This window comes from Streptomyces millisiae (assembly GCF_031845425.1).
GTDB classification, from domain to species: domain Bacteria; phylum Actinomycetota; class Actinomycetes; order Streptomycetales; family Streptomycetaceae; genus Streptomyces; species Streptomyces millisiae.
This window is the reverse complement of the sequence record NZ_JAVREM010000046.1, coordinates 1-51,563: the sequence shown is the minus strand read 5'-3', so window position 1 is coordinate 51,563 and position 51,563 is coordinate 1. Positions and strand designations below refer to the sequence as shown.

The 51,563-nt window shown below is 73.6% G+C and carries 53 protein-coding genes; 31 read left to right on the top strand and 22 right to left on the bottom strand.

Going from position 1 to position 51,563, the window contains the following annotated elements; all coding sequences use genetic code 11:
* Nucleotides 1-367: 367 nt before the first annotated feature.
* Together RNC47_RS25850 and RNC47_RS25845 are read left to right on the top strand one after the other, a co-directional pair.
* A complete protein-coding gene (locus RNC47_RS25850) occupies nt 368-1,024 on the top strand; it encodes a GNAT family N-acetyltransferase (protein WP_311602022.1) in 657 nt (218 codons plus the stop codon).
* 137 nt (nt 1,025-1,161) lie between these two features.
* Nucleotides 1,162-1,572 carry a hypothetical protein gene (locus RNC47_RS25845; protein WP_311602020.1) on the top strand — a complete coding sequence of 137 codons (411 nt, stop codon included), beginning with the start codon at nt 1,162-1,164 and terminating at the stop codon, nt 1,570-1,572.
* Nucleotides 1,573-1,605: 33 nt separating this feature from the next.
* Here RNC47_RS25845 and RNC47_RS25840 read toward each other — a convergent pair whose 3' ends face one another.
* Nucleotides 1,606-1,956 carry a cupin domain-containing protein gene (locus tag RNC47_RS25840; RefSeq protein WP_311602019.1) on the bottom strand — a complete coding sequence of 117 codons (351 nt, stop codon included), beginning with the start codon at nt 1,954-1,956 and terminating at the stop codon, nt 1,606-1,608.
* A 100-nt stretch (nt 1,957-2,056) separates the two neighbouring features.
* Here RNC47_RS25840 and RNC47_RS25835 point away from each other — a divergent pair, with 100 nt between their 5' ends.
* Nucleotides 2,057-3,511: an aminotransferase-like domain-containing protein gene (locus tag RNC47_RS25835; RefSeq protein WP_311602017.1), complete on the top strand. Its 1,455-nt coding sequence runs from the start codon at nt 2,057-2,059 to the stop codon at nt 3,509-3,511.
* An 18-nt stretch (nt 3,512-3,529) separates the two neighbouring features.
* Here the strand turns inward: RNC47_RS25835 and RNC47_RS25830 are convergent, their stop codons facing one another.
* Entirely contained in the window at nt 3,530-4,174 is a 645-nt protein-coding gene (locus RNC47_RS25830; protein ID WP_311602016.1) for an FMN-dependent NADH-azoreductase, read from the bottom strand.
* A 110-nt stretch (nt 4,175-4,284) separates the two neighbouring features.
* Between RNC47_RS25830 and RNC47_RS25825 the strand changes: the two genes are divergently transcribed.
* Nucleotides 4,285-4,899 (top strand): helix-turn-helix domain-containing protein, encoded by a 615-nt coding sequence (locus RNC47_RS25825; RefSeq protein WP_311602015.1) that lies wholly within the window; start codon nt 4,285-4,287, stop codon nt 4,897-4,899.
* A 260-nt stretch (nt 4,900-5,159) separates the two neighbouring features.
* On the opposite strand, the gene RNC47_RS25820 is transcribed toward RNC47_RS25825, so the two are convergent.
* Genes RNC47_RS25820 through RNC47_RS25810 form a run of 3 tightly spaced genes read right to left on the bottom strand, consistent with a single transcriptional unit; the run spans nt 5,160 to nt 9,880 of the window.
* Nucleotides 5,160-5,417, bottom strand: coding sequence for a DNA-binding protein (locus RNC47_RS25820; protein WP_311602013.1), 258 nt, complete (start codon nt 5,415-5,417; stop codon nt 5,160-5,162).
* A gap of 46 nt (nt 5,418-5,463) precedes the next feature.
* Nucleotides 5,464-7,890, bottom strand: coding sequence for an RHS repeat-associated core domain-containing protein (locus tag RNC47_RS25815; RefSeq protein WP_311602012.1), 2,427 nt, complete (start codon nt 7,888-7,890; stop codon nt 5,464-5,466).
* Nucleotides 7,871-9,880: a DUF6531 domain-containing protein gene (locus RNC47_RS25810; RefSeq protein ID WP_311602011.1), complete on the bottom strand. Its 2,010-nt coding sequence runs from the start codon at nt 9,878-9,880 to the stop codon at nt 7,871-7,873. Before RNC47_RS25810 ends, RNC47_RS25815 begins: the two co-directional genes overlap by 20 nt.
* A gap of 219 nt (nt 9,881-10,099) precedes the next feature.
* Here RNC47_RS25810 and RNC47_RS25805 point away from each other — a divergent pair, with 219 nt between their 5' ends.
* Nucleotides 10,100-10,606 carry a DUF6624 domain-containing protein gene (locus tag RNC47_RS25805; protein WP_311602010.1) on the top strand — a complete coding sequence of 169 codons (507 nt, stop codon included), beginning with the start codon at nt 10,100-10,102 and terminating at the stop codon, nt 10,604-10,606.
* Nucleotides 10,607-10,732: 126 nt separating this feature from the next.
* Here the strand turns inward: RNC47_RS25805 and RNC47_RS25800 are convergent, their stop codons facing one another.
* Both RNC47_RS25800 and RNC47_RS25795 read right to left on the bottom strand, forming a co-directional pair.
* Nucleotides 10,733-11,188, bottom strand: coding sequence for an SRPBCC family protein (locus RNC47_RS25800; protein WP_311602006.1), 456 nt, complete (start codon nt 11,186-11,188; stop codon nt 10,733-10,735).
* Between the two features lie 60 nt (nt 11,189-11,248).
* A complete protein-coding gene (locus RNC47_RS25795; RefSeq protein ID WP_311602005.1) occupies nt 11,249-12,130 on the bottom strand; it encodes an AraC family transcriptional regulator in 882 nt (293 codons plus the stop codon).
* A gap of 40 nt (nt 12,131-12,170) precedes the next feature.
* Between RNC47_RS25795 and RNC47_RS25790 the strand changes: the two genes are divergently transcribed.
* From RNC47_RS25790 to RNC47_RS25780, 3 genes are all read left to right on the top strand, one after another.
* Nucleotides 12,171-12,836 carry a maltokinase N-terminal cap-like domain-containing protein gene (locus tag RNC47_RS25790; protein WP_311602003.1) on the top strand — a complete coding sequence of 222 codons (666 nt, stop codon included), beginning with the start codon at nt 12,171-12,173 and terminating at the stop codon, nt 12,834-12,836.
* A 124-nt stretch (nt 12,837-12,960) separates the two neighbouring features.
* Entirely contained in the window at nt 12,961-13,389 is a 429-nt protein-coding gene (locus tag RNC47_RS25785; protein WP_311602001.1) for a pyridoxamine 5'-phosphate oxidase family protein, read from the top strand.
* A 128-nt stretch (nt 13,390-13,517) separates the two neighbouring features.
* Entirely contained in the window at nt 13,518-14,021 is a 504-nt protein-coding gene (locus RNC47_RS25780) for a hypothetical protein (protein ID WP_311601998.1), read from the top strand.
* Here RNC47_RS25780 and RNC47_RS25775 read toward each other — a convergent pair.
* From RNC47_RS25775 to RNC47_RS25765, 3 genes are all read right to left on the bottom strand, one after another.
* Nucleotides 14,018-14,263, bottom strand: coding sequence for a DUF7848 domain-containing protein (locus tag RNC47_RS25775; RefSeq protein WP_311601997.1), 246 nt, complete (start codon nt 14,261-14,263; stop codon nt 14,018-14,020). The two genes, RNC47_RS25780 and RNC47_RS25775, sit on opposite strands and share 4 nt — an antisense overlap.
* A 235-nt stretch (nt 14,264-14,498) precedes the next feature.
* Nucleotides 14,499-14,690 (bottom strand): DUF397 domain-containing protein, encoded by a 192-nt coding sequence (locus RNC47_RS25770; RefSeq protein WP_311601996.1) that lies wholly within the window; start codon nt 14,688-14,690, stop codon nt 14,499-14,501.
* 10 nt (nt 14,691-14,700) lie between these two features.
* Nucleotides 14,701-15,552, bottom strand: a complete 852-nt coding sequence (locus RNC47_RS25765) for a helix-turn-helix domain-containing protein (RefSeq protein ID WP_311601994.1) — start codon at nt 15,550-15,552, stop codon at nt 14,701-14,703.
* Between the two features lie 186 nt (nt 15,553-15,738).
* Here RNC47_RS25765 and RNC47_RS25760 point away from each other — a divergent pair, with 186 nt between their 5' ends.
* The 4 genes from RNC47_RS25760 to RNC47_RS25745 are packed head-to-tail and all read left to right on the top strand — an operon-like array spanning nt 15,739 to nt 18,205.
* On the top strand, nt 15,739-16,152 hold the full coding sequence (locus RNC47_RS25760; protein WP_311601992.1) for an ATP-binding protein: 414 nt from the start codon (nt 15,739-15,741) through the stop codon (nt 16,150-16,152).
* A 35-nt stretch (nt 16,153-16,187) separates the two neighbouring features.
* A complete protein-coding gene (locus tag RNC47_RS25755) occupies nt 16,188-17,051 on the top strand; it encodes an LppU/SCO3897 family protein (protein WP_311601990.1) in 864 nt (287 codons plus the stop codon).
* Between the two features lie 16 nt (nt 17,052-17,067).
* Nucleotides 17,068-17,754, top strand: a complete 687-nt coding sequence (locus tag RNC47_RS25750; RefSeq protein WP_311601989.1) for a hypothetical protein — start codon at nt 17,068-17,070, stop codon at nt 17,752-17,754.
* Between the two features lie 10 nt (nt 17,755-17,764).
* A complete protein-coding gene (locus RNC47_RS25745; protein WP_311601987.1) occupies nt 17,765-18,205 on the top strand; it encodes a nuclear transport factor 2 family protein in 441 nt (146 codons plus the stop codon).
* Between the two features lie 5 nt (nt 18,206-18,210).
* Here RNC47_RS25745 and RNC47_RS25740 read toward each other — a convergent pair whose 3' ends face one another.
* Complete coding sequence (locus RNC47_RS25740; RefSeq protein WP_311601986.1) at nt 18,211-18,618, bottom strand: RidA family protein; 408 nt, start codon at nt 18,616-18,618, stop codon at nt 18,211-18,213.
* Nucleotides 18,619-18,718: 100 nt separating this feature from the next.
* On the opposite strand from RNC47_RS25740, the gene RNC47_RS25735 reads away from it, so the two are divergent.
* Complete coding sequence (locus RNC47_RS25735) at nt 18,719-19,099, top strand: winged helix-turn-helix transcriptional regulator (protein WP_311601984.1); 381 nt, start codon at nt 18,719-18,721, stop codon at nt 19,097-19,099.
* A 38-nt stretch (nt 19,100-19,137) separates the two neighbouring features.
* Here the strand turns inward: RNC47_RS25735 and RNC47_RS25730 are convergent, their stop codons facing one another.
* Complete coding sequence (locus RNC47_RS25730; RefSeq protein WP_311601982.1) at nt 19,138-19,362, bottom strand: DUF6011 domain-containing protein; 225 nt, start codon at nt 19,360-19,362, stop codon at nt 19,138-19,140.
* 13 nt (nt 19,363-19,375) lie between these two features.
* Nucleotides 19,376-19,906: a winged helix-turn-helix domain-containing protein gene (locus RNC47_RS25725; RefSeq protein ID WP_311601981.1), complete on the bottom strand. Its 531-nt coding sequence runs from the start codon at nt 19,904-19,906 to the stop codon at nt 19,376-19,378.
* Between the two features lie 78 nt (nt 19,907-19,984).
* On the opposite strand from RNC47_RS25725, the gene def reads away from it, so the two are divergent.
* On the top strand, nt 19,985-20,677 hold the full coding sequence (gene def / locus RNC47_RS25720; RefSeq protein ID WP_311601979.1) for a peptide deformylase: 693 nt from the start codon (nt 19,985-19,987) through the stop codon (nt 20,675-20,677).
* On the opposite strand, the gene RNC47_RS25715 is transcribed toward def, so the two are convergent.
* Nucleotides 20,658-21,929 (bottom strand): LCP family protein, encoded by a 1,272-nt coding sequence (locus tag RNC47_RS25715; RefSeq protein ID WP_311601978.1) that lies wholly within the window; start codon nt 21,927-21,929, stop codon nt 20,658-20,660. The two genes, def and RNC47_RS25715, sit on opposite strands and share 20 nt — an antisense overlap.
* A gap of 116 nt (nt 21,930-22,045) precedes the next feature.
* Here RNC47_RS25715 and RNC47_RS25710 point away from each other — a divergent pair, with 116 nt between their 5' ends.
* Complete coding sequence (locus RNC47_RS25710) at nt 22,046-22,561, top strand: acyl-CoA thioesterase (protein WP_311601977.1); 516 nt, start codon at nt 22,046-22,048, stop codon at nt 22,559-22,561.
* A 31-nt stretch (nt 22,562-22,592) separates the two neighbouring features.
* Here the strand turns inward: RNC47_RS25710 and RNC47_RS25705 are convergent, their stop codons facing one another.
* Together RNC47_RS25705 and RNC47_RS25700 are read right to left on the bottom strand one after the other, a co-directional pair.
* Nucleotides 22,593-23,450, bottom strand: coding sequence for a DNA-3-methyladenine glycosylase family protein (locus RNC47_RS25705; RefSeq protein ID WP_311602028.1), 858 nt, complete (start codon nt 23,448-23,450; stop codon nt 22,593-22,595).
* 97 nt (nt 23,451-23,547) lie between these two features.
* Nucleotides 23,548-24,849, bottom strand: coding sequence for a peptidoglycan recognition protein family protein (locus tag RNC47_RS25700; RefSeq protein WP_311601976.1), 1,302 nt, complete (start codon nt 24,847-24,849; stop codon nt 23,548-23,550).
* Between the two features lie 139 nt (nt 24,850-24,988).
* Between RNC47_RS25700 and RNC47_RS25695 the strand changes: the two genes are divergently transcribed.
* The 4 genes from RNC47_RS25695 (at nt 24,989) to RNC47_RS25680 (ending at nt 30,416) form a co-directional block, all read left to right on the top strand.
* Nucleotides 24,989-25,741, top strand: coding sequence for a TIGR03089 family protein (locus RNC47_RS25695; RefSeq protein ID WP_311601975.1), 753 nt, complete (start codon nt 24,989-24,991; stop codon nt 25,739-25,741).
* A 39-nt stretch (nt 25,742-25,780) separates the two neighbouring features.
* Entirely contained in the window at nt 25,781-26,737 is a 957-nt protein-coding gene (locus RNC47_RS25690; protein ID WP_311601973.1) for an LCP family protein, read from the top strand.
* Between the two features lie 156 nt (nt 26,738-26,893).
* Entirely contained in the window at nt 26,894-28,630 is a 1,737-nt protein-coding gene (locus RNC47_RS25685) for an LCP family protein (protein ID WP_311601971.1), read from the top strand.
* 52 nt (nt 28,631-28,682) lie between these two features.
* Nucleotides 28,683-30,416, top strand: a complete 1,734-nt coding sequence (locus tag RNC47_RS25680) for an LCP family protein (RefSeq protein WP_311601969.1) — start codon at nt 28,683-28,685, stop codon at nt 30,414-30,416.
* A gap of 12 nt (nt 30,417-30,428) precedes the next feature.
* Here the strand turns inward: RNC47_RS25680 and RNC47_RS25675 are convergent, their stop codons facing one another.
* Nucleotides 30,429-31,439, bottom strand: a complete 1,011-nt coding sequence (locus RNC47_RS25675) for a glycosyltransferase family 2 protein (RefSeq protein WP_311602024.1) — start codon at nt 31,437-31,439, stop codon at nt 30,429-30,431.
* A gap of 102 nt (nt 31,440-31,541) precedes the next feature.
* Here RNC47_RS25675 and RNC47_RS25670 point away from each other — a divergent pair, with 102 nt between their 5' ends.
* The gene (locus RNC47_RS25670) at nt 31,542-32,633 is read left to right on the top strand and encodes an LCP family protein (protein WP_311601968.1); all 1,092 of its coding nucleotides are present in this window, start codon (nt 31,542-31,544) and stop codon (nt 32,631-32,633) included.
* A gap of 133 nt (nt 32,634-32,766) precedes the next feature.
* Here RNC47_RS25670 and RNC47_RS25665 read toward each other — a convergent pair whose 3' ends face one another.
* The 3 genes from RNC47_RS25665 to RNC47_RS25655 are packed head-to-tail and all read right to left on the bottom strand — an operon-like array spanning nt 32,767 to nt 35,577.
* Nucleotides 32,767-34,092, bottom strand: a complete 1,326-nt coding sequence (locus RNC47_RS25665; RefSeq protein WP_311601967.1) for a coenzyme F420-0:L-glutamate ligase — start codon at nt 34,090-34,092, stop codon at nt 32,767-32,769.
* On the bottom strand, nt 34,089-35,054 hold the full coding sequence (gene cofD / locus RNC47_RS25660; protein WP_311601966.1) for a 2-phospho-L-lactate transferase: 966 nt from the start codon (nt 35,052-35,054) through the stop codon (nt 34,089-34,091). The genes RNC47_RS25665 and cofD overlap by 4 nt, the downstream gene beginning before the upstream one ends.
* 13 nt (nt 35,055-35,067) lie before the next feature.
* A complete protein-coding gene (locus RNC47_RS25655) occupies nt 35,068-35,577 on the bottom strand; it encodes a cysteine dioxygenase (RefSeq protein ID WP_311601964.1) in 510 nt (169 codons plus the stop codon).
* 509 nt (nt 35,578-36,086) lie between these two features.
* On the opposite strand from RNC47_RS25655, the gene RNC47_RS25650 reads away from it, so the two are divergent.
* From RNC47_RS25650 to RNC47_RS25640, 3 genes are all read left to right on the top strand, one after another.
* The gene (locus RNC47_RS25650; RefSeq protein WP_132820341.1) at nt 36,087-36,350 is read left to right on the top strand and encodes a WhiB family transcriptional regulator; all 264 of its coding nucleotides are present in this window, start codon (nt 36,087-36,089) and stop codon (nt 36,348-36,350) included.
* A 115-nt stretch (nt 36,351-36,465) separates the two neighbouring features.
* On the top strand, nt 36,466-40,071 hold the full coding sequence (locus RNC47_RS25645) for a glycosyltransferase family 2 protein (protein ID WP_311601960.1): 3,606 nt from the start codon (nt 36,466-36,468) through the stop codon (nt 40,069-40,071).
* A complete protein-coding gene (locus RNC47_RS25640) occupies nt 40,068-41,612 on the top strand; it encodes a DUF5719 family protein (RefSeq protein WP_311601959.1) in 1,545 nt (514 codons plus the stop codon). Before RNC47_RS25645 ends, RNC47_RS25640 begins: the two co-directional genes overlap by 4 nt.
* A gap of 12 nt (nt 41,613-41,624) precedes the next feature.
* On the opposite strand, the gene RNC47_RS25635 is transcribed toward RNC47_RS25640, so the two are convergent.
* Complete coding sequence (locus RNC47_RS25635) at nt 41,625-42,005, bottom strand: metallopeptidase family protein (protein WP_394814875.1); 381 nt, start codon at nt 42,003-42,005, stop codon at nt 41,625-41,627.
* Nucleotides 42,006-42,262: 257 nt separating this feature from the next.
* On the opposite strand from RNC47_RS25635, the gene RNC47_RS25630 reads away from it, so the two are divergent.
* The 7 genes from RNC47_RS25630 to RNC47_RS25600 all read left to right on the top strand — a co-directional run bounded on the left by RNC47_RS25630 (nt 42,263) and on the right by RNC47_RS25600 (nt 49,217).
* Complete coding sequence (locus RNC47_RS25630; RefSeq protein WP_311602023.1) at nt 42,263-42,646, top strand: DUF3499 domain-containing protein; 384 nt, start codon at nt 42,263-42,265, stop codon at nt 42,644-42,646.
* 84 nt (nt 42,647-42,730) lie between these two features.
* Complete coding sequence (locus RNC47_RS25625) at nt 42,731-44,089, top strand: phosphomannomutase/phosphoglucomutase (protein ID WP_311601957.1); 1,359 nt, start codon at nt 42,731-42,733, stop codon at nt 44,087-44,089.
* Between the two features lie 109 nt (nt 44,090-44,198).
* Entirely contained in the window at nt 44,199-44,372 is a 174-nt protein-coding gene (locus tag RNC47_RS25620; RefSeq protein ID WP_311601955.1) for a Trm112 family protein, read from the top strand.
* A 64-nt stretch (nt 44,373-44,436) separates the two neighbouring features.
* Entirely contained in the window at nt 44,437-45,603 is a 1,167-nt protein-coding gene (locus tag RNC47_RS25615; RefSeq protein ID WP_311601954.1) for an SIS domain-containing protein, read from the top strand.
* A gap of 39 nt (nt 45,604-45,642) precedes the next feature.
* Nucleotides 45,643-46,833 carry a mannose-6-phosphate isomerase, class I gene (gene manA / locus RNC47_RS25610; protein WP_311601952.1) on the top strand — a complete coding sequence of 397 codons (1,191 nt, stop codon included), beginning with the start codon at nt 45,643-45,645 and terminating at the stop codon, nt 46,831-46,833.
* A 227-nt stretch (nt 46,834-47,060) separates the two neighbouring features.
* Nucleotides 47,061-48,515: an adenosylhomocysteinase gene (ahcY, locus tag RNC47_RS25605; protein ID WP_311601951.1), complete on the top strand. Its 1,455-nt coding sequence runs from the start codon at nt 47,061-47,063 to the stop codon at nt 48,513-48,515.
* Between the two features lie 69 nt (nt 48,516-48,584).
* Nucleotides 48,585-49,217, top strand: coding sequence for a hypothetical protein (locus RNC47_RS25600; protein WP_311601950.1), 633 nt, complete (start codon nt 48,585-48,587; stop codon nt 49,215-49,217).
* Here the strand turns inward: RNC47_RS25600 and RNC47_RS25595 are convergent.
* Complete coding sequence (locus RNC47_RS25595; RefSeq protein ID WP_311601949.1) at nt 49,201-50,091, bottom strand: RDD family protein; 891 nt, start codon at nt 50,089-50,091, stop codon at nt 49,201-49,203. The genes RNC47_RS25600 and RNC47_RS25595 overlap by 17 nt on opposite strands.
* Before the next feature lie 57 nt (nt 50,092-50,148).
* Between RNC47_RS25595 and RNC47_RS25590 the strand changes: the two genes are divergently transcribed.
* On the top strand, nt 50,149-51,159 hold the full coding sequence (locus RNC47_RS25590) for a stage II sporulation protein M (RefSeq protein WP_311601948.1): 1,011 nt from the start codon (nt 50,149-50,151) through the stop codon (nt 51,157-51,159).
* The last annotated feature ends 404 nt before the right edge of the window (nt 51,160-51,563 follow it).

Sequence of the window (51,563 nt, the reverse complement as noted above, 5' to 3'; positions counted from 1 at the left end):
CAGATCGTCATCGATCTTCACGTACAGTGCCGTGATGAGGGTGTTCAGGTCGGTCGACACAACCGGATCTTGAACACCCTCACCTCGTTCATGCACCCCACCAGCCGTTAGGACTTACTCATCTAGGGCTTGGCGGGCATCGCGGAGCCGCACCGCACCGCGCCGCGGCGAGGCGCTGTGGTCGGCGGCGCCAGCCCGCAGCAGGCCGCGGGAAGGGCCCGGTCGTGCGTCCCCCGGTGCCGCCGGCCGGGCCGCCCGGGCGAGCCCGCACCGGGCGGGCGGGGCCGCGACGCGCGCGGGGCGCGCCGACCGCGTGGCGCGGAAATCGGATGCCGACGCCGCCTCCGCCACCCCACAATGCGGTGGCATGCACACCGCCCTCACCGACTACTGGCCGCTCGCCGGCCTCCGCGTCACCACGCCCCGGCTCGAACTGCGGCTGCCCACCACGGACGAGCTGGTCCAGCTGGCCGAACTCGCCGGCGAGGGCGTCCACCCGCCCGAGGAGATGCCGTTCCTCTTCCCCTGGACCGACCTGCCGCCGCCCGAGCGCGGCCGCTCCGTCATCCAGTACCACTGGCGGATGGCGGGCCAGTGGGTCCCGGAGAACTGGGCGCTGGAACTCGCCGTCCTCCACGAGGGCCGACCGGTCGGCGTCCAGTCCATCGCCGCGAAGAACTACGCCACGCTCCGCCAGGTCGAGAGCGGCTCCTGGCTCGGCCGGGCCCACCAGGGCAAGGGCATCGGCACCGAGATGCGGCAGGCCGTCGTCCACCTGGCCTTCGCCGGCCTGGACGCCACCGACGTCGTCTCCGGCGCGCTCAGCCACAACACCACCTCGCAGGCCGTCTCCCGCAAGGTCGGCTACCGGCCGGACGGCATCGCCCGCCACGTGGTCCGGGACGTCGCCGTCACCGAGCACCGCTACCGCCTCACCCGCGACGAGTGGACGGCCGACGCCGCCGAGCGGCCGCCCGTCACCGTCACCGGCCTCGAACCGTGCCGGCCGCTCTTCGGGCTCTGACCACGGGCGCCGGGGGAGCCGGGCCAGCGGTCCGCTACGTACCTGGGGCCCACCCCGCTGCCGCACGCGTGGTGAGGTGTCCCGAGCCCCGTTCGGTGGCAGGGAGTTGAGAGGACGCACACGAAGGGGGAGGGCCTGTGGATCCGGAGATCGCCGCGTTGGCCGGCTCGGCGGGGACGACGATCGTGACGTTGGCGGCCACCGACGCGTGGGAGCGGGCCAGGGACGGCCTCGTCGCCCTCTGGCGCCGGGCGCGCCCCACGGGGGCCGACGCCGTGGGGGACGAACTGTCGACCACCCGCGACGAGTTGGCCACGGCGGGGCCCGAGGACACCGAGACCGAGCGCGAGCTGGTGGCCCAGTGGCGCGGCCGGGTCCGGCGGCTGCTGGTCGCGCACCCGGAACTCGAGAGCGAACTGCGGGCGCTGCTGGCGGAGTTGACCGAGGAGCCGGGGCGGCCGCCCGCCGCCCCGACCATCACCCAGCACGCCACCGCCTCCGGCAACGCCCGCGTCTACCAGGCCGGCGGCGACATGCGCATCGGCTGAGCGCCGGGCCGGCCGCCGTGGCGGTTCCCCGGGTCAGCTTCCGTACTGCTTGGTGTCCGGGTGCTCGACCAGCAGGACGTGGGCGTACTCCTCCGCCACCGGCCGGTGCCGCACGCCGCGCCGCACGACGAACAGTTCGCCGGCCCGCAGCGGGACCGGGTCCTGGCCCTCCAGCTCGATGCGGAGGCTGCCGTCCCAGCACAGGAACATCTCGTCCTCGTCGTGGTGGTGCCAGGGGAACGCGCCCTCGACCCGGGCCAGCCGTACCACGGTGGTGTCGTTCACCCGGGCCAGCTCGTGCTGCTGGAAGGGGCCGGGGAGCGCGGCGATCGCCTCGGGCACGGAGCGCGCGGCGGTGCCGGTGGGAGTGATGTCTGTCGTCATGACCCCGATCCTCACCCGCGTCGGGAGCGCCGCCCAGGGCCAATGCCGCAGAATTGGTTCGTCAACCGAGCCAATTCGAGCGTCGCGGAGGATCCGGACCATGCCCCTGACCCCGGCCGAGCTGGCCGACCGCCTGGGCCGCTGGTCCTCGGGGCGCGGCCCGCTCCACCTGCTGCTCGCCGCGCGGCTGCGGCGCCTCGTCGACGAGGGCGAGCTGCCGCCGGGCGCCGCCCTGCCGCCCGACCGTGCCCTGGCCGCCGCGCTCGCGGTCGGGCGCGGCACCGTCGTCGCCGCCTACGAGCACCTGCGCGTCGAGGGCCGCATCGTCCGCCGTCAGGGCAGCGGCACCCGGGTGGCGGGGCCCGCCAGGCCCGGGCCGCGCGAGACCACCGGCGCGCCGGTCTTCCTCCACCTGCTCGAACCCGACGACGACGTGATCCAGCTGGCCTGCGCCGCGCCCGTCGCGCCCCCGCCGGTGCTGCTGGCCGCCTACCAGCGGGCGCTGCCCCACCTGGCCACCGTCACCGACGACATCGGCTACCGCCCGACCGGCCACCCGCGGCTGCGGCGTGCCGTCGCCGAGTACTACGCGCGGCGCGGCCTGCCGACCGAGCCGGAGCAGATCGTGATCACCAACGGCGGCCAGCAGGCGCTCTCGCTGCTGGCCCGCGCCTTCGTGGAGCCGGGTGGCCGGGTGCTGGTCGAGGCGCCCACCTACCCGGGCGCGCTGGAGGCGTTCGGTGAGCAGGCCGCGCACGTCCGGGCGCTGCCGATCGGCCTCGACGGCTTCGAGTCGGCGGTCGCCGCCCCGGCCCGCCGGCCCGACCTCGCCTACCTGGTGTCCACCCACCACAACCCGACCGGGGCGGTCCTGCCGCCGCTCGTCCGCCGTCGACTGGCGCGGGCCGCGGCCGCCGCCGACGTGCCGCTCGTCGACGACGAGGTCCTCGCCCACCTGACCTTCCCGGGCCAGGAGACGCCACCCCCGCTGGCCGCCTACGCCGAGACCGGGACCGGGATCGTCACCGTCGGCTCGCTGAGCAAGAGCGTGTGGGGCGGGCTGCGCATCGGCTGGATCCGCGCCGCCCGGCCGGTCGTCGACCGACTGGCCCGGCTCCGCGCCGTCCACGACCTGGGCGGCAACGTGCCCGCGCAGCTCGCCGCCGCCGAACTGCTGCCGGATCTCGAGGAGCACTGCGCCCGGCTGGCCGCCGAGCGCCGCGACCGGCACGACCATCTGCGGGCCGAGCTGGCGCGGCTGCTGCCCGGGTGGCGGGTCCCGCCCGCCACCGGCGGCCAGACGCTGTGGGTGCGGTTGCCGCACGGCGACGGCGACTCCTTCGCCCAGGTGGCGCTGCGGCACGGCGTGGCCGTGGTCCCCGGCGCGGGCCTCGACGCCTCCGGCGGCAGCCGGCGGCAGCTGCGCCTGCACTCCTTCGCCCCGACCGACGTGCTGACCGAGGCGGTCCGCCGGCTGGCCGCCGCCTGGCGGGTCTACGGCGGCGACGGGGACGACGGGGACGACGCCCCCTCCCCGCGGGCGCTGGCCGTGTGACGCGGCCCGGTGGCCCCGTCAGTTTCGAGTGAGGCTCCCGGCGAGTGCCCGGCCGGCGTCGCGGGCGGCGGCGAGCGCCCGGGCGCGCTCCTCCTCGGCGAGGTCCCGCAGGTCCGCCATGGCGGGGGTGACGGCGGCGAGGGTGAGCTCCCGCTTGATGACGGTGAGCTCGGCCTGCCAGATGTCGGCGAGCACGCGCTCCAGGTACGGGGTGGAGTGGTCCCAGCCCTCGCGCGGCGTCCCGGGGCCGTAGCCGCCGCCGAGGGTGGTGACCAGCACGGTGGGGGTGCCGTTCAGCACCGGGGTGGTGGCGCCGGCGCCCGCGATGACGAGGTCCACCCAGGTCTTGAAGTGCTGCGAGACGCCGTAGTTGTACAGCGGCACGGCCAGGATCGCGGCGTCCGCGTCCTGGAGCTCCTGGGCCAGGGTCCCGCCCAGGGCGAGGGCGTCGCGCTGCTCCCGGGTGCGCTCCGCCTCGGCGGCGAAGGCCCCGACGGTGGCGGCCGCCCAGGCGTCGGCGGGCAGCGAGTCGACGCCGAGGTGGCGGCGGGTCACCGTGGCGTCCGGGTGCGCCGCGAGCCACTCGGCCTCGGCGACGTCGGCGATCTCGGCGCTGGCGGAGGTGCCGGGCAGGATGCTGGCGTCGAGGCGGAACAGGTTCATGGTCGGGTGTCTCCTCGCAGGTGAAAGGGGCCGTGGCGGCGCGGGACGGCCGCACGTTCGGCATAACCGGACTTTACCCCGCTTTCATTCCCGGGGGTAGGTTGAGCCTCGTGGACCGGTCACTCGTGCCCCTGGGAAAGCCGCGCGGCGAGCGCGCCGACGCCGCGCGCAACCGCGAGCACCTGCTGAGCACGGCCCGCGCGATGATCGCGGAGCACGGCGTGGAGAAGGTGACGATGGACGGCCTCGCCGAGCGCGCCGGCCTCGGCAAGGGCACCGTCTTCCGCCGCTTCGGCACCCGGGCCGGGATCTTCCGGGCGCTGCTCGACGACGACGAGCGGCGCTTCCAGGAACAGGTGCTCTCCGGCCCCCCGCCGCTCGGCCCCGGCGCCGACCCGGCGCAGCGGCTGATCGCCTACGGCCGCGCCCGCGTGCCCTTCCTCCTGGACCACCTCGCCATCGCGCGGGCCGCGATGGCGAGGAACGGGGGCTTCCCGAGCGACGCGGTGAGCTTGACCCGGCTGCACTTCCGCGTGCTGCTCGGCGAGGCCCGCGTCGAGTCGCCCAGCCTGGACGGCCTCGCGCTCCAGCTCACCGCCGCCCTGGAGGGCCCGCCGCTGCTGTACCTGAACCTGCCGGAGCTGAGCGCGCCCCCGGGACCGGAGGTCGGCCGCTCCCTCGTCGACAGCTGGCAGGCGCTGATCGAACGCGTCGTCTCGCGCTAGCGGGCCGGGCGCGCGGCGGCCTCACGTCTCCGGCGGGAACCAGGCCGTCAGGGTTCCCGGGGCGATCGGCAGCGAGACGTGCTCGTGCGCGATCAGCCACCCGCCGCCCCGACCGACGTGCTGACCGAGGCGGTCCGCCGGCTGGCCACGGCCTGGCGGGCCCACGGCGGCGGCGACGACCCGGGCCGGTCCCCCGCGTGCTGGCGGTGTGACGCCGCGACCCGGCGTCGACGAGGAGGCGCGGGGCGTCGGGCGGCCGGCTATCGAGGGGCGACGCCGTCCTGGAACTCGGTGAGCCAGGCCCTGAAGTCCGCCTCACCGTGGAGGAACGTCCCGGTTCCGGTCTTGAGATCGGCGCCGCCCAGGCGGTCCAGTGCGTTCCAGACCGTCTCGTCCTCCAACTCGGGGGCGTCGCCCTCCATGGTCGCCATCGCCCAGTCGGCCGTGTCGCCCGCCGATTCGGGGTCGGTGAGCAGTCGACGCAGTCGGTGTTCGATCTCGGCGCGCAGGTCCGTCACCCGTCGATGGTAGCGCCCGAGCCCGGGCCGTTCCTTCGCGCGGTGTTCAGAACGTGCCGGTGAAGTTTCCGTCGACGTCGAAGGTGTAGTGCACCTTCTCCCCGCCCGTGACATTGACATCCGGCCGGACGATCCGCACGTTGCCCTGTTGGTCCAGGGTCTCGTGCCAGATCCGTTTGGCTCCGGTGGCCGGGTCCCACTCCCTGACCATCCTGCGGCCCACCATCTCACCCGGGTTGCGGGCCTCGGCGATCCGCCCGTAGAAGCGGATGCGGCCGTTCTCCAGTTCCCGGTACCCGCCCTTCCCGTACTTCTTCGACTGCTTGTTGAACTCCCCCATCAGGGACGGGTCGAGTCCGTGCGGAGCAAGGCCCAGGGGGTCGCTCCACGTGTGGGGGTTGTGCGGGTAGGTGTAGTGGTTCGCCGCCGGACCGAGGCCGAGGGGGTCGGGGGAGGTGAACCGGGCGGTGCGCGGGTCGTAGTGCCGGAACAGGCTGTAGTGCCAACCGGTCTCGTCGTCCGCGTACTGGCCGGGGAAACGCAGCGGCGTGGCCGGCCGCTCGCCCCCGCCGCCCGGCACGTCGACACCCCAGACGGTGCGCCTGGCCCGCCACGCCGTGACACCGCCCTCTCCGACCAACTCCACCGGCCCGCCCACGAGGTCGGTGACGATGGCGTAGAAACGACGATCGACCTCGTGGTCGGTGAGGGACTCGGTCTGGGTGACCGGGTGGAGCCCCAGGTAGTCCCACGTCATCGTCGTCTCGGCGGTCGTCTGTTCGACGAGGCTCTCCTCGAGCCAGGAGAAGACGACCCGCTGACAGACCGTCCCGTCCTCGCGGCGCTGCTCCTTCTCGATCCGGCGACCCAACGGATCGTAGGCGTACTCCCAGCGGGCACCGTCAGGTGTGGTGACCGCCACCAGGTGGTCCTCGGCGTCCCACTCGTAACGCCAGGTGTCGGGCCTGCGCGACAGCCTGGCGCGTTGGCGCAGCACCACGCGGCCGGCGGCGTCGTACTCGTAGCGGGTGTGTCCGGCCCGGGCGACGCGGGAGCCGTCGTAGGCGCGCTCGCCGAGGGAGTCGGAGGGGGCCTCCTCGGGCCAGGTCCCCGTGACCTGGTTGCCGGCCGCGTCGTAGGCGTACCGCTCGGACCAGGCCGGGCCGTCGACGCCGGTGATGCGGCCCAGTGGGTCCAGCGCGTAGGAGAACCCGGCGGTCTCGTCCCGCGTCTCCCGGCGGGCACCGACCAGGTAGGCGTCGGGCCGGTACCGGTAGGTCGTGCGGTGGTGGGCGGTGGCGTCGGGGCCGACGGTTCGCTGTTCGGTCAGCCGACCGGCCAGGTCCCAGGAGCGGCTCAGCGTCACACAGTCGGAGACGTGCCGCGTGATCTCGCGCCCCACGGCGTCGTGTTGGAAGGTCAGCAGCCGGTCACCGCTGCTCAGCGATTCGGGACGGCCGGCGGCGTCGTAGCTCCACCGGCTCGACTGACCTGACGGGGTGGTGCGGGTCAGCACCCGCCCGAGGGGATCGAAGGTCCGGGTCACGGTGCGGTCGTCGATGGTCTCCGACACCAGGCGGCCCAGGACGTCCCACCGCCGTTCGAGCCTGCTGTCGGGGCCGGCCGCGTGCGTCAGCCGGCCCTCGGGGTCGTGGGCGTAGCTGGTGACCGCGCCGTCGAGTGTCTTGGCCACGATGCGCCCCATCGGGTCGCGCACGTAACCGACCCGCTGCCCCAGACTGTTGGTGCGCCCGACCAACTGTCCGACGGCGTCCAGCGTGTAGTGGACGACGCGCCCGTCGAAGTCGGACTCGCCGACCAGCCGACCGGCCGCGTCGTAGGTGTAGTCCCAGCTCCTGTCCAGCGCGTTGACCACCGTGACCAGGCGGAGTTCCGTGTCGCGGTGGAGTTCGAAACGCGAGCCGTCCGGATCCGTCTGGGCGCTCGGCAGGTCGAAGGGGCCGTACTCGAAGCGGGTGGTGTTCCCGTTCTCGTCGGTGTGGGCGAGGCAGTTGCCCTCACCGTCCCAGGCCCAACTCCGGGTGTTCCCGAGCGCGTCGACGCTGCGTGCCGGGTGACCCTCCCGCGTCCACTCCATCCGGACCGTGCCGCCCAACGGGTCCGTGACGGCCGTGACACGGCCCATCGGGTCGTACTCGTAGCTGGTGACCTGGCCCAGCGGATCGACCACGGCGGTCGGCAGGCCGGCCGCGTTGCGGCGGAACTCGGTGCGCCGGCCCAGCGCGTCGGTCAGTGCGACGACCGCGCCGTGTTCGTCGTAGACGTAGTGGGTGCGCTGACCGGCCGGGTCGAGCAGCACCGTCCGGTTGCCGGCCGCGTCATAGGCCTGGCGCCACACCGAGCCATCGGGCCTGACCACCTCGGTCGGCAGGTGCAGTTCGTTGTACTCGGCGCGGATCTCACCGCCGTCGGGACGCACGATCAGGCCGAGATCACCGGCCTCGTCCCACACGTGGCGGGTGGTGTGGCCGAGTGCGTCGGTGACGGTCAGGGCGCGGTCGTAGCGGTCCCACTCCTGGCCGGTGGTGTGGCCCAGCGGGTCGGTCCTGGAAACCAGTTGGAAGCTGTCGTTGAACTGGTAGAGCGTCTCGTGACCCCAGGGAGTCGGTGACGACCGTGCGATGGTTCTCCGGGTCGTAGGCGTACCCGTACTCGAGGGCGCGGTCGGTGCCGGTGGTGAAGACGCAGCGACCCGCGGGGTCGTACTCGTAGGAGTACCAGTAGCCGTTTCGGTCCTCCCAGCGAGACATCCGGAACTGGTCGTCGTAGAAGAACCTGACGGGTTGACCGGAGGAGTTGGTGATCTCGGCAAGGAGGCCCGCGGCGTCGTAGCCGTACGACAGGAGGGTGGGCTGATCGGGGTCGCTGAGCAGCCGCAGTGCCGTGATCCGGCCGTTCTCGGTGGTGATTCCGACGTGGTAGCCGCCGGAATGGTGGAGGTCGGTGGGGGCACCCTCCGCGTCGTAGGCGAGTTGGACGCGGTTGTCGTTGCGGTCGGTGATCGCGATGAGGGGCAACTCGCCGCCGGGACGGCCCGGAGTGGGGGCGAAGTGGAGAACCTCCCCTGTCTCCCCCTGGCAGATGCTCAGGGGCGCTTCGGGTTGGCCGTCCCATTCCAGGGTCCATCGAGGGCCCTCGACGGGGAGGACGGGCTGGCCCGGAATGGGCCTGGGGTAGAGCAGCGTCATGCCGTCGGCGGTCAGCAGCCGGGCGCCGTACTCGTCGAGGACGATGCGCTGGTCGAGGGTGGAGGCCCACGACGTGCCGAACCAACCGCCGTGCCGATAGGAGGAGATGTGGTGGCGCTCGACGATCAGCGGCAGTATGCCGGGGAGTTCGACGTCGACGGCGGACATCAGCAGCTCGCCGGTGGCGACGTCCACCGGGTCGCCGCAGGCGGTCCGGCCGTTCAACGGGATGCCCTCGCCCCGGGTGCGCCGGCCGAGGCCGAGCGCGCCCTGGCGTAGTCCGCGCAGTCCGGTGGAGCCGAGGGAGCGTGCGCCTCGGGCGAGGCCGCCGAGGGTGGTGAGGCCCTTCATGCCGGGGATGCAGTCGAGGGCGGCGAAGGCGACGTCCCAGAGGGAGGCGCGGCCGTTGGCGTAGTCGTAGAGGGTGTCGGCGAGGACGACGAGCGCGGCGGCCAGCACCACGAGGGCGATCGGCCCGCCGATGATCATGGCGACGATGCCGAGGACGGCGACGACGACCTTGCAGATCTCGACGATGGTGTCCCAGTTCTCGGACACCCAGTGGATCGCGTCCTCCCACCAGGAGCGGTTCTGGATGCCGGCGTCGGACGCATCGTCGATCTCGGACGCACAGGTGCGGGCGGCCTCCTCCCGCATCTCCTTGGCGTCCAGCGCAAGTTGGCGTGCCGCAGACAGCGCCTCCTCGGCGCTGTCGACCCGGGACTGGGCGGAACTGGCCGCGCTCTGGGCGGCGTTCGCGTCCCGGGTCGCGGCCCGGACCTCCGCTTCCGAGGGCGGCTCGACGCCCTCCCGCTCGCCCTCGCGCTCGATCCGCTCGGCCTCGTCCCCGGCCCGGGACACCCAGTCCTGCGCGTCGGACAACGCGGCCTGGGCGGTGGAGAGGTCGGCCTGTGCGCTGATCGCCCGGTCCAGGGCACGGTCGGCCATGCCCTGCGCGGTCTCCAGCTTCGGCCAGTACGTCTGCAGGGCCTGGGCCGCCATGTCGTACGACGTCTGGAGCTTCTGAAGATTGCCCGGCACGCCGTCGAACTCGCTGCGGAACGCCTCGGCCGAGAGACCGGCCCAGTCCATCACCGCCCGGTCCTCCGCCATGCCACGGATGCGGCCGAGCGCCTCGCCGACGTCGTCCGCGAAGGTTTGCAGTGAGTCGGCGAGGGTCCGCACCTCGTCCGGGTCGCCAGGTGTCGGATCCGACTCCATGTCCACCGGTGACCAGTCGGACGGGCGCGCCATGTTTCCCCCAAGTTCCCCGTTCCAGAATGCGCTTGAACGCTACAGAGGGGCCGCGTGGGCCGGCAACGCGCTGCGCGGATCGTCGGTTTCCGGGGTAGATCCATTATGCGAGTGCCCGGAGCGCCCTGTCACCGTTCGCCAGGACGATTTCTTGCCCTTCTATGCCTGTTTAGGGTTGCGAACGTCGAACCCGACACACATGGTGAGGAGGAGTCGAGCGTGGCACAGGACATCGCGGAACTGGCCGCGGAACTCACGGAGATGGCCGCGGCCGATCACCGGCTGGCGGTCCGCGGGCACAGCGAGGACCCCGCCGAGCAGTTGGCGTGGCGCCGGCTGACCGCGCGGCACGGCGACCGGCTCGGCGAGATCATGGACGCGCACGGCTGGCCGACGGCAGACACGGTCGGTGAGGAGGCAGCCCGCGCTGCCTGGCTGATCGCCCAGCACGCCGACCGGCAACTCGACGTCCAGCGCCGCGCCCTCCGTCTGCTGGAGCAGGCGGTCGCGGCGGGCTCGGCCAGCCCCCGTGACCTGGCGTTCCTCCGGGACCGCACGCTGGTCAACGAGGGACGCGAGCAGATCTACGGCACACAGATCGCCGGCGTGCGGGACGGGGCGCCGGTCCCGTGGCCCTGCGCCGAGCCCGAGCGGGTGGACGAACTGCGTGCGGAGGTCGGCATCGAACCCTTCGCCGAGTACGTGGCCAGGTACGCGATCGCCTGACGCCGAGGGCGCGCGGCGGCCAGTATGTGCGCGAATGCGACGTCGTCGCCGGTCGCGATGGTGAGGTCGTGGGGCTCCAGGGGGATGGGGCGGTCCACAGGTACGACGCGACAGCCCTCCGAAATGTCAGGTCCCGCCCTGGTCACCGGCCGTCGCGCCGGCGTACGCGGCCAGGCCCTCGACCATCCGCCGCATGAAGCGGGTCAGGTACCACCGCCAGAACGGCCCGGAGAGCGGCAGCTTCGGCTCGAAGACCGCCGACCAGGTGATGTCGGTGCCACCGTCCGACGCCTCGGCCAGCTCGACCGTGCCCCGGTAGCTCCGGAACGGGCCGCCGTTGTTCTCGTAGCCGAACCGCCGGTCGGCGACCAGTTCGACGACCGGCTCCCGGGAGATCGCCCGGCCGGTACGGAACACCCTGATGTCGCCGCCCCGTTGGGGCTCCGACGGGTCGCCGCCGCCCTCGATCTCGGCGGCGTCGATCGGCGACCAGACCGGCCAGGTCGCGGCGCGGACGAGCGCGGCGAACACGACGGCGCGGCCGGCGGTGGAGTGTGCGGTGACGGTGTAGCTGTGTGGCATCCCGCCACGCTAGGGTCGCCGCCGCCGGCGCGGCCATGCGCCCGATTGCCGACCTGTCGGTCACATCTTGCGGTAGGCCGAGGGCCGGACGCCGACGTGTTTCAGGAACGCCGAGGACAGGCTCCCGGGAGTGGAGAAGCCGCAGCGCTCGGCGACCCGCTGGACGGTGAGGTCGGTGCCGGCCAGCAGCCGCCGTGCCTCCTCGATCCGCAGCCGGGTCAGGTACCGGTGCGGCGTCTCGCCGGTGGCCTCCCGGAAGACGCGGATGAAGTGGTAGACGCTCAACCGGACTTCGGCCGCGAGCTCGGCGAGCGTCAGCGGGTCGGCGAGCCGCTCCCGCATGAGCGCGACGGCCCGGCGGACCGCCGCGTGTTCGCCCCCGGGCCGGGGCCCCTCCCGTCCCCGGCTCAACAGGTGCGTCACAAGGAAGGCCGCGGCGGACTCCCCGTACAGGTCTCCCGCCTCCCGGGCGCCCGGCAGCGCGCGCACCACCTGCTCGACGACCGCGTCGCCGCCGCCGAGGCCCGCCGCCATCGCCTCGAAGTCCGGTCCCGGTCCGCCCAGTTCGGCCGCCGTCCGCTCGACCACGGCCCGCGGCACGTGCACCTGGACGGTGCGCAGCGCCGACGCCGCGCGGTAGCTCCGCACGCTCGACCGGCCCGGCACCATGAGCTCCAACCGCCCCGACACCCAACGCCGCTTGGCCGCCCTGCCGCCGCCGTGCGTCGTCCGCATCACCGCCTCCCCGCCCGTGCAGAGCACGAGATGCAGATCGGCCACCCCGGGCAGCGGCAACGCCTCCGCCTCGGGCGCGTGCGCGAAACACTGCACCAGCACCGACCGCCACCCCGCGTCGCTCCAACTGCAGTAGGTGCGCCGCACGACCCCCGCCATGTCGAAACCGGCGTACGGCCGCAGGTCGAAGTCGGACGAGTCGAACACGGCACAACCCTACGGTCGGCGAGATGAGAGGGTGTGCGGCATGGCCGTCATCCACCGCACCGAACTCAGGCCGAGCAAGCTGGAACTCCTCGCCGCCTGGCTGCCCACCCGCACCTGGTACCACGGCGGCGCGGGCGAACCGACGTTGGCCAAGGCCGGCGGCTTTCGGCTGGACGACCCGGCGGGCGAGGTCGGGATCGAGTTCATGGTGGTCACCGACGCCTCGGCCGCGTATCTGGTGCCGCTCAGCTATCGCGGTGCCCCGCTCGACGGCGCGGAGGACGCCCTCGTCGGCACCATGGAACACGGGGTGTTGGGCCGCCGCTGGGCCTACGACGGCTGCCACGACCCGGTGCTCGTCGGCCAGTTGATGGCGCTGATCGAGGGGCGGGCCCAGGCGCAGGCCCAGAACGTCAGCGATACCCCCGACCGCGAGGTCGCCCGGGCCCACACCGGCACGGGCCCGGTCCCCACGGAGTTCACCGCCGTCGTCGACGACCGGGACGGCACCGAACTGCGCGCGGCCCACGACACGACGCTCCGCCTGCACCGCGCCCTGCGACCCGCCCCGGACGGCCGGGTCCTGCCCCCGTCGGGGGCCACCGGCCATGTCGCCGGCGCCTGGCGGACACCGGACGGCCCACGCGCCCGAGGACTGTTCGCCGTCCTGCGCACCGACGGCCGGTCGGCCGGGACGAGCCGCTGAACGACGAGCCGCGGGCCCGTACGCACACACAGGTGATCCGGCCTCTCGCCTATGGCCTCGTCCGAGGCGGCCGTGTTCCATCGGACTTCTCGGAACGATTCCCCTCGCCTGACGGAAGGACCTGATGAGCACCGACGCCGGTTCGCTGACCCCCCAGGACCTCGAGTTCCTCCGCCGCCCCCTGCACGGGTTCCTCTCCGTGGCCGGGGGGCCGACCCCGCCACAGCCCCGACCGGTGTGGTTCGAGGCCACCGCCGAGGGCACCGTCCAACTCTTCACGGCCCCGAACTCGCCCAAGATCCGGCGTCTGCGCCACGACCCCCGCGCCTCGCTCGTCGTCGCCGCCCCGGTCGGCGAACGCGAGCGCTGGATCGCGGTCGCCGGCCGCACGACGGTGGAATCCGACGGTGCACACGAGCTGTGCACCCGCCTGGCCGCCCGCTACTGGGACCTCGACGACCCGGTCCGCGCCGCCGAACTCACCGACATCCTGGCCGGCGACTGGGTGCGCCTCGTCATCCACCCGGAGAGCGTGAGCCGCTACACCAACTGACCACCGGGGACTGCCGCCCCCGGGGGCGCGGGGCAGGCAACCACGCGGCCGCCCATGCCGTCTCACCTGCCGACACGCGGGCGTACGTACTGTCGTTCGTCCACCGGGCACCGTTGCTGGAGGCACCCATGGCCGTGGTCGGCCTGTTCTGGATCACCGAGGACTCCGTGTACCTGGGCGCCGCGCCCGGCGGCACGGCGTCCGGGGTTCGGCTGACGGAGGATGGCGTCGAAGTCCTGGGCGAGGACCACGGCACGTCGTGGAGCTGGGGCGAGGTGCGGCGGATCGAGGTCCGTGACGTGCCGGTGCGGTCCGCCGCCCGCCGGTTCGTGTCCATGGCCTTCGACACGCTGTACACGGCGGTGACCGGCGACGGCGAGCTCCCGTTCGCCTACACGGTGGACGTGGAGACCGCCGACGGCACCGTCGAGGTGAGCGTCGTCTCGGCCATCACCGGCGGGATCTACACGCCCGACGAGTACGAACTCTCCCGCACCCTCCTCGGCCGACTTGTCGACGGCGGCGCGACCGTCGGTGACCTGCTGGCGTGGCGCCGTGACCACGCGACGGACGACACCCCGCCCCGCGAGGAGCGCGAAGCGCTGCTCCGGAAGTGGGCCGAAGGCGCCTAGGGATTCACGGCGTTGGGCATCCACGCCCGCAACGGCCGCTGGATCAGCTCCCGGTAGGAGTGGTGGGACGGGTGCCGCCCGGCGTGGTCGCGCACCCAGTGCGCGACCTGTTCCTCGTCGGCGAGGACGTCGGAGGCGTTCAGGCAGACGGCGCACTGGGCGCCGAAGACGGTCGGCTCGGCGTCGGGCTCGTCGTCGAGGGCGACGATCCACTCCTCGAACCGGTAGACGGAGCGGGTCACTTGGGGTCCCCGCCGTTCCTGCTCAAACGGTTCGCCTCGCTCCGGGCGTTGACCTCACGAAGCCGTTCACGCAGCCGATCGGCGGTGCTTTCATCCGGCTCAGGGGTTGTTGGCGTGTCGTTCATGGATGCGCTCCCCTCCACCTCGGCGCGATGGCAGAGCGCAACCGTATTGCTGCGCAGCGGAGCGTCGCAACTGTGTGTCGCGGCGGAGATGGGGAGATCCTGAGGTGGTTTCAGATGCGGCTGGCGAGCCGCCCCGTCTTGATCTCGTGGAGAAGCGCACGGAGTCGTGAACCATTCGTCGCGACCGTCACGTGCGGCGCATCGCTTTCACGTATCCGGAACAGGTTGTCGCTACGGGCCAGTTCGACACAATCCCCGTGTTCCGTCGAATAAGACGACTTCTGCCATTGCGTCTTGGACATATCCGCCTTCTCAGATGCTGCGGGCGATCTGCAGAATGAGATCGCGTGCCTCCTTGGGCTGGGTCGACAATTCTTGCACACGGTCAAGGATGGCACGATGATTCCTGAGGTGGACATCGGCGTCCAGCAGCACCGAGCCGTAGCCGGTGTCGAGTTGCACCGTGTCCAGCGCCGATACGGCGGCCGACGCGTAGAGGGTGGAAATTCCCCAGATCGGGAATGCGCCTGCGGAAAACGGCACGACACGCACGGTGACGTTGTCGCGTTCCGAGGCGTCCGCCAGGTATTCGAGCTGCCCCTGTGTGACCCTTCGGCCGCCGAACTGCATCCTCAGTGCCGCTTCGTGGACAAGGAACGTACAGTGCGGCGGGTCTTCCCTGTCCAGAATGTCGCGGCGTCTCATTCGATGCGACAGTCGGCGCCGAAGTTCGACCGGGGACAACTCGGGGACGGTCGTGGCGAATACGGTCCTGGCATATTCCTCGGTCTGCAACAGCCCGGGGATGTGGGTGACCTGCATGGAGCGCAGCGCCTTCGCATGGTGTTCGAGCTCCGCCAAGTCGAGCCATCCGGGCGGGAGCGTGCCGCGGTACTCCTCCCACCAGCCCTTGACGCGCTCGTCGGCCATCGTCGCCAGCGCGTCCACGTACTCCCTGTCCGGACAGGCGTAGGCGCGCGCGAAGGTCCGCACGCGCTCCGCGCTCACCCCGAAGCGACCGGACTCGGTGTTGCTGATGCGGGTGCGGTCCATGTCCAGTAAGGCCGCCGCCTCTCCGCCGTTCAGGCCGGCGCGTTCGCGCATCTTGCGCAGCTCCGCGCCGAGACGTCGCTGTCGTGCGGTCGGTGCTGACCTGGGTGGCATCCGGTTTCCCCTCCCTGTGTCCAGGCGCTTGCGCTGCGTACTCTTCCATGCCGGCCGCATCTTTCAAAGCTGCTCCCGGCGGAGTAGCAAATGTCTTCCGCTGTGACGTATGGTCGTCGCCGTCTCACGTTGGGTAAGTGGGCGAACCCGCTCCGCGCCCAACCGCGTTGGGAGGGATCCGTAACCATGACCACCGCCGTCGCCCGCTCCTACCACCTCACCGCGCCGAACGTCGTGGACACCCCGCGGCTCGCGCGGAACCACGTCGCCGAGCTGCTCACCCTCGCCGGGCACGGAGAGCTCGTGGAGACGGCGCGACTACTTGTCAGTGAGGCGGTAACGAACGTGTACCAACACACCGCCGTCGCGCGGCTCTCGATCCGTACCGACATCGGTTCGGCGCGGGTTCGGGTGGCCGTGAAGGACGCCGCGCCGCGCCGTTGGCCGGCTGTCAACGGCCTTGAGCCCGACGCCGAAAGCGGCCGTGGCCTGGCCCTTCTCGACATGCTCGCCGCCGCGTGGGGCGTGACCTACCACGGCGCTCCGCGCCCGGAGGCGAAGACGGTCTGGTTCGAACTCCGGTCCGGCGGGGGTTGCTAGCCTGCTGTCCTGTTCAGGACACACGGGGGAACGACATGAGTGGCATGCAGGGCTGGCCGGGCGCGGGTTACCCCCCGGCGCCCGGTCCTGGTGGTGGGCCGGGCAACACCGTCGACAACAGCGGTAAGCGGTTCGGGATATGGGCCGGCGTCATCGTGCTGACCGTGCTCGCCTCGTTCGGGCTGGCCGCCGCGACCGGCGCGGACGCCCGTGGCGGTGGGGCGAGCGCCGCGGGGCCTTCGGACCTGCCGACGTTCGACGGCGCGGGCGGCACGGACGGGCTCGAGGACCTGGAGGACTTCGAGATGCCGGACGACACCGGCCTCGGGGACGACACGAGCGGCGGCGGCCTCGACAGCGGCAGCGGCGGCGGTGGTCTGGACACCACGGAGCCCACGCCCGAGCAGCCGAGCGACCCGACGCTCGACGCCTTCCTCGCGGTGAGCCAGGGCGACTGCCTCGCCAACTGGATGACCGACGAGACCACTTGGACCTCCGACGTGCCCGAGGTGGTGAGCTGCGACGACGAGTCCGCCGCGCTGTACGTCTCGGGGACCAGCGAGTTCGCCGTCGACTGCCCGGCGGGGGCCGGTCAGTCCTACTTCAGCTACACGTCCTACGGCACCGAGGTGCAGAACATCTACCTCTGCGTGACGCGCCAGTTCGACGTAGGCCAGTGCTTCCTCGGCATGTCGGACGGCAGCGCCAACCTGCTGAGCTGGGTGGACTGCGAGGGGGAGATCGTGCCGCCCTACAGCCAGCTCTACAACGTCACCGCCGTCTACTCCGCGCCGGCCAACACCAATGGCGAGGAGTGCCGTTCGGCGTCCGGTGACAACTTCTGGTGGTGGACGCTCGACAACGACTCGGTGCTGCTGTGCGCCGTGGTCTACCGCTGAGTTCGGGGGAGATCCAGTGAGCAATCCGTACCAGGGGCCGCAGCCCAACCCGTACCAGCCGACCCAGCCGGCGATGCAGCCGGTGCAACCGCCCCAGCCGCAACCGCCGCAGCCGGGCTACGGCTACCCGCAACCGCCCCAGCCGGGGCCCCAGCCCGGCTACGGCTACCCGCAGCCGGCCCCGGCGCCCGGCACGCCGGGCGGCTGGCCGGTGCCGGCGCCGCGCAGCGGCAACCCGGGGCTCGCGGTCTTCCTGACGCTCGGCGCCACCCTGGCGTTGATCCTCGTCTACGGCTTCGTCACCGGCGCCGTCGTCGACTTCGACGCGCTGATCGAGGAGGCGATGCGCGAGGGCACCGACCCCGACGTCGCCCAACTCACCTGGCTCGCCGCGCTGCTCGGCGGCGTGATCGGGCTGCCGGCCGGCAGGTTCGCGCCGGGCCAGCAGGGGTTCTACTGGCTCGCCGGGGTGGCCGCGCTGGGCGCGGTGCTGGTGGGGGAGACCTTCGCCACCGCCGTCCTCGCCTCCGAGAGCACGGACGGGGCCAAGAGCGCCTTCGAGTTCTTCTTCGAGGACTTCGGCGACTGCTGGGACGGCTGGACCACCGACGCGCACGGGCTGACCTGGCTCTTCGTGGCCCTGGCGCCCGCCGCCGCGGTGTTCACGGGTTATCTGCTGGGGCAGACCAGGCGCCCCGCGTAGCCTGATCGCCATGAGCGCGAACGGGAGTACGAGTGAGGCCACCCGCGAGACCGTGCGGGCACTGCTGGGGCGGATGGGGGAGGGCGACCCGGCGCGGATCGCCGAGCTGTTCGCGGAGCCGGTCGACTGGAAGCTCGACTGGCCGGCGGAGGAGCACGGCCGGGCCGCCACCCCGTGGATCCGCGACCGCTCCACCCGGGCCGAGGTCGCCGACCACTTCCGCCAGCTCGGCGAGCACCACGTGCCGGGCGAGGCCGGCACGGTGATCGAGCGGATCCTGGTGGACGGCGCGGACGCCGTCGTCACCGGGGAGATCCGGTTGACGGCCAAGCCCACGGGCCGCCCCTACCGCTCCCGGTTCGCCCTCCACCTCACCGTCGAGGACGGCCTGGTCACCCGCTACCACGTCTACGAGGACAGCCTGGCCGTCGCCCGGGCCTTCCAGGCGTAGCCCTTTCAGTCGAGGACCGCGGTGGCCTCGATCTCCACCAGGTGCTCGGGCACGTCCAGCGCCGCGACCCCGAAGAGGGAGGCGGGCGGCACCGGGTCGACACCCAGCTTCGCGACCGCCCGCGCCCGGCCCTCCAGGAAGAGCGGCATCTTGTCCGGGGTCCAGTCGACGACGTACACGGTCAGCTTCGCCACGTCGTCGAAGGAGGCCCCGATCCCGGCCAGGGCGGTGCCCACGTTGAGGTAGCACCGCTCGACCTGGGCGGCGAGGTCGCCCTCGCCGACGGTCGTCGCGTCGGCGTCCCAGGACACCTGCCCGGCGATGAAGACCAGCCTCGATCCGCGCGCGATCGACACCTGCCGGTAGACGTCGATCTCCGGCAGTCCCTTCGGGTTCACCAGCGTGATGGCCATGGCGCGCTCCTCTTCCTTCACTCTCTTGTGGTTACTGGGAAACCGTAGGAGAGTGACCGCTGACATGGAAGAACGCACTTTTCGGTGACTGGGGAACCGCATGGTGACCAAGCAGTACACGGGCTCGGCCGACGACGCCGACCTGCGGCGCGCCGACTCGCTGGCGCGCGAGATCTTCTCGGACGTCGCCAACAAGTGGGCGCTGCTGATCATCGAGGCCCTCGGCGAGCGGACGCTGCGCTTCAGCGAGCTGCGGAACGAGGTCGAGGGCGTCAGCCACAAGATGCTCACCCAGAACCTCCGCATGCTGGAGCGCAACGGGTTGGTGGAGCGGACCGTGTATCCCACCGTGCCGCCGCGGGTCGACTACCGGCTGACGGAGGCGGGCCGGGGGCTGCGGAAGACGGTCGACGCGATGTGCGACTGGACCCACCGCTACCTCGGCCACATCGACGAGGCCCGCCGCCGCTTCGGCGGCTGACGAGGGCAGCGCCAGCCGGTCGGTGGAGGAGAACCGGCTCACACCCCCGGCAGCGGGTCCTGCTCGACGGGGCGCTCCGGCGGGCGCGGCGCCTGGCGGAGGGCGAGCTTGGCGCGGCAGTCCGGGCCGAGCCCCCACAGCCGCGCCTCGCGGCCGTGCAGCGGCCGGCCGCAGAGCCGGCAGGTGACGCGGGGCCGGCCGCCCTCGCCGGCCACGGCCGACGGCTCGTCCACGCCGGGTAGTTCCAGGTCCACCGCTTCCATGGGCACCGGTCTATCACTCGTCCTTCGGGGCGACCAGCGGGAAGAGCCGGGCGATCGCGGCGACCGGCGCGGCCGCCGCCGGCCGGCCGCGCCGGTCGGCGTAGGGCGCGAGGAGGGCGCGGATCTGCTCGCCGAGCCGGGCGAGCTCGTCCGGCGTGAGGTGGACCACGGCGGAGAACGCCTCGTCCCGCCGCCACTCCTCGGGCGCCGCCTCCCGGTGGGCGAGCCAGCGCTGGTAGCTCTCGTCCTCCAGGCCCCTGGCCAGCACCGCGAAGTCCTCGTCAGCCGGCTCCGCCGGGGCGCGCAGCCGCCATGGGCGGACCCGGCCGCCGCCGGGGTGCGGGGCCTCCTCGATCAGGCCGTGCCTGGCGAGCTGCCGCAGGTGGAAGGAGCAGAGGCCCGAGCTGTGGCCGAGCCGGCGCGCCGCCTCGGTCGAGGTGACGGTGCCGAGCTCGGCCAGCAGGTCGAGCAGCGCCCGCCGCACGGGGTGCGCCGCGAGGGAGGCGTCGGCCGGGCCCGCGGGGGACTCGTCTTCTTCGGTCACTTTGCAAAGTCTGGTACTTTGCAAAGCGCAGGGTCAAGTCCCGGGCCAAGTCCCGGAGCCCAGGAAGGAGTTGTCGCCATGGCCGCCGTGCTGGTCCAGGGGCAGCCCGTCGACACGTACCCCACGCCCTCGCCCGAGGCGGCGCGCGGGTCACTGCGGCGGATCACGGTGATCGGCGAGGAGGTGCTGCACCGGCCCTGCCGCGAGGTCACGGAGTTCGGCTCACCCGAGCTGGCCACGCTGGTGGACGACATGTTCGCCACCCTCGACGTCGCCGAGGGCGCCGGGCTCGCCGCCAACCAGGTGGGCGTCGACCTGCGGCTCTTCGTCTGGGACATGACGGACGAGTGGGGGGTGCGGCACGTCGGGCACCTCGCCAACCCGGTGCTGGACGAGGTCCCGGCCGAGCGGCGCACCCTGCTCGAGGAGCCCGAGGGGTGCCTCTCGGTGCCCGGGCCCTATGTGCCGCTGGCCCGCCCCGACCACGCCGTCGTGCGCGGCGTCGACATCGCGGGCCGGCCGCTGGTGATCGAGGGCCGCGGCTACTTCGCGCGCTGCCTCCAGCACGAGACCGACCACCTGAACGGGCGGCTCTACGTGGACCGGCTCGCGGCCCGCGAGCGGAAGGCCGCGCTGCGGGAGATGGGGTCCCTGCGGGACCAGGTCATCGCCCGCCGCGCGGCCCGGGCCGAACAGCGTGGAAAGCAGTGGGAAGAAGGAGAAGGAGAAGGAGAAGGGGTGAGCCGGCCGGTCACTCCTGGCCGACCGTGACCTCCTCGTCGTTGCGCAGCTGGTTCATCAGCGCCTCGGTCTGCTCCATGTCCCACTGCACCGCCGACTGCCCGTCGGGGGTCTGGAACCCGGGGTTGGCGATCGGGATGTTCATCCGGTTGGCGCCGCGCATGCCCCAGAACATGGAGCGCAGGTCCCACAGCGACATGTCCTCGTCGACGATCAGCGAGTCGAGCGACGCGTTGGCCACCGGGAAGAGGCGGAACGGGTTGAGCAGCGTGGCCGGCGAGGCGGCCTGGTCGGCGAGGGTGCCGAGGAACTCCTGCTGGTTCTGGGTGCGGCCCAGGTCGCCCTCGGCCTCCTGGTACCGCTGGCGGTTGAAGGCCAGGGCCTCGGCGCCGTTCATCTGCTGGCAGCCGGCCTCGAAGTTCGCGCCGGAGTTCTCGTCCTGTATCGCCTCGTCCAGGCACATCTCGACGCCGCCGAGGGCGTCCACCACGTTGGCGAAGCCGGCGAAGCCGATCTCGACGTAGTGGTCGATGCGGATGTCCAGGTTGTACTCGATGGTGCGGGTCAGCAGCCAGGGCCCCTCGATGGCGTAGGAGGCGTTGAGCTTCTGCTGCTGCTCGGGGATGCGGTTGCCGGACTCGGAGCCGGTGAACTCGGGGATGGTCACCCAGGAGTCACGGGGCAGGCTGACCATGGTGCTGCCGTTGCTGCCGACGTGCAGCAGCATCATCGTGTCGGTGCGCTTGCCCTCCACGCTGCCGGTGTGCAGGTCCTGCTGCTGCTCCTCGGAGAGCCCCTCGCGGCTGTCGGAGCCGACGATCAGGTAGTTGGTGCCCTCGCCGGCGGCCGGGCGGTCCTCGACCACCGAGAGGTCGACCTCGCGGCGGAGCTTGCCGTCCGCCCAGAAGTAGGTGGCGGTGGCGACCGTCACCAGCGCCAGCACCAGGGCGAGCGCCGTGTAGCCGATGCGGCGGCCCCAGCGGGGGCGGCCCGGCGGGCGCGAACCGTAGTCGTCGCCCGGCGGCGGGGGCGGGGGGCCCTGACGGCCGGCGCCCCGGTAGATCTGGCCCTCGTTGTATCCCGAGTCGTAGCCCGGGTCGTGCCCGCCGGCGTAGCCGGGGCCCTGGGCGGGCCCGGGGCCCGCCGGCTGGTACGCGTCGTGTTCGGGTGAGCGCTGGCGCGGGGGTCTCTGGACGTGCGGCATGACCCGCGCGCCCTCGGGCGTGGGGCGCCGGTTCCGGTTCTGGTCGTCGTCGGTCCATCCGTCGGGCCAGTCGCTCATAACACAGCAGTGTGCCTGGGTGAAGACGACCCGCGGGAGGTGGGGTGCGGACTGTGGCTGACCTGACACAAATGGTCGCCCTGGGTGTCCGCGCCGGTGCTGTCTAGTCTGAGAAGATGACCGATCTCCCCGGGAAGCCCACCGCGGCCTCGCGCACCACGCTCTCCCACATCATGTCGCCGAACGACGTCAACCTGCTCGGCACCGTGCACGGCGGCGTGATCATGAAGCTGGTGGACGACGCCGCCGGCGCCGTCGCGGGGCGGCACTCGGGCGGGCCCGCCGTCACGGCCTCGATGGACGAGATGGTCTTCCTCGAACCGGTCAGGGTGGGCGACCTGGTCCACGTGCACGCCCAGGTCAACTGGACAGGACGCACCTCGATGGAGATCGGCGTGAAGGTGCTCGCCGAGCGGTGGAACGAGTCGCGGCCCGCGAGCCGGGTCGCCACCGCCTACCTGGTGTTCACGGCCGTCGACGAGAACGGCAAGCCGCGCCCGGTGCCGCCGGTGATCCCGGAGAACGACCGCGACCGCGGCCGCTACCAGGAGGCGCAGATCCGCCGCACCCACCGGCTGGCGCGGCGCCGGGAGATCCAGGAGCTCCGCGACCGGGCGCGGGAGCGGCCGTAGGAGAAGGGCCCTGGCCGCCGGTCAGAGCCGGTCAGAGTCGGGCGATGCGGGCGTGCCGCTGGCGCGGGGCGCGGCGCGGCGGGACGACGCCGGCGAGCAGGATCAGGCGGGTGGCGCGGTACCGCTGGCCCGCGTAGGGGGCGAGCAGCTCCAGCATCCGCTCGTCGTCCGCGTCCCGCTCGCCGGCCAGCGCGTGGCCGACGACGCCGGGCAGGTGCAGGTCGCCGACGGTGACGGCGTCCGGGGCGCCGTTGCTGCGCTGCAGCGTCTCCGCCGCCGTCCACGGGCCGATGCCGGGCACGGCCTGGAGCCGGGCCAGCGCCTCGGGCAGCGGCATCGCGGCCGCCTCCTCCATCCGGCGCGCCACCCGCGCGGCGCGCACCACGGCCGCCGAGCGCTTGCCGTCCACCCCGGCCAGGTGCCACTCCCAGGACGGCAGCAGCACCCAGGTCCGCGGCTCGGGCGGCACACAGAGGCCCAGCTCGCCGCCAGGGCCGGGGGCCGGCTCGCCGAAGCGGCGCAGCAGCAGCCGCCAGGCGCGGTAGGCCTCCTCGGTGGTGACCCGCTGTTCGAGGATCGAGGGGATCAACGACTCCAGCACCAGGCCGGTGCGAACGAGCCGCAGCCCGCGGTGGCGGCGCAGCGACTCCGCGACCAGCGGGTGGTGGGCGACGAACGCGGCGGGGTCGTCGTCCGCGCCGAGCAGCGCGGGCAGCGTGTCGAGCGCCCAGTCGGCGCCGGGGCCCCAGGCGGTGGCGGCGAGGGCGCCGCCCGCCCCCTGGGCCAGCCGCAGGGTGGCCGGGCCGAGCGGGGTGCGGCTGGCGCGCCACAGCGTGCCGTCGGCGGCGGCTTGGAACGCCGGGTCGTAGGGACCGCGCCGCAGCACCATCAGACTGCGGCGCGGGTCGTACGGGCCCTGCGGGGTCCAGTCACGGTGCGGCACGACCGGCAGGCTACGCGACGTGCCCCGCCGGCCCGCCGTCCGGCTACCGACCCTGGAGTTCCGCGGCCGCCGAGCGGATGGTGGGGAGCTGGTCGTAGAGCTTGGCGCCGGGGCAGTCCGTGGCGTAGGCGTCCTGGTGCCCCGACACGTTGTCGAGCTTGACGGTGGTTCCGGACGGCCACTGGCCGCCGCTGCTCGTGCGGTTGCTGGCGCCGCTCGGGTCGCCGTCGTGCAGGCCGAGCTTCCAGGCGACCAGCCGGGAGAGCGCGTCGCGGGCCTCGGCGCTCACCCCGGTGTCGCTGTAGGTGCCGAGGACGGCCACGCCCGTGCTGTTGTGGTTGAAGCCGAGGGTGTGGGCGCCCTGCACGGGCTCGGCGACGCCGCCGGCGCGGCCCTCGTAGACGGTGCCGCACTTGTCGACGAAGAAGTTGTAGCCGACGTCCCGCCAGCCCTGACTCTCCACGTGATAGCGGTAGATGCCCCGGATGAGGGAGGGGGCCTCGGAGCAGGAGTAGTCGTTGCCGCCGCCCGTGTGGTGCACGAAGACGGTCGTGACGGTGTCCGTGTAGACGTAGCCGCTCTCCCGCAGGCTCTCGTCGGCGCCCCAGCCGGCGCGCGTCACGATCGGCGGTCGCGCCGCCTCGTGGGCGCCGGCGGCGGTGGCGGCGCGCGGCGTCAGGTCCTCGGCCCTGAGCCTGGCCCCGGAGCCGGGGACGTCCTCGGCGTCGTCGGCGCCCGAGGCATCGTCGGTGCCCGGGTCGACCAGTTCGAGGCGCAGCCCGGCGGGCAGCTCGTCGGCCGGCGCCTCGTCGTCGCCGGCGGCGGCCGGCAGGACCCGGACCTGGACGCCGTCCGACGGGCCGACCCACAGCGGCGCGGTGCCGCCCCGCAGCGTGCCGCCGGTCGCCTCGGCCGAGTCGGGGTCGGGGGCGTGGTCCGGTCCGACGGCGAGCCGCCGCCACTCGGACCAGTCGCCGGTGTCGGCGTCCCTGGTGCGCACCCGCACCTCGCCGTTCAGCGGGGCCGTGGGGTCCGTCCAGACCACGCCGAGCAGCGAGAACGGTTCGGTGCCGGTGGCCGGCAGGCCCTGGATGGGCGGCTGCTCAGGTTGCTCAGGCCGCTCGGGCCGCTCGGGCCGCTCGACGCCGCCGCCCTCGGGTTTCGGGCGGGCCTCCGGCGGCCGGGCGGGGCCGATCGCGGCCAGCGGCTCCAGGGCGAGCGACTGGCGGCCGCCGGCCGGCGGCGGCGCCGGGGCGGTGGACGGCTGTCCGGTGGCGAGGGCGGGCGCGGTGAGCAGGGCGGCCGAGCAGGCGGTTCCGATGATGGAGGCAAGCAGTGCACGCATGGCAACGATCTTGGGCATACCCCGACAGATCTGTCCATTCATGGAGTAATCGGATGAGCGCGAAGCGTGCCCGCGCCCACCCCTCGCGACCGCCGCCACCGCCCGCCGCGGCGCCCCGCCCCGGGGCTACCCTGGCGGCGTGAACACTGCCGACCGCACCCCCGCCGACCTGCTGCGTTCCGCCCTCGCCGCCGACCCGGGCCGGCCGCTGCTCACCTACTACGACGACGCCACGGGGGAGCGCGTCGAGCTGTCGGCCGCCACCCTCGCCAACTGGGTGGCCAAGACCGGCGGCCTGCTCCAGGACCAGCTCGGCATGGCGCGCGGCGAGCGGCTCGCCCTGCTGCTGCCCGCCCACTGGCAGACCGCCGTCTGGCTGCTGGCCGCCGCCGCCACCGGCGTCGTCGTCGAGATGGACGGCGACCCGGCCGAGGCCGACCTGGTGGTCGCCGGCCCCGACCGGCTGGAGGAGGCCCGCGCCTGCACGGGCGAGCGGATCGCGCTGGCGCTGCGCCCGCTCGGCGGCCGCTTCCCACAGCCGCCGGCCGGCTTCGCCGACTACGCCGTCGAGGTCCCGGCCCACCCCGACACCTTCGCCGCCTACGACCCGCCGGGGCCCGACGACCCCGCCCTCGTGGTGGCCGGCCGCGCCCTCACCGGCGGCGAGCTGCTCGCCGCCGCCCGCGCCGACGCGGCCGAGCGCGGCCTCGGGCCCGGCGCCCGGCTGATGTCGCTGGCCGGCTACGACAGCTGGGCCGGGCTCTCGGCCGGCCTCTACGCGCCGCTCGCCGCCGGCGGCTCCGTGGTGCTGTGCCGGAACGCCGACCGGCTCGACGCCGGGGCGCTCGCCGCGCGCCGGGAGAGTGAGCGCGTCACCCACTTCGCCGACTGACGGTGGCCGGGGCGCTCCGGCGCCCCCAGGATCGACACCATGAGGGTGCCGAGACAGCCCGCCTACCACGCGCCGGACCGCGCCGCGGAGCCCGAGTCCGCCTCCCGGGTGCCGCCCGCCGGTCGGCGCCGCCGGTGGTGGCGCCGGTCCTGGCGCCGCGTCAGGTTGCGCTGGGTCGCCGCGGCGCTGGCGCTGGTGGTGCTCGGCTCGGCCACCGCCGGCTGGTGCTACCTGCGCGGCCTGGACGGCAACATCGTCACCGACGTCACCACCGCCGACGAACTGGAGCGGCACCGCGCCGAGCGCCCGGCCCGCACCCCGGGCGAGGCGAAGAACATCCTGGTGATCGGCGTCGGCGAACGCAGCCCGGACACCGTCCTCCTCTTCCATCTGGCCGGCGACCGGCGCAGCGCCACCGCCGTCGCCCTGCCCCGCGCGCTCGCCGTCGACGTGCCGCGCTGCACCGGCGTCGACGGCACCGGCCTGGCCGCCCGCCGCGCCACCCTCGACGCCGCCTACGCCTCCGGCGGCGCCGCCTGCCTCATCCGCACCCTGGAGGGGGTCTCCGGCATCCGGGTCGACCACCACCTGATCGTCGACTACGTGGTGCTCGGCCAGCTCGCCGACGCCGTCGGCGGAGTCGAGCCCTGCACCCTGGACGCGCTGGCCAGAAAGATCGCCAGCAGCGGGCTGCTGCTCAACCCCGCCAAACTTTTGCCACTGCTTGACGACCTCACCTCATCCATCACATCCGACACGGAGCTCAACTCCCTCCGCGAGCTCTACGACCTGATGCGCGAGGTCCGCGCCGTCCCCCGCGACGAGCTGCGCTTCCTCACCGTTCCCACGGAAACGAGCGATCCCTCGACCCTCGCCGAGGCCGAGGCCGACGCCCTGTTCGCGCGGCTGCGCGAGGACCGGCCGGTGTCGAAGGAGGACGGCGGACCGCCGCTTGTGACCTCGGGCGACGCCGCGGCGAACACCATGTGCGAGTAAAGAGCAAGGCGATAAAACCGCAGAAAGGGGGAGTAGCAGGAGGTTTGGCGTCGCTGGCGCGGGTGGAATGCGTCACCGTCATCGCTACCCACGGAACCTGGGGGCTAGTGTGTGCCGTCTGATCCTTGAGCAGGCACACGGAGGGCGCACGGAAACGTGGACGCGCAGGGACGTGGGGGAGCGGGCGATATCGACCCCGCGGATCAGTGGGTACTCAACCCGGAGACCGGCAACTACGAGTTGCGTCTCCCGGGCGCCCGGCAGCCCGGGCAGGCCCGGGGGAGCGCCGGGTCGGCGGCCGACAGCGGAACGCGCCCCCCGCGTAACGCTCCGCCACGACAGCGTCGCGCCCCGTCCGCGCCCGGCGACCGGGCCCGGCCCGGGACCGGCGACAAGCCGGTGCCCGGTCAGCGGGACCGCCGCGCGCCCGTCAACCGCCGCAAGGGCAAGGGGACCAAGAAGAAGCGCAGCCGCGGCCGGCGGATCCTGACCTGGGCGGGCGGCGCGCTCGCCATGGTCGTGCTGGTCGCGGCGCTCGGCGCCTGGTACTGGTGGGAGCGGCTCAACGGCAACCTGACGCGCGTCGACGCGGGCGTCAGCGCCGACTACGGCGACGGCGACCCGGTCAACATCCTCTTCATCGGCACCGACAGCCGCTCAGGCGAGGGCAACGACTCGTACGGCGGCGAGGCCAGCGAGGGCAACGACACCACGATCCTGATGCACTTCTCGGCCGACCGCGAGCACGCGACCGGGCTGAGCATCCCGCGCGACATGATCACCGACATCCCGGAGTGCGAGGTCACCCACGAGGACGGCACCACGGAGACCATCCCCGCCTCCGAGGGCGTGCGGTTCAACCAGTCGATGGGCGCCATGGGCCGCGACCCGAGCTGCGTGGTGAACTCCGTCCAGGAGATGACCGGCGTCACGATCAACCACCTGATCATGGCCGACTTCAACGCCGTCAAGGACATCTCGACGGCGGTGGGCGGGGTGCCGATCTGCCTTGAGGAGCCCATCGACGACCCCAAGTCGGGCCTGAGCCTGCCCGAGGGCGAGCACGTCGTGGAGGGCGAGGACGCGCTGTCCTTCGTCCGCACCCGCTACGGCGTCGGCAACGGCGGCGACCTGGACCGGATCAAGCTCCAGCAGCAGTTCGTCGCCTCGATGGCCCGGCAGATCACCGACGGCGGGATCCTCTCCAGCCCGACCCGGCTGCTCGAACTGGCCGAGGTCGCCACCAGCGCGCTCACCGTCGACGACGAGATCGAGAACGTCAACGACCTGCGGCTGCTCGCCCAGGACCTGGGCCGGGTCTCGATGTCCGACATGAACTTCGTGACCGTGCCCGTCGTCGACAACCCGGACGAGCCGGAGGACGCCCGCGCCACCGTCGTCCTCGACGAGGCCCGCGCCGCGCCGATCTTCCGGATGATCCAGGAGGACATCGACCCGAACCAGGCCGAGGAGGACGCCGCGGCCGAGGAGGAGCAGGCCGAGGCCGTCGAGCCGGCGCCGGCCGCCGAGGTCCGGGTCGACGTCTACAACGGCGGCGACGTGCTGGGCGCGGCCCAACAGACCCTGGAGTGGCTGCAGAACGTCCAGGGCATGCCGCTGACCACCAACAAGAGCAACGCCCCGGAGTCGCAGGAGACGACGACTCTGGAGTACGGTGCCGACCAGGCCGACCAGGCCGCCACGCTCGCCGAGGTCATGGGCCTCCCGGACTCGGCGCTCCAGCAGGTCGACGAGGACCGGGGCGATGAGCCCATGGTGCTCGTCCTAGGGAACGACTTCCGTGGCGCGGGCCAGCCCATCGAGGTTCCGGCGGAGCTGCCGGAGGATGTCGACAGCATCACGGCGGACGACGAGAGCGTCTGCGCCAGTTGAACCGGGCCAACCGGCCTGGGCGGCCTGACCTCCGCCCGGCCGGGTGGAGCCGATGACAGTGGAAGTGGGGGATCCCGTGCGGAGGAGTGGGATACGCGACGGGGGTGGCGGTCCGGCCGCGGAGGGCGGCCGTGACGAGGGCACGGTCCCGCTGCCGCGCGCCGAGCCGGCCGCGACGACCGAGGCCGAGGCCGAGGCCAAGCCGGGTTCACCGGCCGGCGGCGGGCGCGCCGAGACGCGCCGCGCCCGCAAGAAGGCCAAGCCGCGCTGGCGCCGCGTCCTGCTGTGGACCTCGGGGTCGCTCGCCTTCCTGGTGCTGGCGGCCGCGGCCGCCGTCTACTTCTACATCGAGCACCTCAACGGCAACATCGAGTCCGACGAGCTGAACCTCGGCAACAACCGGCTCGAACGCTCCCAGCCCAACGCCGACGGCCAGGTCCCGCTGAACATCCTGCTGCTCGGCTCGGACTCCCGGGAGGGCGCCAACCAGGAGCTCGGCGGCGGCAGCGAGGGCGGCGAGCGCGCCGACGTGCAGCTGCTGATGCACGCCTCGGCCGACCGCAGCAACATCACGCTGATCAGCGTGCCGCGCGACACCGTGGTCGACATCCCCGAGTGCACCGACCCGGAGACCGGCGAGGTCTACCCGGAGACCAGGGATCGGATCAACTCCTCGCTCGGCCACGGCGGGCCCGGCTGCGTGGTCGCCACCTGGGAGGAGATGACCGGCATCCCGATCGACCACTTCATGATGCTGGACTTCCAGGGCGTCGTCAGCATGGCCGACGCGGTGGGCGGCGTGCCGGTCTGCGTGCAGCAGAACATCCAGGACCCCGAGTCGCACCTGCGGCTGCCGGCCGGCGAGAACATCGTGGAGGGCGAGGACGCCCTCAGGTGGCTCCGCACCCGGCACGCCTTCGGCGACGGCAGCGACGTCGGCCGCACCAGGGCCCAGCAGATGTACCTGAGCAACATGGCCGACGAGCTGCAGAACAGCACCTCGCTGACCAACCCGACCGAGCTGATGGACCTGGCCGAGGCCGCCACCAACGCGCTCACCGTGGACAACGGCCTGGCCAGCGTCCAGGACCTCTACGGCCTGGGCGAGGACCTCCGCTCGGTGCCCGGCGACCGGATCAACTCCATCACCATGCCGTGGCTGCCCGACCCGGCGAACCCGGACGTCACGGTGGTCCCCGACCCGGCCGAGTCCGAGGAACTGTTCGCCCTGGTCAGGGACGACATCGCGCTGGACGACCAGGACGCCGCGCCCGCCGAGGAGGACGAGGGCGAGTCCGCCTCGCCCGAGGCCACCGCGGACCCGCCGGCGGAGGTCCCCGTCACGGTGCGCAACGGTACCGGGGACGTCGCCACGGGCGAGCCGCCCGTGGACGGCAGGGCCAGCGACATCACGGAGGCACTGGTGGCCCAGGGGTACACCGGCGCCACCACCGACCCCGTCCCCGAGCCGCAGGCGAGCTCGCAGCTGCTGTACCAGGAGGAGGCCGACCGGGCCAACGCGGAGGCCCTCGCCGAGGCGCTCGGCCTGCCCCACTCGGTGGTCCGGATCTCCCCGAGCGCCGACGGGATCACCCTGATCGTCGGCAACGACTGGCGGGAGGGCACCGGCTACCAGGAGCCGACGCCCGACGAGAGCGCGGAGGGCGGCTCGGACTCGGGCTCGGACGCCGGTGGCGAGGAGCAGGCCGTCGACGACGAGGCCATCCTCTTCGGCGACCAGGAGGACTGCATGGAGGTCAACCCGCTCCCGCAGTACACCTGGTAGCCGGGCCCGCCGTCAGGACTCCGCGGCAACCGGCTCGCGGCGCGAGGCGATGACGTGCCGGGCCAGCTTCCTGGGGCTGGTGAGGAAGCCCCAGCCCCAGGAGAGGTGCATGGTGGCGAGCGCCAGCGGGATCCTGATCCGCGCGCCGAGGCCGAGGCCCCTGCCCGCCGGCACCGAGCCCAGCGTGATCGCCGCCAGGTAGCCGCCGGGGACCAGCAGCGCCCACGGGGTCAGCACCGCGCCGGCCACCAGGCCGGCCGCGATCGCCACCAGCGCCACCGGCGGCGCCAGGTAGCGCGGGTTGATCGACCCGGCGTGGTAGCGGGCGACCACGTGCCGCCAGCGGCCGTAGTTGCGGTACTGCTTGGCGAGCGCCGCGACCGAGGGCCGGGGCCGGTAGGAGACCAGCAGCTCGGGCGAGAACCAGATCAGCCCGCCGGCCTGCCGGATGCGGTAGTTGAGCTCCCAGTCCTGGGCCCTGATGAACTCCTCGTTGTAGCCGCCCTGCCGCTCCAGCACCTCGCGCCGGAACACGCCCAGGTAGACGGTCTCGGCCTCGCCGGCCGCGCCGCCCGTGTGGAAGGCCGCGTTGCCGACGCCGATCTTCGAGGTCATCGCGGCGGCCACCGCGCGCTCCCAGTCGTTCTCGCCCTCGGCGTGCATGATGCCGCCGACGTTGGCCGCGCCCGTCTCGTGCAGCAGCCGCACGGCGGTGGCGATGTAGCCGGGCGAGAGCATGCCGTGCCCGTCCACCCTGACCACCACCGGGTGCGAGGACGCCCGGATCGCGGCGTTGAGGCCGGCGGGCGTCCGTCCCGTCGGGTTGGGGACGGTGCGCACCCGGTCGTCCTGCGCGACCAGCTCGGCGGCGATCTCGTCCGTCCGGTCGGTCGACGGGCCGAGCGCGATCACGACCTCGATCTCGCCCGGGTACTCCTGCTCGAGAATGTGCCGGACCGAACTGCGCAGGTGCCGCTCCTCGTTGAGCACCGGCATGATCACGGACACGGCGGGGGTCGGAATGCTGGTCACCGGCTCACGTTACCGCGAACGGGGGACCCCGGAGCGCGCCGGGCCCAGGTCGAAGATCGTATGGACATACGGTGAGCTCGGGAGGTGCCCAGGATGCCCGCGACCACGCCACGCCCCGCACGCCACCGAGGATTCGTCAGCCGCTGGGTCCTGCGACTCGCGGCCGCACTCGCCGCCATGGTGCTCCTGACCAGCGGCGTCGGCCACGCGATGGTCGACTCCGTGGCCGGCGCCGTGCGGCGGGTCGACCCGTTCCAGGGCCTCAGGGACCGCCCGGACGCCGGGCGCGGCCTCAACATCCTGCTGATCGGGACGGACTCCCGGGAGGGACTGACCGAGGAGCAGCGCCGCCGCTACCACGTCGGCGACGTGGGCTGCCACTGCGCCGACGCCGTCATGCTGCTCCACCTCTCCGAGTCCCGCGACCGGATGACCGTGGTCAGCCTGCCCCGCGACACCTACGCCAAGCTGCCCGCCCACGACCTGGTGCTCTCCGAGGGCCACCACGAGGGGCACGCCGACAAGCTCAACGCCGCCCTCTCGCACGGCGGCCCGCCGCTGATGGTGCGCACTGTGGAGTCGCTGACCGGGCTGCGCGTCGACCACTACCTGGAGGTCGACTTCGGCAGCTTCGTGCGGGCGGTGGACGAGGTCGGCGGCGTCGAGGTGTGCAGCGCCGAGCCGCTGAAGGACGAGCACTCGGGCCTCGACATCCCCGCGGGACGCACCATGCTCGACGGAGTCGGCGCGCTCTCCTACGTCCGCGCCCGCCATCTGGACGGCGGCTCCGACGTCCACCGGATGGAGCGGCAGCAGGAGTTCCTCGCCGCCTTCCTCGACCGGGCCATCAACGACCGGGTGCTGTTCAACCCGGCCCGGCTCGGCGGCACCGTCGACGCGCTCGTCGACTCGGTCGCCGCCGACCCGGGGTTCGGGGCCGAGGAGATGCTGGAACTGGCCAGCCTGATGCGGGAGTTCGACCCGGCCAACGTCGAGTTCGGCTCGGTGCCGCTCGCCGACGACGCCCGCGAGGTCGAGGGGCTCGGCTCCACGGTCATCTGGGACCGCCCCGAGTCCGACCGCCTCTTCGGCGCGCTGCGACTCGACGAACCGGTGCCGGCCCTCACCGACGCCGGCCCCGCCGGGGCCGCCCCGGCCCCGAGCCGGTCCCAGGCGGACTGCTGACTTCACGTCCGCTGGTCAGCGGCGATGCCGCAGGCGCGGCGCCGTGCGCCGGCAGCCCGCCGGCACGGCGATCGGGCCGGCTCCGCGGACCTACCCGCGTCAGCCGGGTGCGGCGGGCCCCGGCCGCGCCGGCCTATCGAACCTCGATGAACGCGTCGGCATCCCGCGGTTGCCGGGCCCGCGGCGGAGCCGCCGCGTGGCCGACGGCGACGGCGCCCATCGGGTCCCAGTCGTCCGGCAGGGACAGCTCGGCGCGGACCACGTCGCGGCAGAACATCGTGGAGGAGACCCACGCCGAGCCGAGCCCCTCGCCGGCCAGCGCGACCAGCAGGTTCTGCACGCCGGCGCCCGTCGCCACCACGAACATCTCGCGCTCGGCCGTGGAGCGCCGCTCGTCCGGGTAGTCGTGGGAGCCGTCCATCACCAGGCACGGCACCACCAGGTAGGGCGCGCCCCGCAGCACCTCGCCGCGCCGCACCCGGCGCGCGATCGACTCCTCGGACCTGCCGTCCCGCCGCAGGTCGGCGATCCACGCCTCGCGCATCGCGTCGAGCAGCCGGGTCCGGCTCTCCGCTGACTCCAGCAGCACGAACCGCCAGGGCGTGGTGTGGTGCGGGGCCGGTGCCGTCACCGCCGCCGCCACGGCCCGCCGCACCGCCGCCGGGTCCACGGGCTCCGCCGTGAACTCCCGCACCGTGCGCCGCAGCGTCACCGCCTCCCGCACCGCCTCGGACGTGCCGAGCCGGAACATGTCGGAGGCCGCGTCGCGCAGCAGGTCCCGCGCCGTGGCCGGCCCCTCGCCCACCAGCCGGCCGAGGCCGCGGACGACGGCCACCGGCAGCCCGGCCGTCTTGCCCTTCACCAGCTCGGCCGCGGCGGCCAGCTCGTCCCCGACCGCGGTGACCGTGGCGCCCAGCGCGTTGCCGTGCGGGTCGACCGTGCCCCGCAGGTCCTCCAGGACGGCGAGCCCCGCCGCGCCGATGGCCACGTCGGTCTGCCCCTCGCGCCACGGCCGGCCGAAGGTGTCCGTGACCAGCACCCCGACGTCGACGCCGAGCAGCTCCCGCAGCCCGCGCCTGATCCCGGCCGCCGAGGCGTCCGGGTCCTTGGGCAGCAACAGCACCGTGCCGGCCGGGGTGTTGGAGGCGTCCACGCCGGCCGCCGCCATCACGAAGCCGTGCCGCGACTCGACGATCCTGGTGCCACCGCGCCTGGCCACCACCCGGACGGCCTCCTCGTCGATGGCCGCCTCCCGGTCGTCCGCCCGGCGGACCCGGCCCTCGGCCTTGCTGACGATCTTGGAGGTGACGACGACCACGTCGCCGTCCAGCAGCCCGGACGCGCCGGCCGTCGACGCGGCCGTGGCGATCAGCTTGGCCAGGTCGTCGCCCGTGGCCACCTCGGGCATGCCCGGCAGCGCCCACACGTGGAACGAGGGGAGTTCGGCACCGGTGCTCACGCCGCCCTGACCTCCTCGGCGAGGTCGAGCGCCGCGGTGGCCATGGCCGCCGCCGCGTCGACGTCCGTCATCATCAGCGGCACCGCCCGGCAGCGGATGCCGTCGTCCTCCACCGCCTTGACCACGTGCGCGTCCACGGTGTCCACCAGCCAGCCGTCGAGCAGCCCCGAGCCGTAGTGCCGGGCGACCGCCGCCGCGGTGGCCTCGACGCCGACGGCCGCGAGCACCTTGTCCGCCATGCCCCGAACCGGCGCGTCGCCGACGATCGGCGAGAGGCCGACGACGGGCACCCCGGCCTCCGCGATGCCCTCCCGCATGCCGGGCACGGCCAGGATGGTGCCCACGCTGACCACCGGGTTGGACGGCGGGAAGAGGATGACGTCCGCGGCCTCGATGGACCGCAGCACGCCGGGCGCCGGTTTGGCCTGCTCGGCCCCGACCGGCACCACCGCGTGCGCGGGGACGGCGGCCCGCAGGCGCACCCAGTACTCCTGGAAGTGCACCGCCTTGCGGCCGCCGACCCCGTCGTCGATCAGCACGTGGGTCTCGACCCGGTCGTCCGTCATCGGCAGCAGCCGGACGCCCGGCCGCCACCGCTGGCACAGCGCCTCGGTGACCGCGCTGAGCGGGTAGCCGGCCTCCATCATCTGGGTGCGCACGATGTGGGTCGCGAAGTCCCGGTCGCCCAGGCCGAACCACTCGGGCCCGACGCCGTAGGCGGCCAGCTCCTCCTTGACCGTGAACGTCTCGTCCGCGCGGCCCCAGCCCTGCCCCTCGTGGATGCCGCCGCCCAGCGTGTACATCACGGTGTCGAGGTCGGGGCAGACCTTGAGGCCGAACAGGTGGATGTCGTCTCCGGTGTTGCCGATGACGGTGATGTCCGCGTCGGGGGCGGCCCGCTTCAGCCCGCGCAGGAAGCGGGCGCCGCCGATGCCGCCGGACAGAACCACGATGCGTCGCATGCCCGCCAGTCTGTCAGCAGGCCAGGACGTCGCGCGGCACGGGTGCGGAACGGGCCCGCGGGTGCATCCGCATCTGGGTGAGCCCCGGGAAGTAGACGTGCAGGCTGACGGCCGGTTCGAGCGAGGCGTTGACGACCTCGTGCACGAAGCCGGGCGCGAGCACCCGCAGCGAGCCGGGGGTGAGCACCCGGCCGGTGGACCCGGCGGGCCCCTCCGTCGTCTCGGTCAACGCGCCGGCCAGCACGCCGTAGACGCCGCTCGACCCGCCGTGGTCGTGTCGCCCACTGCCCTGCCCCGGCACCCAGCTCAGCAGCCACACCTCGTACCCGGGACCGGTGCGCAGCCGGTGGTACCAGCGGCTGCTCGGGTCGTACCGCACCAGGGGCGCCCAACACTCCCGGTCCCCGGCCAGCGCGGTGGCCAGGGCGGCGAACTCCGCCACGGTGGCGGGGTGCTCGGGGGCGGGCGGCAGCAGATGCGGGATCGCCAGCGGATCGCCGGCGATTGCGTTGTCGTTGTCCATGGGGTCTGGGATGTGCCTCGGAGAGCTCGGTTGGTCGAAGTCGGACTCGAAGGATGCCCTACTGGAACGGTCCGGCCGCGCCGACGTCAACTGAACGCGCGACCGGGGCCATTGTTTCATCACTTCCGGTCGCCGAGGACGCGGAATGGTTTATGGACGGGGTCGCCCGGACAGGTGCCGCGTTGCCCATCCGTGATCCCACTGTGATCTCCGTCGCTGGCGTCCGCCGGTCGCAACAAATCCGGTGGCTCGTTCGTCCTACCCCGTACACGCGAGGCGCGGCGGAGGGAGAACGAGGGATACGGCCGGTGCGGGCGGGTGAACGCGCATAATTTGTGGCGATTTGAACACTTTCCGTATGGCTGTGGTGCCACAGGGTGAATCATCGGGTGAATGGCAGATCGTGGCTTGTCCACGCGGAGCTCGCGCTTGTAATTTCACTCATGTCGTTCGAGCGGTATCGATAACGACGGCATCACGGGGACGCAAAGAAGACGAGGGGCGCGCATATGACCGAGCTGTTCCAGCAACTGCTGGTCGACGAGGCGGACGAAGAACTCGGCTGGCAGGAGCGCGCGCTGTGCGCCCAGACCGACCCGGAGTCCTTCTTCCCCGAGAAGGGCGGATCCACACGCGAGGCCAAGAAGGTCTGCCTCGCCTGCGAGGTCCGCTCCGAATGTCTCGAATACGCCCTGGCCAACGACGAACGCTTCGGAATCTGGGGCGGATTGTCCGAGCGTGAACGCCGCCGCCTGAAGAAGGCCGCCGTCTGACGGCCGTTTGACGACCGTTCGACGAGCCTCCGGCGGACCGAGGGGCCCGGACACTCCCAGCCGCTAGTGTGGTGCGACGTCCACCACCGTCCAGCGAACCGGGGTCCGCACCTCGATGTCCGTGCAAAGTCATCCTGAATTCCCCCAGCACGTCGTCACGGCGGTGCTCGTCTCGCACGACGGCGAACGCTGGCTCCCCGAGGTGCTTGCGGGCCTGCTCGGCCAGGACCGCCCGGTCCAGGACGTCATCGCCGCCGACACCGGCAGCGCCGACTCCTCGGCCACCCTGGTCAGCGATGCCTTCGGCCCCGAGCGCGTGCTCCACCTCGCCCGCCGCACCGGCTTCGGTGCCGCCGTCGCCGAGGCGGCGCGCACGGCACCCGTGCTCACCCCGGACGACCTGCCCTACCTGAAGCGGCCGAACGCCTGGGACCCCATCACCCGGACGTGGAACAACGACGTCTACGACCTGCCCGAACTCCCGCACGGGGAACCGGTGCACTGGCTGTGGCTGCTCCACGACGACGCGGCCCCCGCGCCCGACGCGCTCCTCGAACTGCTGCGCCAGGCCGACGCCAGCCCGTCCGCCGCCGTGATCGGCGCCAAGCTCCGCGGCTGGTACGACCGCAGGCAGCTGCTCGAGATCGGCGTCTCCATCGCCAACAGCGGCCGCCGCTGGACCGGACTCGACCGCCGCGAGCAGGACCAGGGCCAACACGACCAGGTCAGGCCGGTCCTCTCGGTCTCCACCGCCGGCATGCTCATCAGGCGCGACGTCTTCGACCGGCTCGGCGGCTTCGACAAGCGCCTGCCGCTGATGCGCGACGACGTCGACCTCTGCTGGCGCGCCCAGGCCGCGGGGCACCGGGTGCTGATCGCGCCCGGCGCCGTCCTGCGGCACGCCGAGGCCGCCTCCCGCGAGCGCCGCACCATCGACTGCGGCGGCCGGCTCGGCGGCAGCCCGCACCGCGTCGACAAGGCCGCCGCCACCTACACGCTGCTCGTCAACGCCCGTACCGCCGTGCTGCCCTGGGTCCTCTTCAGGCTCGTCCTCGGCACCCTGCTGCGGGTCCTCGGCTACCTCGTCGGCAAGCTCCCGGGGCGCGCCCTGGACGAGGCCGCCGGGCTGCTCTCCACCCTGCTGGTGCCGGGACGCGTCCTCGGCGCCCGGCGCCGCCGTCGCGGCATCGTCGACCCGGGCAGCGACCCCAAGGAGCTCCGCCCCTACTTCCCGCCGGCCGGCGCCACCGTCCGCGCCACCGTCGAACAGGTCGTCAGCAACTTCTCTGGCCGCTCGGAGCCCGCCGCCTCCTCCGGCGGGCGGCACGGCGTCGTCGAGTCCGGGCCGACCGACGACGAGGCGGACTCCCTGGAGATCGAGCAGTTCGCCCGGGTCAAGCGGCTCGCCCGCCGCCCAGGACCCATGCTCTTCCTGGTCCTCTTCCTCGCCTCGCTGCTCGCCTGCCGCGAACTGCTCGGCTCCGGCGCCCTCACCGGCGGCGCCCTGCTGCCCGCGCCCGGCGAGGCCGGCGCCCTGTGGGACCGCTACCTGGAGACCTGGCAGCCCGTCGGCACCGGCGGCGACGCCTCGGCCCCGCCCTACCTCGGCCTGCTCGCGCTCCTCTCCAGCCTGCTGTTCGGCAGCCCCGGGCTCGCCATGTCGCTGCTGCTGGTCGCCTCCGTGCCGCTCGCCGGCCTCAGCGCCTACCTCAGCTCGACGCCGCTGGTGATGTCCCGGCTGCTGCGCGCCTGGGCCAGCGTCGCCTACGCCTTCCTGCCCGCCGTCACCGGCGCCCTGGCCGCCGGCCGGGTCGGCACCGCCGTGCTCGCCGTGCTGCTGCCGCCGCTCGCCCGCACCGCCGTCGCCGCCGCCGGGCTCGCCAGCCCCACCGGCCGCGGCTCCTGGCGGGCCGCCTGGGCCTGCGCCCTGCTGCTGACCTTCGCCACCGCCTTCACCCCCGTCGTGTGGCCGATGGCCGTGCTGCTCGCCGTGCTCGCCCTCGCCCTGCCGCTCCGTCAGGAGCCGGGGCTGCGCCGCGCCCGCGCCCCACGTCTCGCCGCCGCGCTGCTCACCCCCGCCGTGCTGCTCGGCCCCTGGTCCTGGTCGGTGCTGCTGAGCCCGTCCGACTTCCTGCGCGAGGTCGGGCTGCCGTTCACCACCTCCCAGGCCGGCGCCTTCCAACTGCTCAACATCAACCCCGGCGGCCCCGGCACCCCAGGCACCTGGCTGCTCGCCGGCCTGGTGCTCGCCGCGCTCGCGGCCCTGCTGCGCGCCGAGCGGCGGCTCGCCATCCTCAGCGCCTGGACCTTCGCCCTGGTCGGCCTCGTCTTCGCCGTCTGGTCGGACGGCGAGGGCTGGGCGGGCCCCGCCACCCTGGTCTACGGCCTCGCGCTGCTGGCCGCCGCGGTGCTCGGCGCCGACGGCGCCCGCTACCGGGTCGCCGCGCAGAGCTTCGGCTGGCGCCAGCCGGTCGCCGTCGCCATCGCCGGCGCCTCGGCCGCCGGCCCGCTGCTGGTCGCCGCCGGCTGGATCCTCTCCGGCGCCGCCGGGCCGCTGGAGCGCGCCAACCCCGTGCAGGTGCCGGCGTTCGTCGCCGAGGAGAGCTCGAGCCGCGACCAGGCCCGCACCCTGGTGCTGGCCGGCGGCTCCGGCGCGGACGGCGGCGCGCCGGGCCGCGTCGACTACACCCTGACCCGCGGCTCCGGCGCCCGCCTCGGCGACGCGGAGCTCGCCGAACTCGTGGGCGACGACACGGACCTGGGCATCGCGGTGGGCAACCTCGTCGCCGGCTCGGGCGCCGACCAGACCGCCGTGCTCGCCGAGTACGCCATCCGCTACGTGCTGGTCAAGGACGGCTCGCCGCGCGGCCTGCAGCGCGTGCTCGACACCACCCCCGGCCTCCAGCGCCTCAGCCAGGAGGACGGCAGCGCCCTGTGGCGGGTCGACAGCGAGGTCTCCCGCGTCACCGTGCTCCCGCCCGAGGAGGGCGAGGGCGCCGACGCCGAGCCCGTGCCGATCCCGGCCGACGCCGTCGAGGTGCACGCCGACCTGCCGGAAGGACCGGCCGGCCGGGTCCTGCGGCTGGCCGACGCCGCCTCGCCCGACTGGCGGGCCACGCTGGACGGCACGCCGCTGACCCCCGTCACCCTGGGCTGGGCGCAGGGCTTCGAGCTGCCGGAGGGCGGCGGCCGGCTCGACATCGTCCACGAGACACCCACCGGGCACACCCTGTGGGTGTGGACCCAGGGCTTCGCGCTGCTGGTGCTGACCGTGCTCGCGCTGCCCGGCCGGCGCCGCGAGCTCGACGACGACCTGCCGGAGGAGGAGGCGCCGCCCGCCGAGGCCCCCCAGGGCCGCCGGGCCCGCCGCATCGCGGCCGCCGAGGCCGAGGCCGAGGCGGCCGCCGCCCCGCCGGCCGAGGAGCCGCGCCAGCCGGAGCCCGAACCCGCCTACGTCCCGCAGCAGGCGGCCCAGGCCCAGGACCAGTGGGCCGACACCGGCTACCAGGACCACGCCGGCTACCAGGGCCAGTACCAGCAGGCCCCGTACCAGCCCGGCTACCAGCCCGAGTACCAGGACCCGGCGGCCTACCCCCAGACCGGCCAGCCGATCCCACGGCAGCCGGGCCACGACGGCTGGGGCGACCAGGGCTACGACCAGAGGTATGTCGCGCCGTATGACTATCCGGGCGACCACGGCGACGGGAGCGACCAGCGGTGAACCGCGCGACCATGTCCCTGCTGGCCGGCGTCGCGGCGCTGGCCGCCATCACCGGCGTGGCCGCGCTGCGCCCGGCCGACGGCACCGAGCCGCGGACCCTGGAGGCGCGGCTGCCCCGCCCGGTCGAGCGCAGCGCGCTCACCTGCCCGCGGCCCAGCTCCTCCGAGTTCGCCACCACCTGGTACACCGCGTTCACCCCGCCCGCGTCGGCCCCCGAGTCCACCCCGGAGGAGGGAGGCAGCGCCGAGCTGCTGCCCGCCCCCGAGTACTCGCCCGGCTCCGCCGACGAGGACGAGAACGGCGAGAACGCCGAGTCCGGGGAGAACGGCGAGGGGACCGAGGCCGAGCCCGTGGCGCCGCTCGCCGAGCCGGGCGCGCCGGTCACCGTCACCGTCTCCGACGCGGGCGCCCCCGCGCTCACCGGCACCGCCGAGGCCGGCCTGGCCCCCGGCTGGACCGTCCAGCAGACCACCCGGGTCGACGCCGGCACCGGGCGCGGCCTGCTCGGCACCGCCTGCCAGACCCCCGACACGGAGTTCTGGTTCGCCGGCGCCAGCACCGCGGAGAGCCGCCACGACTACGTCCACATCACCAACCCGGACGCCGCCGCCACCGTCGTCGACATCGAGCTGCACGGCCCCGAGGGCCGCGTCGAGACGGACACCGCCGAGGGCTTCACCGTCCCCGGCGGTACCACCGTCCCGGTCCGGCTCTCCACCCTGACCGACGAGCCGCTCGGCGACCTGGCCGTGCACGTCACCGCCCGCACCGGCCGGATCGGCGCCCAGATCGAGGCCGTCGACGACCAGCGCGGCGCCGACTGGCTGCCGCCCGCCACCGCGCCGGCCGGCGGCCCCGTCGTGCTGCCCGGCATCCCGGCCGAGGCCACCGGCGTCCGGCTGGTCGCGTTCGCGCCGGGCGACGAGGACGTCACCCTGGAGGTGGGCCTGGCGGGCCCCGGCGGCACCATCACCCCGGCCGGCTTCGAGACCGTGTCACTGCGCTCGGGCGAGCTCACCGCCCTCGACCTCGGCAACCTCACCCAGGGCGAGGCCAGTTCGCTGGTGCTGACGCCCGCCGGCGGTTCGGACTCCGGCCGCGTGGTCGCCGCCCTCCAGGTCGTCGGCGGCGAGGAGAACGCCGCCGAGATGGCGTTCATCCCCGCCACCTCGCCCGTCGAGGAGCGGGCCACCGTCTCCGGCAACACCGGCTCCGGCACCACGCTGGCGCTGGTCGCCCCGGGCGACGCGGTCGAGGTCTCCGTCACCATCTCCGCCGGCACCGAGGGCGGCGAGCCGGTCACCGAGACCTACACCGTCGACGGCGCGACCACCCTCACCGTCAGCCCGGAGATCCCCGACGGCACCCAGGGCAGCTACGCGATCACCGTGCAGCCGAGCGGCGCCCCGCTGTACGCGGCGCGGACCCTCACCATGGGCGACTCGGACGCCCGCGTCTTCACCGTCCAGACCCTTCCCGACGACCGCTCCGCCGTCGAGGTCCCCGACACCGACCAGGACCTGTCGATCATGCTCGACTGACCCGCCGCGGCCTCACTCCTGTCCATACCGGGGGTCGACCGACTCGGGCGCGAGCCCGAGCAGGTCGGCCGCCTGCTCCACACACACCTCGTGCACCAGCTGCGCCCGCTCCTCGCGGTCCCGGCTGCGCAGCTCCACCGGCCTGCGATAGACCACGATCCGGTCCGGGCGGCCGCGCCGGCCCCGCACCACCCTGCCGAGCGGCACCGCGTCGACCGGGTCCGGCACCGAGTCACCGCCCAACCAGGGCACCTCCTGCACCGCGAAGTCCACCGAGGCGAGCTGCGGCAGCCGCCGCCGCAGCCGCTCGGCCGAGTCGTGCACGAGGGAGTCGAAGGTCTCGGCGCGGCTGGCCGCGAGCGGCACCTGCGGAGGCGCCACGGGACCGCGCATGCCACGGCCGTGCCGGTCCCGGTGCCGGTGGCCGGCCGGTCCTGAAGGAGCCGGGGGGACGCTGCTGGATTTGTCCATCAACCATCGACCATAGAGGACGGAACGCCCGGAGGTCAGAACGCGCGGCACCCGGCCGCACGGGACAACGCGGGACCTCCCAGGCGAATCCCCACAGCGCGGACGCCCCAGGGACGACACGGCGGGGTGACGCCGCCCCGAGTCGTCGCGGCCCGCTCAGGAGTGCGGTACGGTCCAACATCGTGAGCCCCGTCCGTCGCTGTTCGCGCACCGCGTGCGCCCGCCCCGCCGTGGCGACGCTGACATATGTCTACGCGGACTCCACCGCCGTCCTCGGCCCCCTCGCGACCTACGCCGAGCCCCACTGTTACGACCTGTGCGCCGAGCACTCGGAGCGGCTGACCGCCCCCCGCGGCTGGGAGGTCGTCAGGCTCGCCATCGACTCCGCCGCCGCCCGGCCCAGCGGGGACGACCTCGAGGCGCTGGCCGACGCGGTCCGCGAGGCCGCCCGCACCCCGTCGCGCCCGAGCCCCCCGCCGCCGGGACCGCCGCCGCGGGGCGCCGACCCGATGGAGGTGGCCCGCCGCGGCCACCTGCGCATCCTCCGGTCCCCTGACTCGTAACAGCCGCCCGGTACATTGGCGATGGAGCGCTCAACCCACACCAGCCACCATCGCCACCTCCTCGACTCAGACAAGGGGTCAGCTGTGCCGGACCTGTCCCAGATCGTCAAGGCGTACGACGTCCGCGGCGTGGTTCCCGACCAGTGGGACGAGCGCCTCGCAAACCTGTTCGGCGCCGCGTTCGTCGAGATCACCGGGGCCGACGCCATCGTCGTCGGCCACGACATGCGGCCCTCGTCCCCCGGCCTCGCCGCCGCCTTCGGCCGCGGCGCCGCCGCCCGCGGCGCGAACGTCACCGAGATCGGCCTGTGCTCGACCGACCAGCTCTACTACGCGAGCGGCGCCCTCGACCGGCCCGGTGCCATGTTCACCGCGAGCCACAACCCCGCCCGCTACAACGGCATCAAGATGTGCCGCGCCGGCGCCGCGCCCGTCGGCCAGGACAGCGGTCTCGCCGACATCAGGGCCCTCGTCGAGCGGTGGGCCGAGGAGGGCGCGCCCGAGTCCGTCGCCGAGCCGGGCACCGTCGAGCAGCGGAACGTGCTCGCCGACTACGCCGCCCACCTGCGCTCCCTGGTCGACCTCACCGGCATCCGCACCCTGAAGGTGGTCGTCGACGCGGGCAACGGCATGGGCGGCCACACCGTCCCCACCGTCCTCGGCGGGCTGCCCCTGGAGGTCGACCCGCTCTACTTCGAGCTCGACGGCACCTTCCCCAACCACGAGGCCAACCCGCTCGACCCGGCCAACATCGTCGACCTCCAGGCCCGGGTCAGGGAGACCGGCGCCGACATCGGCCTCGCCTTCGACGGCGACGCCGACCGCTGCTTCGTGGTCGACGAGCGCGGCGAGCCCGTCTCGCCCTCCGCCATCACCGCCCTCGTCGCGGCGCGCGAGCTGGCCAAGTCCCCGGGCGGCACCGTGATCCACAACCTGATCACCTCCTGGTCGGTGCCCGAGGTGGTGCGCGAGAACGGCGGCACCCCGGTCCGCACCCGCGTCGGCCACTCGTTCATCAAGGCCGAGATGGCCCGCACCGGCGCCATCTTCGGCGGCGAGCACTCCGCCCACTACTACTTCCGCGACTTCTGGAACGCCGACACCGGCATGCTCGCCGCCCTCCACGTGCTGGCCGCGCTCGGCGAGCAGGACCGGCCGCTGTCCGAGCTCGTCGCCGCCTACGACCGCTACCCGGCGTCCGGCGAGATCAACAGCACCGTCGACGACCAGGCCGGCCGCGCCGCCGCCGTCCGCGCCGCCTACGCCGACCGCTCCGACGTCACCCTCGACGAGCTCGACGGCCTCACCGTCACCGCCGCCGACTGGTGGTTCAACCTCCGGCCCTCCAACACCGAGCCGCTGCTCCGGCTGAACATCGAGGCCCGCGACGCCGCCACCGTCGGCAAGGTCCGCGACGAGGTCCTGGCCATCGTCCGCGCCTGAGCCGCCGCACCCACCTTGGCGTGCCGCCCCCCGACGGCCCGGTTCCCGGTGCCGGGGCGGCACGCCTGCGGGTAGGGTGATCAGCGGAGAAGAACCGCAGGAGGACGCCATGTCACTCGTCGAAGCCGCCCTGCTCGACATCCTCGCCTGCCCGGTCTGCCACGCGCCGCTGCGCGAGGCGGACCAGGAGCTGGTCTGCACCGGCGACGGCTGCGGTCTGGCGTACCCCGTGGAGGACGGCATCCCGGTCCTCCTGGAGGACGAGGCCCGCAGGGCGGACTGAGCCCGGCCCGCGGCCCGCGGCCGGCGCCCCTCGAGCACGCAGCGCACGCATCGGAGAGCCCCGCATGATCGACGAATCGCTGCTCGACGCCACCGAGGAGCTGCTGCGCGCCGACCCGCGCGGCCTGCTGCGCGCGGTCGCCGCGGCCGGCGCCCACGTCCGCACCGCGGTCCGCGGCGCCGAGGAGTCCGAGCTGTCCGGGCTCCGCCCCGAGGGCCGCCCCGGCACCGTGCTGGTCGCCGGCTCGGGCCCCGAAGCCCGGCTCGTGGCCGACCTGTACGACGCCCTCGCCGAGGACGGCCTGCGCGTCTCCCGGCTCCGCCCGACCGGAGCCCTCGCCGCGCCCGGCGCGCTCACCTGGCCGCTGCCCCGCTGGGCCGGCCCCCTCGACCTGCTGCTCATCACGTCGGCCGAGGGCACCGAGCCCGGGCTCTCGCTGCTCGTCGAGGCCGCCCACCGGCGCGGCTGCGCCATCGTCACCGTCACCCCGGCCGGCTCCCCGCTCGCCGACGCCACGCGCAACCGCCGCAACCTCGTCATCCCGCACAGCCCCTCGCCCCACCACGAGCCGGCCGCGCACCCCGGCGCCCCGGGCCCGGGCTGGGCGCTCGTCGCCCCGCTCCTGCTGCTCGGCGACCGGCTCGACCTCTTCGAGGCGGACCGCGAGGCGCTGCTCGCCATGGCCGACGCCCTGGACGCCGTCGCCGAGCGCTGCGGCCCCACCAGCCGCACCCACGGCAACCCGGCCAAGACCCTGGCCGCCGAGTTCGCCGTCGCGCTGCCGCTGCTGTGGAGCGAGGGCCCGGTCGCCCGCGCCGCCGCCCGGCACGCCGCCGCCACCCTCACCGGGCTCGCCGGCCGCCCCACCCTCACCGCCCCGCTCCCCGAGGCGCTCACCGCGCACGGCGCGCTGCTCGGCGGCGACCTGGCCCCGGGCGCCGGCGACCCGGACGACTTCTTCCGCGACCGCGTCGACGAGCCGGCCCCGCTGCACGCCCGGGTGCTGCTGCTGCGCGCCCCGCTCCCCGAGACCGAGGGGGAGACCGCGGGCGCCGCCGCGGCCGCCCGCCAACTCGCGTTCGAACAGGGCACGGCCTTCGGTGAGTTGGAGACCTCGGCCACCGCCGGCCGCGACCCCGCGCCCAAGCCGCTGGTCGTCGCCGCCGAACTGATCGCCCAACTCGACTTCGCCGCCGTCTACCTGGCCCTCGCCGCCGGCCCCCGCACCTGACCCGGGCCGCCCCGGACCAAGCAGAAGGAACCACCCCCGATGGACCGCCTCACCAACACCGTCCGCCCCTACGCCTGGGGTTCGCCCACCGCCATACCGCGACTGCTCGGCGTCGAGCCCACCGGGGAACCACAGGCCGAACTGTGGATGGGCGCCCACCCCGGCGCCCCCTCCCGCCTCGACCGGGGCGCCGGTCCCGTCTCGCTCGCCGACGTGATCGCCGCCGACCCGGCCGGCGAGCTCGGCGACGCCACCCTGACCGCCTACGGCCCCCGGCTGCCGTTCCTGCTCAAGCTGCTCGCCGCCGAGACGCCGCTCTCCCTCCAGGTCCACCCCGACCTGGCCCAGGCCGCGGCCGGCTTCGCCGACGAGGAGGCGCGCGGCGTCCCCGTCGACGCCCCGCACCGCAACTACAAGGACGCCAACCACAAGCCCGAGCTCATCTGCGCCCTCACCCCCTTCGACGGCCTCTGCGGCTTCCGCCCGGCCGCCGAGACCGCCGAACTCCTCGACGGCCTCGGCGTCGACGAGCTCAAGCCCTACGCCGACCTGCTGCGGGCCCGGCCCGAGGGCGACGCGCTGCGCGAGGTCCTCACGGCCGTCCTCACCGCCGACCCGGTCGCCATGGCGGACACCGTCCACAAGACCACCGAGGCGCTCGCCGCCGGCACCGGACCCGACCACGCCGCCTACGCCGAGGCGGCCCGCCACTACCCGGGCGACCCCGGCGTCATCGCCGCCCTGCTGCTGAACCGCGTCCGGCTCCAGCCGGGCGAGGCCCTCTACCTCGGCGCCGGCGTCCCGCACGCCTACCTCAGCGGCTTCGGCGTCGAGATCATGGCCAACTCCGACAACGTGCTGCGCTGCGGCCTCACCCCCAAGCACGTCGACGTCCCCGAACTGCTGCGCGTCGTCCGCTTCGAGGCCACCGAGCCAGGCGTGCTGCGGGCCGGCGGCGACCCCGACCAGGAGTACCCCACGCCCATCGGCGAGTTCCGGCTCAGCCGGCACGTCCTGGACGGGCGCGCGCCCACCCGCACCCTGCCCGCCGGCACCCCCGGCATCCTGCTGTGCACCGCCGGCCGGATCGCGCTGCGCGACCGCGACGGCGCCCGACTCGACCTGGCCGCCGGGGAGTCGGCGTACGTGTCGGCCACCGAGACCGTCGACGTCGGAGGCGAGGGCACCCTCTTCCGCGCCACCACCGCCCCCACCCCGGCGGCCGCCTGACACGGCCGGGATCTTCCGGTGCCGCTGGGGCGCCGCCGCCATCCGGTGTAGATTCGGCAGAGTCATTACGTCGCTGCTGATGGCAGTCGGGCGCCCCGAGCGGGCCGCCCGGCCGAGGGGAAAGAAGGCCCTCCGACGGACCGTGAAGCCCGGGCGAGCGCACACGTGTGCCCGTCCGCCGCCGCACCCTGTCCGTGAACACTCACCGCTGTGAGGAGCAAGCCGTCATGACGACGAGCGCCAACGACGCTCAGACCCCCCTGGACGCCAAGGACTTCAAGGTCGCCGACCTCTCGCTGGCCGCGTTCGGGCGCAAGGAGATCACCCTCGCCGAGCACGAGATGCCGGGCCTGATGGCGATCCGCGAGGAGTACGCCGCCGCCCAGCCGCTCGCCGGCGCCCGGATCACCGGCTCCCTGCACATGACCGTGCAGACCGCCGTCCTCATCGAGACCCTGGTGGCCCTCGGCGCCCGCGTGCGCTGGGCCTCCTGCAACATCTTCTCCACCCAGGACCACGCGGCCGCCGCCATCGCCGCCGCCGGCATCCCCGTCTTCGCCTGGAAGGGCGAGACGCTCGAAGAGTACTGGTGGTGCACCGAGCAGGCGCTCACCTGGGACGACGCCCCCTCCGGCGGCCCCAACATGATCCTGGACGACGGCGGCGACGCCACCCTGCTCGTGCACGACGGCGTCGAGTACGAGAAGGCCGGCAGGGTCCCGGACCCGGCCACCGAGGCCTCCAACGACGAGCACCGCGTCATCCTCGAACTGCTCACCAGGACCCTGGCCGAGAACCCGCAGAAGTGGACCCAGGCCGCCGCCGACATCCGCGGCGTCACCGAGGAGACCACCACCGGCGTGCACCGGCTCTACGCGATGTTCAAGGAAGGCACCCTGCTCTTCCCGGCCATCAACGTCAACGACGCCGTGACGAAGTCGAAGTTCGACAACAAGTACGGGGTCCGCCACTCGCTGGTCGACGGCATCAACCGCGGCACCGACGTCCTCATCGGCGGCAAGACCGCCGTCGTCTGCGGCTACGGCGACGTCGGCAAGGGCTGCGCCGAGTCCCTCCGCGGCCAGGGCGCCCGCGTCGTGGTCACCGAGATCGACCCGATCTGTGCCCTCCAGGCCGCCATGGACGGCTACCAGGTCGTCCGCCTCGAGGACGTGGTGGAGACCGCCGACATCTTCATCACCACCACCGGCAACAAGGACATCATCCTCGCCTCCGACATGGCCCGGATGAAGCACCAGGCGATCGTCGGCAACATCGGCCACTTCGACAACGAGATCGACATGGCCGGCCTCGCCAAGATCCCGGGCATCGTCAAGGACGAGATCAAGCCCCAGGTCCACACCTGGACCTTCCCCGACGGGCACAACATCATCGTGCTCTCCGAGGGCCGCCTGCTGAACCTGGGCAACGCGACCGGCCACCCGTCGTTCGTCATGTCCAACAGCTTCGCCAACCAGACGATCGCCCAGATCGAGCTCTTCACCAAGACCAGCGAGTACCCGACGGGCGTCTACACGCTGCCCAAGCTGCTCGACGAGAAGGTGGCCCGCCTCCACCTGGACGCCCTCGGCGCCCGGCTCACCGAGCTGCGCCCCGAGCAGGCCGAGTACATCGGCGTCCCGGTCGAGGGCCCCTACAAGCCCGACCACTACCGGTACTGAGCCACCTCCGACCCGGAAGGCAGGCGCCCGGCCCACCACCGGCCGGGCGCCACGCCCCACCACCTCCCCATGCCACGCGGCCGCTACCTGCTGCACGATCCCGCTGACGGCACCCCCCTCGGCGAGGAGCACTTCCAGTGCGCCCCCGGGCCCACCGGCTGGCGCTACGTCTCCCGCCTCGACGACCCCGCCGGCCGACCCACGGGCGCCGTCGACCTCACCCTTGACCACCTCGGCCGCCCCATCCGCCTCGACCTCCGCTCCGGCGACTGGCAGGTGCGCGGCGCCGCCCTCGACGGCGTGACCTGGGTGCGGATGGCCACCACCGGCGAGCAGGCCACCGAGGGCAACGCTGCGGCCCGCGCCTTCACCGGGGCCTCACCGGCCTTCGCCGTCGCCACCGCCCACCTGCTGCGCCTCACCCCCGAGGAGCCGAGCGCCCTGATCCGCCTGGTCGCCCTCACACCGCCCGTGCTCGCCCCGCGCACCCACGACGAGAGCTGGACCCTGCTGGGCACCGAGACCCACCCCACCGACAGCGGCCCGCTGACCGTGCGCGCCTACCAGGTCGACGACCAGGAGACCGGCGAACGCCACACCGTCCACCTGGCCGGCGACGTCGTGCTCGCCGCCCCCGGCATCGAGCTCGCCGACCTGGACTCCCCGCCGTCCCCCACCATCGCCGCTACGCCGGGGGAGTGAACCCACCCGCCCGGGGCGCCTCCCCGGGCCGCTCGGGTATCTCCCGCGGCGGAACCGCCTCGACCGGCGCCGCCTGAACCGGCGGCCACGGGGCCTGGACCGGGGGCGGCGCCGGCTGAACCGGCGGCCCCCCGAAGACCCGCGCCGCCTCCCGCCGCTGCCGCTCGGCCACCAGCGCCGCCAGATAGGCCGCCGGCGGCATCCCCTGCGGCGCCGGGACCCCGACCGAAGCCATCACGTCGTTCGCCAACCGCGCGGACATCGACCAGGCCACCCCCTGGTCCAACTGCTCCAACCGACCGAGCAACTGCCGCGCCGCCAACCACAGCCGGTCGGGCACCCGGGACAGGTCGAGCTGCGCGAACTCCCCGGCGATCCACGGCGGCGGCGGAGGCAACGGCGCCGAGGCCGTGACCGGCATCCGCTCCCTGACCACCAGCGTCCCCCCGAACACGTCGCCGAGCCGCCGCCCCTCGGCGGACACCAGCGAGGCGACGCACGCCACCGAGCCCGCCGTCAGCAGGATCTCGACGAAGCCCACGGCCCCCCGCACCAGCGCGTGCCGGAACCGGATCGGCCCGCCGTCCGCCCGCACCACCCGCAGCCCGAACACCAGCTTCCCGAGCGACCGGCCCCTGCTCAGCGTCTCCACCGCGATGGGCACCCCCACCAGCACCAGCAGCAGCAGCGCCACGCCGACCGCGTCCGCCGTGGCCGTGCCGAGCGAGAGCACCGTGCTCAGCAACACCACCGACACCAGCAGATAGCCGCCGACGACCACCACCAGGTCGATCACGAGCGCCATCGTCCGACTCGGCAGCCGCGCGGGCTGCAGCCCCAGCACCACCGCGTCGCCCGTCACCAGCTGGCTCATCCGGCATTCCCCCTTCCACTGGACAGTCTGACATCGGCGTCTGACAAGCTTCAGGGCATGGACCTCGACGTGTTCACCGCGGCCCACCGCGCCGAGTGGGACCGGCTCGAAGCCCTGCTGCGTCGCCGGCGCGCCCGGCTCAGCGGCGCCGAGGTGGACGAGCTGGTCACGCTCTACCAACGCACGGCCACCCACCTCTCCCAGCTCCGCTCCTCCGCACCCGACCCCGCGCTGGTCAGCCGCCTCACCACCCTGGTGGCCAGGGCCCGCAGCGCCGTGGTCGGCAGCAGGAAGGCCACCTGGCGCGACGCCCTGCACTTCTTCACCGCGGGCTTCCCCGCCGCCTGCTACCGCACCCGCCACTGGTGGGTGCCCACCGCCCTGGTGTCCACGCTGCTGGTGGCGGCCTTCGGCTGGTGGATCGCCACCAACCCGGAGGTGCGCCTCGCGATGGCCGCCCCCGCGGAGCTGCGCGAGATGACCCGCCCCGGCGGCTCCTACGAGACCTACTACTCCAGCAGCCCGGCCGCCGCCTTCTCCGCCCAGGTGTGGACGAACAACGCACAGGTCGCCGGGCTCTGCCTGGCCTTCGGCGCGCTGCTCGGGCTGCCCGTGCTCTACGTCATGCTGCAGAACGTGGTCAACGTGGCCGCCGGCGTCGGGCTGATGGCGGCCGCCGACCGTCTCGACGTCTTCCTCGGGCTGATCCTCCCGCACGGGCTGCTGGAGCTGACCGCCGTCTTCGTCGCCGCCGGCGTGGGGCTGCGCCTCGGCTGGACGGTGATCGACCCGGGGCCGCGCACCCGTGGCTCCGCCCTGGCCCAGGAGGGCCGGGCGGCCATCGGCATGGCCATCGGACTCGCCGCCGTACTACTGGTGTCGGGCCTGATCGAGGGCTTCGTCACCCCCTCCGGGCTGCCCACCTGGGCCCGCATCGCCATCGGCGTGGTGGCCGAACTCGCCTTCCTCGCCTATGTCTTCGTCCTCGGCCGGCGGGCCGCAGCCGCCGGCGAGACGGGCGACCTGGCGGCGGCCGACCGGACCGCGGAGGCCCCGGTCGCCGCGTGACCGCCGTCGTGGCTTGACGTCGGTCCTTCCGAGGCGTAATGTTCTCCGAGCTGCCACAAAGCCGCCGGTCACTCCGGGGCGCGCGTGGAAGCAATCCCGCCACCACGTGTGGCAATCACTGCGTCTGAACGCTCTGCCCGCGAGGGTCTGTTTCTGCTTGCCTGAAACAGCTTCTCCGGGGCCGGATTTGGAATCCGGCGGGAGATGGTTCTAAAGTGGTGAACACCGGAGGGAAGCCCGGAGGGGCCCGAAAGGGAACCGAAGGTAGCGTCCGTTTCTTGAGAACTCAACAGTGTGCCAAGAAGTCAATGCCAGATTTTTGATTGATCAATGCGAGAATCAAATTGTTCTCGTGGATGATCTTCTTTGAAGCATTCACGGAGAGTTTGATCCTGGCTCAGGAC

Bases quoted from the DNA above. Each gene is read 5' to 3' on its own strand.
- RNC47_RS25830 (WP_311602016.1), bottom strand. From the start codon at position 4,174: ATGAACCTGTTCCGCCTCGACGCCAGCATCCTGCCCGGCACCTCCGCC.
- RNC47_RS25600 (WP_311601950.1), top strand. From the start codon at position 48,585: ATGCCACGCGGCCGCTACCTGCTGCACGATCCCGCTGACGGCACCCCC.
- RNC47_RS25590 (WP_311601948.1), top strand. From the start codon at position 50,149: ATGGACCTCGACGTGTTCACCGCGGCCCACCGCGCCGAGTGGGACCGG.
- RNC47_RS25840 (WP_311602019.1), bottom strand. From the start codon at position 1,956: ATGACGACAGACATCACTCCCACCGGCACCGCCGCGCGCTCCGTGCCC.
- RNC47_RS25850 (WP_311602022.1), top strand. From the start codon at position 368: ATGCACACCGCCCTCACCGACTACTGGCCGCTCGCCGGCCTCCGCGTC.
- def (WP_311601979.1), top strand. From the start codon at position 19,985: ATGGCCGCCGTGCTGGTCCAGGGGCAGCCCGTCGACACGTACCCCACG.
- RNC47_RS25770 (WP_311601996.1), bottom strand. From the start codon at position 14,690: ATGTCCAAGACGCAATGGCAGAAGTCGTCTTATTCGACGGAACACGGG.
- RNC47_RS25635 (WP_394814875.1), bottom strand. From the start codon at position 42,005: ATGCGCGGTCCCGTGGCGCCTCCGCAGGTGCCGCTCGCGGCCAGCCGC.
- RNC47_RS25655 (WP_311601964.1), bottom strand. From the start codon at position 35,577: ATGGACAACGACAACGCAATCGCCGGCGATCCGCTGGCGATCCCGCAT.
- RNC47_RS25595 (WP_311601949.1), bottom strand. From the start codon at position 50,091: ATGAGCCAGCTGGTGACGGGCGACGCGGTGGTGCTGGGGCTGCAGCCC.
- RNC47_RS25650 (WP_132820341.1), top strand. From the start codon at position 36,087: ATGACCGAGCTGTTCCAGCAACTGCTGGTCGACGAGGCGGACGAAGAA.
- RNC47_RS25710 (WP_311601977.1), top strand. From the start codon at position 22,046: ATGACCGATCTCCCCGGGAAGCCCACCGCGGCCTCGCGCACCACGCTC.
- RNC47_RS25690 (WP_311601973.1), top strand. From the start codon at position 25,781: ATGAGGGTGCCGAGACAGCCCGCCTACCACGCGCCGGACCGCGCCGCG.
- RNC47_RS25670 (WP_311601968.1), top strand. From the start codon at position 31,542: ATGCCCGCGACCACGCCACGCCCCGCACGCCACCGAGGATTCGTCAGC.
- RNC47_RS25620 (WP_311601955.1), top strand. From the start codon at position 44,199: ATGTCACTCGTCGAAGCCGCCCTGCTCGACATCCTCGCCTGCCCGGTC.
- RNC47_RS25730 (WP_311601982.1), bottom strand. From the start codon at position 19,362: ATGGAAGCGGTGGACCTGGAACTACCCGGCGTGGACGAGCCGTCGGCC.
- cofD (WP_311601966.1), bottom strand. From the start codon at position 35,054: ATGCGACGCATCGTGGTTCTGTCCGGCGGCATCGGCGGCGCCCGCTTC.
- RNC47_RS25645 (WP_311601960.1), top strand. From the start codon at position 36,466: ATGTCCGTGCAAAGTCATCCTGAATTCCCCCAGCACGTCGTCACGGCG.
- RNC47_RS25745 (WP_311601987.1), top strand. From the start codon at position 17,765: ATGAGCGCGAACGGGAGTACGAGTGAGGCCACCCGCGAGACCGTGCGG.
- RNC47_RS25740 (WP_311601986.1), bottom strand. From the start codon at position 18,618: ATGGCCATCACGCTGGTGAACCCGAAGGGACTGCCGGAGATCGACGTC.
- RNC47_RS25790 (WP_311602003.1), top strand. From the start codon at position 12,171: ATGGCCGTCATCCACCGCACCGAACTCAGGCCGAGCAAGCTGGAACTC.
- RNC47_RS25735 (WP_311601984.1), top strand. From the start codon at position 18,719: ATGGTGACCAAGCAGTACACGGGCTCGGCCGACGACGCCGACCTGCGG.
- RNC47_RS25715 (WP_311601978.1), bottom strand. From the start codon at position 21,929: ATGAGCGACTGGCCCGACGGATGGACCGACGACGACCAGAACCGGAAC.
- RNC47_RS25615 (WP_311601954.1), top strand. From the start codon at position 44,437: ATGATCGACGAATCGCTGCTCGACGCCACCGAGGAGCTGCTGCGCGCC.
- RNC47_RS25700 (WP_311601976.1), bottom strand. From the start codon at position 24,849: ATGCGTGCACTGCTTGCCTCCATCATCGGAACCGCCTGCTCGGCCGCC.
- RNC47_RS25760 (WP_311601992.1), top strand. From the start codon at position 15,739: ATGACCACCGCCGTCGCCCGCTCCTACCACCTCACCGCGCCGAACGTC.
- ahcY (WP_311601951.1), top strand. From the start codon at position 47,061: ATGACGACGAGCGCCAACGACGCTCAGACCCCCCTGGACGCCAAGGAC.
- RNC47_RS25765 (WP_311601994.1), bottom strand. From the start codon at position 15,552: ATGCCACCCAGGTCAGCACCGACCGCACGACAGCGACGTCTCGGCGCG.
- RNC47_RS25800 (WP_311602006.1), bottom strand. From the start codon at position 11,188: ATGCCACACAGCTACACCGTCACCGCACACTCCACCGCCGGCCGCGCC.
- RNC47_RS25835 (WP_311602017.1), top strand. From the start codon at position 2,057: ATGCCCCTGACCCCGGCCGAGCTGGCCGACCGCCTGGGCCGCTGGTCC.
- RNC47_RS25785 (WP_311602001.1), top strand. From the start codon at position 12,961: ATGAGCACCGACGCCGGTTCGCTGACCCCCCAGGACCTCGAGTTCCTC.
- RNC47_RS25780 (WP_311601998.1), top strand. From the start codon at position 13,518: ATGGCCGTGGTCGGCCTGTTCTGGATCACCGAGGACTCCGTGTACCTG.
- RNC47_RS25680 (WP_311601969.1), top strand. From the start codon at position 28,683: ATGACAGTGGAAGTGGGGGATCCCGTGCGGAGGAGTGGGATACGCGAC.
- RNC47_RS25755 (WP_311601990.1), top strand. From the start codon at position 16,188: ATGAGTGGCATGCAGGGCTGGCCGGGCGCGGGTTACCCCCCGGCGCCC.
- RNC47_RS25810 (WP_311602011.1), bottom strand. From the start codon at position 9,880: ATGGCGCGCCCGTCCGACTGGTCACCGGTGGACATGGAGTCGGATCCG.
- RNC47_RS25705 (WP_311602028.1), bottom strand. From the start codon at position 23,450: ATGGTGCTGCGGCGCGGTCCCTACGACCCGGCGTTCCAAGCCGCCGCC.
- manA (WP_311601952.1), top strand. From the start codon at position 45,643: ATGGACCGCCTCACCAACACCGTCCGCCCCTACGCCTGGGGTTCGCCC.